This is a genomic window from Vibrio sp. 811 (assembly GCF_033339195.1).
The window spans coordinates 1-54133 of the sequence record NZ_JAWOUB010000023.1 but is presented as its reverse complement, the minus strand read 5'-3'; the positions used below and the strand labels follow the sequence as shown (position 1 = coordinate 54133).

Below are 54133 nucleotides of genomic sequence, written 5' to 3'. Positions count from 1 at the left end.
GTAATGTTTGAATTGACTGTGCTGAATCTTTCGATTCAATGGTCACTTCGTTTCATTGAAACCTAATTTGATACCGAGGTATCGAATTGGATTATCATCAACGAGTGCCCACACAGATTGATAGGTTCTTATTTTTAAAGAGCTTTTCTAACATTTTCAGCAACTTAGTTGCTCGTCGTTAGGGGTGCGTATCTTACTTCACACCGTGAGAGAGTCAAGCATTTTTTCAAATTCTTTTTTCTCTCTTCCCGACTCGCTGTGTGACTTTCGTCTCACTCCGTGTCGGTGGATGCGCAGTATAGGGAGTTGAGAAATTAGTACAAGTGTTTTTTGCAAATAAAAAACCAACCGGTCACAAATTAGCCAAAAGTGCGATATTTGCATATTTCTTCGTCACATTTGAGACATATCACAGCAATTGGTTGGAAAAACACCAACCATATACGTAAGATTCATGTGTCTATTCTGTTAATGGGCAATCGATCTCTTTATCACTATGTGTAGTAATTAAAATGACGTCTAAAAAAAATCTGATTTTATGTGTTGGGCTGGCCATCGTTGGGGGAATCATCTTCTCTCAATTCATCATCCCACCAGCCTTGAGCTTCCTCATTGGTGTTATCGCTACTGCTTTTCTTTTTTCATTTTCTAGCAAAACACCTGTTCTTCAATCTTCGGATCCTGATCCTTCAACTAAAACGCTGTATGTCGGCAACCTTCCTTATAAGGCCAATGAGAGTCATGTTCGCGATTTGTTTGCTGAATATGGACAGGTCTATGCGGTACGCTTAATGAAAGATAAGCGTACTGGAAAAAGAAGAGGGTTTGGTTTTGTAGTGATGGCTGCGGCAGATGCCAAGCCAGCTATCGCTAAACTTAATGAAAAGGAATATATGGAGAGAACGCTAAAAGTGAGAATTGCGAACGATCCTAAACATCCGGATGGTGGTAAACCTGAACAGGATTAAAACCTAGCTTCTTTAAACAAATGTTCAGTGCATCTTCCTGCCAAGGAGTTGCACTGGCATAAATCGACTTACTTCCCTCTTCTGTATCCTCAATTTCATCACTTAATAGCAATGCTTTTACTCGACGTGCAATCGCTGCGCCTGAATCAATTAAAGTAACGTCCCCACCCAAAGCTTGATGAATCTCCTCTTTGATTAAAGGGAAGTGAGTACAACCGAGCACCGCAACATCGACTTTATCGCGAAGGGGAAGCAGGATATTTGTCAGTTCGTCGAGAGAAACGCTGTTGCCTCGCAACTTCTCTTCGGCCATATCTACCAAGCGAGTTGATCCCACCAGCTCAACTGGTTTGCCTTGCGCAAAGTCCCGTATTAACTCGTGAGTATATTGGCGTGTTACTGTCGCCGGAGTGGCGATCAGCCCTACCCCTTTTGATGCTAAAAGCGATGCGGGTTTAATCGCAGGGACAACACCAACAACGGGAATCGATAAATTTTCGCGTAAGGAAGGAAGCACTATGGTGCTCGCCGTGTTGCAAGCAATGACGACAATGTCGACTTGGTGTTCTTCGACTAAAGAAGAGACCAGTTGGTTAACTCGTGAAACGAGTACAGCCTGATCGAGTTCACCATAAGGGTAAGCCTGATTATCGAATAAGTATAAGTAGTCTAGCTGGGGCAATAGGCGATGTATCTCTTGGAATACAGAAAGACCACCAACACCAGAGTCAAAAACTAGGACTTTTTTCTTACTTGCTACTCGCACGAGTCTTACCTAAAGAACAGAAACGTTGCGATCATACTGCGTAGATTTGTTTTGGCAATGCTTTAGCATGGTATCTTTGATGGCTGAATCTATCTCCAGATTCTACATCTCGCTTCGTCAACTCGATATGTCCTTGAAAAGATGGCGAAGACGTGACCAATGTGTGAAATTCACCATTTTCCCCACAGGGATCAATTTGACTTGGTAATGACTCTATTAGGGCTTTGTCATACCAGCGACCACACCATTCTGGAGGGAGAACTCTTCCGTCGATGGTGATTAACATAGTTTGAATACCACGCTCTATGATTTCCATCGCTAGTTTTTCGCTGCTCTCCCCTAATAGAGGAAAGACGCATTCCCAGCCAACAGGTTCAATATAGCTGCGTCGGTAATCGGCAATGCCATTACAAAACATATCACCAAATGCGACAGCTTCTATGTTCAGACCACTACTGTGTAATGCATTAACGATGGTTGATTGATAAATGTCGTTACTCGGAAAGACTTCAGGCAGTTCGATAGTAATGAGCGGAAGCGCAAGTAAGTCTGCTTGCATTTGTACAACCTCAAGCGGAGTTGCTTGAAAAGGGACTTCTTTCCCTACGTAAGTCGTGTACAAACCGACAACTTGATAATTTGGATTCTCGTTAAGGCGCTCAAGCGTTAATGTCGAATCTTTACCACTGGACCAACTGATCACCACTCGCTTGGGTTTCTTCATTCGATTTTCCACCACAAAATATTAAAAACCGCCCGAAGGCGGTTTGTGCTCATTCACGATTAGAATTCGTAGCCAACGTTGATATAGTACGCTCGCTCTGCAGCGGGGTAACCTTTTGCCATCTCATACTCTTCATCAAGTAGATTATCGATACGAGCGCTAATAGAGGTCGACTCATTCGGATAGTAAGTCACTGCCGTATCAACCAACGAGTAAGAAGAAAGCGTGATGTCTTGTGAAGGCCAAGTGCTGTAATCCACATCTGGACGCTTACCGACGTACTGATAGCTAACCGACCAATCCACTTTATCGAAGCTCACTAAAGCATTCCACTTATACATTTCTTTAGCGCGGCGCTGCAACTGATGCCCTTTATCGTCTTCAGCATCTTTATAATCTGCACTCAACTGGTGCTGCACAATCCCTGTGTCAAACTCAGCAACAAGCTCCACACCTTGGATATGTGTTTCACCATCGACATTCAAATATTTGTATGTGGTTGGATGGTAATCGATAAGATTCGTGATTTTATAGTCATAACCCGTCACGGACCAAAAAACGCCTTGGACATCACCGCTGAATGCTAGCTCCCAAGCATCTGACTCTTCCGGCTTCAGATCTTTCTCACCGTATGTTGGGTCATACTGTTGATATAGGTTTGGAGCCTTAAACGCAGTACCAAAAGAAGCTTTAACCCCAAACTCTGGCACAAATTGGTAACCAGCCGCTAAACTGTAAGTGAACTCACTACCGTATTCTTCGTTATCATCAAGGCGAGCACTGCCCTCAAGCATTGCTTTATCAATACTAGTCGTTGCCATACCAAACAGAGCGCCATTGGTACGATCAAACGTTTTATTCGCACTCTTGTCTTTATAAGATTCGTTGCGCCAATCAATACCACCAGCAAACGTCGTATTGTTGTTTAGCAAGTAACTGTTGGTCCACTGGACATTTTGCTGCTCAAGTTCATCTTCAGTACCTGAGTGTTTGCCTTTTGCTTGCTCATAGTTCCAAGACTTCTGTTTCTGTGCCGTTACTTGTAGTTCTGACATCACATTATCAGACTGATACTTACCGCCCAGAGTGACAGAAAGATCGTCTTTTTCTGCTTCGTAGTAACCGCGACTGCCGTAGCTGCTGTCATATTGATAAACATTTTCGTAAGCACGTAGGTTACCAAATGCAGACCACTGATCATTGAAGTTATGCACGTAACCTAGCAGACCATTCTTTGTATCAAAGCCATGGCGATCGCCGTCATTAACTCCCGGTACAGGACGAACGTTATAACCATCATCACTTTCACTACCAAGCGCGATATTTAGCTGGCCGCTCTCTGTGACTTTAATACCAGATGCCACACTCAATTCCTGGTAATCTAAGCTGCCTAAACCCGCACTTAACTTCGTTCCTTCTTCGTCAGCACGCGCAATGGTGATGATATTAATCACGCCACCAATCGCTTCTGAGCCGTAAAGTGACGCACGCGCACCACGCACGTACTCAATACGTTGAACGTAAGTAAGTGGGATTTGGTTAAAGTCCACAGCGCCCTTCGCTGCTCGTGCAAAACGTACGCCATCAACCAGTACTAAAACTTGGTCGGAACTGGTTCCACGAACAAATAAAGACGCTAACTGACCACGACCACCATTTTGTGAAACTTGAATCCCGGTAAGACGACGCAATACATCTGGTAGGGTTTTCGCTTGAATGCGATCGATGTCTTGTCGAGTAACTACTTCGACATCTGCCAACGTACGGCTTTCGGCTTGCTCAAAACGGTTTGCAGTAACAACGATGGTTTCGTCAGTGGAGGTTTCTTGGGCCTGTAGATAAGAGACAGGTGAAAGCAGCGATGCCAAAGTGATCGCCAGTGCGGATTTTCTCATTGTATTGTCCTAAATCGCGTAATTCCTTCCGAGCCCTGTCATCATGACAGTCCAGTGCTGTGGCTCAGTTGTTGGCAGGTATTCGGACTCAAGAGCACGGGTGTACCGCCTACTTGCTCGACTTCCCACATAAACTAATGCAGTGTCTGATGAGCGTTCGTTCTCTTTTACCGCTGCGCGTCAGTTCTGGATTCACACCAGATTCCCATTTCAGCCATCTAGATTGCTAGATAGCACCAACTTGAGGCAAATATTATTCAGCTATTGATTATTTGTCCAGCCAATATTGCCCTTAGAAGTTGTAACGTTTTGATTGATTTTGCTTTCTACTCTGCCTGTACGCACTATCTTTAAATCAATTCCAGTACAAAACTGGACATCCTATTGAGATTGAATAAAATCTGCGCTCTTAAATTGAATGCACCATAAAAGGTAAGATCATGGCTACTCTTGATGTAAACCCACAACGCTACCAAGAACAACTGGCTGAAAAAGTCGAACGTCTCACTGATATGTTCGCGCCATACAACGTGCCAGAACTGGAAGTGTTTGAATCACCAGAGCAGCATTACCGTATGCGTGCTGAGTTCCGTGTTTGGCATGAAGGTGAAGACCTGTACTACATCATGTTCAACCAAGAGACTCGTGAGAAATACCGCGTAGACCAATTCCCAGCAGCCAGCCGTCTGATCAACGATTTGATGCCGCTATTGGTTGAAGCGATGAAAGACAACGACTCACTACGTCGTAAACTGTTCCAAGTGGATTTCCTATCGACGCTAAGTGGTGAGATTCTGGTTTCACTCCTTTACCATCGCCAACTTGATGAAGAGTGGATTGAAAACGCGAAAGCCCTTAAACAGCGTTTAAATGATGAAGGCTTTAACCTAAACATCATTGGTCGCGCTCGTAAGATGAAGATTGTCCTAGACCGCGACTACGTGATCGAGAAGCTCGATGTAAATGGTCAAAGCTACATCTACCAACAAGTGGAGAACAGCTTCACTCAGCCGAACGGCAAAGTCGCAGAGAAGATGCTGGAATGGGCGGTCGACTGTACTCAAGAAAGCACTGGCGACCTACTAGAGCTTTACTGTGGTAACGGTAACTTCTCGCTGGCGTTGGCACAGAATTTCGACCGCGTACTGGCAACTGAGCTAGCGAAGCCATCTGTGGTATCTGCACAGTACAACATCGCCGCCAATAAGATTGATAACGTACAAATCTTACGTCTATCGGCAGAGGAATTTACTCAAGCGATCGAAGGTAAGCGTGAATTCCGTCGTCTACAAGATGCAGGTGTGGATCTGAAGAGCTATAACTGCAACACGATTTTTGTCGACCCACCACGTGCTGGGATGGATGTCGATACTTGTAAGATGGTGCAAGGTTACGAGCGCATCATGTACATCTCTTGTAACCCTGAGACTCTAAAAGAGAACTTGGACATTCTATGCGAAACACACAACGTGACGCGTTTTGCTCTGTTTGACCAATTCCCTTATACCCACCACATGGAAGCTGGCGTGCTATTGGAACGTAAAGCTTAGTCCACCAGCTTCAGACAAAAAAAGCGAGCTCAATGGCTCGCTTTTTTTAATTTGATTCGTTTGCTTATTCCGCAGAAGTCTTCTTGCTGACAAAACCTAGCTTCTTACCAATCCATGCGAGTAAGATCATTGAAACCATGATCGCGAAGAAGTTTGAGCCTGCTTCTGGGTATTGCGCTTTAATAAACGCAGAGTGACCAAACGCACCTACGAAGAAACACGCCAAGCCAACTAATGGGATATCTTCTGATACCGGATTATTTAGGTACTCTTGGTAAAGAGCTTGTACAGCCAGTACGAGTGCAATCAATGGGAAGATTGAAAAAGACACTTCACTCATGGTCAACCATGACAACAAAGCATCACCACACATACCTGCAACCAGTGCCAAAATCAGCGTTTTCTTTTCAGATTTATTTCCATTCGACATTATTCTATCCCGCCTTTTAATCGGTTACGTTCACGTTCTTTGCGATACCAATAGGCCCCTTTGGCTATCATTCGCAATTGCATGATCAATCGCTCGGCGAGTTCATCGCGCTCACGTCGATCTAAATCTAAAGCTTCAGCCCCCGAACTGAAAACCAAAGTCACAGACGCTTCTGCTTGAGTATACGCCTCTTCTCTGGTCACGCCGGTGCTCATTAAATACTCGGTTAATTCTGCCGCAAAATGCTGGATTTCTCGAGCAACAGCGGTACGAAATTCAGCAGAAGTGCCGGAGCGCTCACGCAACAACAAACGAAAAACGTTCGGACTACTTTCAATGAATTCCATAAAGGTTTCGACCGAGGTACGAATTACGCTACCTTCTTTCACAATACGTTGACGCGCCTGACGCATCAGTTGGCGTAGTAGCAAACCGCCTTCATCAACCATGGTTAAGCCTAGCTCATCCATATCTTTGAAGTGACGATAAAAAGAAGTCGGTGCAATCCCTGCCTCTCGGGCGACTTCTCGCAAGCTAAGGCTGGAAAAGCTGCGATCCGCACTTAACTGACTAAATGCCGCATCGATCAATGATCGACGTGTCTTCTCTTTTTGCTGTGCGCGGATTCCCATCGATTTCATTCTTAACTTGCTCTTTTTCTATAGGGTACAAGAGCCTCAATATAACGCAATTTGCTCCTACGGAGAAAGATATGTTGCTTCGCTCGCTCTGAGCGCCGAGAACGTTACTATTGGCATGCATCTAATTGCAATGTTCTCGATGCAATTTATAGACATACAACATACCAAATCACCCTTTTGGTCGATTCTGCGTGATCACTTCCACTCTCTAACAGGCATGACGTGTACCAATAGAGTAAATGAGTTAAAATCGCGCTAAAGCAATGTTAAGCAAATATAACAAGGAAGGCATCATGGCGCATGTTAATCACTATGACGTGATCGTAATCGGTAGTGGCCCTGGCGGAGAAGGGGCTGCAATGGGATTAACCAAAGCGGGACTGAATGTTGCCATTGTCGAGAAAGAAAGCAGTGTCGGCGGCGGTTGTACTCACTGGGGTACCATTCCATCAAAAGCACTGCGTCATGCCGTTAGCCGCATCATCGAATTTAATAGCAACCCGCTATTTTGTCGAAACAACACCAGCGTTCATGCAACATTTTCTGACATTTTAGATCATGCTAAATCGGTCATTGATAAGCAAACTCGACTTCGTCAGGGCTTTTATGACCGTAACTCATGCACACTTTTGTTCGGAACCGCGCGATTTATCGATAACTACTCAATTGCAGTGATGCAAAGCGACGGTACAGAAGAAATCTATTCTGCAGATAAGTTTGTCATCGCGACGGGTTCTCGTCCGTATCAGCCTAACGACGTAGATTTCTTGCATGAGCGCATCTACGACAGTGATTCCATTTTGAGCCTGAAACACGACCCTCGCCATATCATCATTTACGGTGCGGGCGTTATCGGTTGTGAATACGCTTCTATCTTCCGCGGACTTGGAGTGAAAACCGACCTTATCAATACCCGCGACCGCTTGTTGGAGTTTTTGGATAACGAAGTGTCAGATGCGCTGTCTTACCACTTCTGGAACAGCGGTGTGGTAATTCGTAATGATGAGACCTATGAAAAAATCGAAGGCACAGAAGATGGCGTGATTATTCACCTACAATCTGGCAAGAAGATGAAGGCAGACTGCTTGTTGTATGCGAATGGTCGAACAGGTAACACCGATAAGTTGAATTTGGGTGCAGTGGGTCTGGAAGCGGACTCTCGCGGACAACTAAAAGTAAACCGTAACTACCAAACCGATATCGAACACATTTACGCTGTAGGCGATGTCATCGGTTACCCTAGCCTTGCAAGCGCCGCTTATGACCAAGGGCGATTTGTCGCACAAGCCATTACGAAAGGTCAGGCAGAAAACTATCTGATTGATGACATTCCAACAGGTATCTACACCATCCCAGAGATTAGCTCTGTGGGTAAAACCGAGCAAGAGCTAACAGCTGCGAAAGTACCGTATGAAGTAGGACGCTCTTCCTTCAAGCATCTAGCTCGTGCACAGATCGCAGGAAAAGACATCGGTAGCTTAAAGATATTGTTCCATCGTGAAACCAAAGAAATTTTAGGGATTCACTGTTTTGGCGAACGTGCCGCGGAAATTATCCACATCGGTCAAGCCATTATGGAGCAAAAAGGCTCAGCGAATACCATCGAGTATTTCGTCAATACCACCTTCAACTATCCAACAATGGCCGAAGCGTATCGTGTCGCTGCGTTGAATGGTTTGAACCGCTTGTTCTAATCTATGCTTCTTGATAGCAGACAGAAAAACAGCAGGCTTGGACCTGCTGTTTTTGTATCAACATTGTGCTAGGAAGGTATCCTTGTGCCATTGGTAGAGAAAGATAACCCCTAAACCAATACCCCGCATCAACATAAAGCTCGTCATTGCAAACCACAGCGCGTGATTTTCCCACTCGGCGAATAAGTAAAAGACAACGAAGAAACTGCTGGTCGCGACAAACATACTATTGCGCATGTCTTTGCCTTTGGTTGCACCGACAAAAATGCCATCCAATAGAAAGCACCACATCGACGCAAGTGGCATCACCACCAGCCAAGGTAGATACACCGCTGCTTGCTGTTGTACCGCCTCAATTGAAGTGATCATGGCGATCAACTGCGATCCCGCCAAACCAAAGAGCGCGGTCAGTCCTAAGCAAATAACCAAACTCCAAAAGAAAGTGCCGACAAGCGATGCACTCAATTGTTGCCTATCTTTGGCACCAATCGCCTTCCCGACCATGGCCTCCATTGCGTAAGCAAAGCCATCCATGCCGTACGAGATAATCATCAGGAAGCTCATCAGAACCGCATTTGCAGCGACAACCTCATCACCAAAGCTCGCGCCTTGGAACGTCATAAAGCTAAAAGCCGCTTGCAGACACAAAGAGCGCAAGAAAATATCGCGATTCAATTTCACGAAGCGCCCTAACCCATGCTGAGTGTCAGCAAGTAATTGCTTGGGTGACGGCAACTGACGTGCTTGCCATGTCTTCCACACGCAGACCAAACCAAACGCCATGCCTGAGTAATCAGCAATCACGGATGCAAGCGCAGCACCTTCAACTTTCCAACCTAAGCCCATCACAAATAACAAATCGAGAGCGATGTTGGTGACATTGGTGATGATCACCATCCACATTGGTGCTTTGGAATTTTGCGTTCCGAGCAGCCACCCCAACAACACAAAGTTCATTAGCGCAGCGGGGGCACTCCACACACGGATAGAGAAATATTGCATGCCGTAGTGTTTTACCTCTGCGCTGGCGTCACTCCAGCCAAAGATCAAATCAGCAATCGGGTTATGGGCAATAAGGAAGACTAACGCAAACAGCAGCGCCATAAGTGAGCCTTGCATAAACACCAAGGCAAGTTGCTTTCGGTCTTCACCGCCATAGGACTGCGCAGCCAACCCAGTAGTCGACATACGCAAAAAACCAAGCAGCCAAAACGTCACGCTGATCATGGTGCTGCCCAACGCAACACCGCCCAAATACCAAGCGTGGTCTAGATGACCAATCACCGCAGCATCGACCAAACCGAGCAATGGAACAGTAATATTCGACAGCACCATAGGTATCGCTAAAGCTAAGACTTGGCGATGAACTTTTGGGTTAGATAAAGGAGAGAAGATTGAATTTGTCACAGGCACCTCATCAGTAAGATCGACGAGTGTACCTGAGCGCTTAACGACTAGCCAATTACCACTTGATGTGAACGAGGACTGGCGTGAGGCGATGCTTCAACATTGGAATCTTATTAAGCCAACGCTGCCAAGCTTTCCAACGAGAACAGAATCTATCGAATGGCGAGAAAGCTTTCACCCACTGTGCCCATGGTAACCATTGCAATATCTGTGCTGCAGGCGCTTCAAAGCCATGAGCATAACGATCAGAGCCAAGCTTTTGTCCCCACTTGGTTTCCGTTAAATCTCCTGCCAGCACCATACATAGCTCAGCAGAAACAAAATGTCGACCCAAGGTTTGAATAAATTTCGCGACTTGACGCTCTGTGCAATCGAGCAGTGCCATTTCACATAAAATGAGCACCGGTGCTTGCTCTGGAATGGCTAACGTCTCTAGCCACGACATTTCATCCACACTGCCACAGCGATGTTCATAGCGTTCATTTTTGTGGAACAAGCGCTGACGCCATACCAAATTTTCCGTCACATCCAGCTCTATCCAATGGCAGCGTCCATTATCCAAACGATAAAAGCGGGTATCCAACCCCGCTCCGACATTGATTATCCAAGCATCGGGATACTGCTGTAAGAAGTGACTAACCTGCTGGTCACAAAGCTGAGTCAGCGTCACGTGCAGCAATTGCTTCTGCGCAATATCACCACTCAAACAATCCGGCGCCATCTTACAGCTCAAACACGCTTTAGCAGCTATCGGATCGTACACCAAGCCATTGTCGACCATGCTTTCACGGCTACGCAATAACAGTGGCTTTAATAAATGGTTAGGAACTTGATGTTTAGACTGAGACATGGGCATTTCCTGCGCCAGAGAGAAAACATAGACATTAATAAAGATGATAATGAATATCAATTACATTATCAAGCTTATAAATTGGTCAAAACAAACAATGTCAAGATGATGAGCAAGCTTTTGGAGGAAGTAGAAAAAGAGAAAAGACAAAACAGCCCAGATCAACTGGGCTGCTTAAATACACTTACATCCAATCGGTATTACGAATAATACCAACGGCTAAGCCTTCAATCGTAAGGTGCTGAGACGTTAAGTCCACTTGGATTGGGGCAAACTCTTCATTCTCAGCATGCAGTAATATGGTTGAACCTTTGCGCTCCAAACGCTTCACAGTCACATCATCATCAACACGCGCAACGACAACTTGACCGTCTCTCACGTCTTGGGTTTTATGCACCGCGAGCAGATCGCCATCCATAATCCCGATGTCTTTCATACTCTCGCCATTTACACGAAGTAAGAAATCCGCTTGCGGTTTGAACATCGCAGGATCGACTTGGTAGTGCGCCTCTACGTGCTCTTGAGCCAAGATTGGCTCACCCGCTGCGACTTGACCAATCAAAGGCAAACCCTGCTCATCATTGGCTGCGTCTTCAAGCAGGATACGAATCCCACGAGAAGCGCCTGGAATAATTTCAATTGCTTGCTTACGAGCAAGCGCTTTTAGGTGTTCCTCTGCGGCATTCGCAGAGCGGAAGCCAAGCTCACGCGCAATCTCTGCACGAGTTGGTGGCATTCCGGTGTCGTCGATTTTACTTTTAATCAAATCGAAGACTTGTTGTTGGCGTGGCGTTAACGGCTTCATGTCTCACCTGTCTTTTTATACAGTTAACTGTGAGTATATCCAGTAAATGCTCAAATGAAAACCCAATTGGTTGTTTTTTAATTTATTTGTGGGGAGCTTTCAGCTTACCGATTAAGTTCATTCTTTATTCGTTTAAAACACCGACTTTTCAGTTAATCAAGGTAAAGCAATAACTTAGGGGTTCGACTAATTTACAGCCAATAAAATTAAAAGGTTTGACCAGTTTCTGGTATCCTTGCAGCGCTTAAATTTTATCGCCTAGGCTTATTTCTATTGCCGTACTCATCTCTTTTTATAGAGAAGACATGCAAAGCGGAAACTGAAATAAGGTTAGGCCTGTTTGAATACCTATTGAGGCTGTGAACTTTATGTCTTCTGGACAATCATTTTCACGTTCATTACTAAAACTACCTTTATCGGTACTGGTAAAGGGCACCGCAATCCCGTCGAACCCGATTGAAGATCTGAACATCGACCTAACTAAACCGATTGTATATGCCCTGCCGTTCCGCTCGAACGTGGATTTGCTGACACTGCAAAAACAAGCCATGAGCCTTGGTCTACCCGACCCGCTCAGCCCGCTGGAAATCAATGGCAAAACGCTGAACCGTTTCGTCTTTATCGCTGCGCGTCCAACTGTGATGAACAACGATAATGATGTCCCAACCGATTCTGTTTCTCTGTTCACTGACTTACTGGAACTGCACAAGCTGGATAGTGAGTTGGATGTTCAAATGATCCCTGCAACCGTGCTTTGGGGTCGTAAGCCAGGTAAAGAAGAGAACCAAAAGCCTTACCTTCAACCGATGAATGGTCCGCAAAAAGCCAAAGCAGTAATGGCGGCGGGACGCGACTGCTTAGTTCGCTTTAGTCCCGTGGTATCTCTGCGTTATATGGCAGACTCTCACGGTACCGACAGCGCAATTGCGCACAAACTGGCTCGCGTGGCGCGTATCCACTTCTCACGCCAGAAACTGGCTGCTTCAGGCCCAAACCTGCCACAACGCCAAGTGTTGTTTGCTCGTTTACTAAAGTCTCCAGCTATTGAACTGGCGATTGCTGACGAAGCCAAGAGCAAAAACATCTCGATTGATAAGGCACGTAAAGAAGCCCACGACATCATGGATGAAATCGCCGCCGACTTCTCCTACAGTCTGGTGAAAAACGGCGACCGCATCCTGAGTTGGTTATGGACAAAGCTATACCAAGGTTTGCACATCAATAACGCCTCGACTGTGCGTCGTTTAGCGCAAGACGGCCACGAAATTGTGTACGTTCCGTGTCACCGTAGTCACATGGACTACCTGCTGTTGTCTTATGTTTTATACCATGAAGGCATGGTGCCTCCGCACATTGCGGCAGGCATTAACTTGAACTTCTTCCCGGCCGGTCCGCTTTTCCGTCGTGGTGGGGCGTTCTTTATTCGTCGTAGTTTTAAAGGCAACAAACTGTACTCAACCATTTTCCGTGAGTATCTAGCTGAGCTGTTTGCCAAAGGCTATTCAGTCGAGTACTTCAGTGAGGGTGGTCGTTCACGTACAGGTCGCTTACTGCAAGCGAAAACGGGTATGCTGGCTATGACCATCCAAGCAATGCTACGTGGTCTAAACCGCCCAGTAACACTAGTGCCGGTCTACATCGGCTACGAGCACGTGATGGAAGTGGGCACTTACGCGAAAGAGCTGCGTGGCAAACGCAAAGAGAAAGAAAACGCAGGGCTTGTACTGCGTACTCTGCGTAAACTGCGTAACTTTGGTTTGGGCTATGTGAACTTCGGTGAGCCAATTCAGCTCAACCAATACTTGAACGAGCATGCTCCTGAGTGGACGAAAGACATCGACAGCATGGGTGGTAACAAACCACAATGGATGAATCCTGTGGTGAACGACCTTGCTAATAAGATGATGACGCACATCAACGATGCGGCGGCGGCAAACGCGTTGACCTTGTGTGCAACCGCACTGCTTGCTTCTCGTCAACGTGCACTTTCTCGTGACTCGCTGATCAATCAGATTGAGTGTTACTTAAAGCTACTCAAAAATAGCCCGTACTCAAGCACCTCCACTATCCCTACCGAAAGTGCTGAGGAGTTGGTCGATCATGCAATTTCGCTTGATAAGTTCGTGATTGAAACCGATAGCATGGGTGACATCATTTCGCTGGACCGTAGCCAATCGATCCTGATGACCTACTATCGCAACAACATCATCCACTTGTTCGCTCTGCCGTCATTAATTGCCCAAATGCTCATTCGTCAGCGCAACCTTTCGGTAGCCAAGATTCAAGCGAATGTCGCGCAAATCTACCCATTCTTGAAGAAAGAGCTGTTCTTAAGTTACCAAGAAGACGAGTTAGATGAATTGGTCGTTAAAACACTGCATGAATTTGCCGATCAGAAAATGATTAGTCTGGATGGTGATAAGCTAGAGATCAATCAATCGAACAACCAGCCTTTGGTTCTGTTAGGTCGAACGATAACTGAAACGCTGCAACGCTACTCTATCGCGATGAACTTGCTTGTTGCTTACCCTGAGCTGGGTAAATCGGACCTAGAGCAGAAGAGCCAAGATATTGCTCAGCGCCTAGGGCGTTTGCACGGTATTAATGCGCCAGAATTCTTCGATAAAGGTGTGTTTACCGCCATGTTCAATACGCTCAAACAGCAAAAATACCTCGATAGCGATGGTAACTGTGACACGAAGAAAACGCAGCAATTTGCACGGCTACTGTTCACTCTGCTTTATCCAGAAGTGAAACTGACGATCGAAGAGAGTATTCACCAACTTCGGTCGTAACCGTTTTACCTTCTTCCAATAAGAAAAAAGGCATCCAATCGGATGCCTTTTTCTATTTCTTCGCTTACCAAAATGCGACCAGTAACCCTATCGCTATCACCATGCCAACATAATTGTTGTTAAGGAAAGCCTTAAAGCACAACTCACGCTCACGGTGACGAATTAAGTGCTGCTGATAAACAAACAACGACGCTGCAATCAAAAGGGTCCAGTAGTAACTTTGTCCCAATTGGTAGAACTGCCCTAACCAAACCAACATCGCGAGTGTAATCAGTTGCAACACACCAATAATAAGCTTGTCATGACGACCAAACAGAATTGCCGTCGATTTAATGCCAATCTTTAGATCATCATCTCGGTCTACCATCGCATATTGAGTGTCGTACGCAATGGTCCACAAAGCGTTAATGAGGAACAAAAACCAAACAATCAATGGTAATTCCCCAGTTTGTGCAGCCCACGCCATTGGAATCGCCCAGCTAAAAGCCAAGCCTAAAAATAGCTGTGGAATATGAGTATAACGCTTCATAAATGGATAGATGAACGCCAACACAATGCCAGCGAAGGATAGCTGAATCGTCAGCGGGTTCATGGTCAGCACTAACAAAAACGAGCTGATACCCAAAACCAAAAATAATCCAATCGCTTCTTTTGCTGTCACTTTCCCTGATGGCAGTGGACGTTGCTTAGTACGCTTTACATGGCCGTCGACTTTGCGATCTGCAAAATCATTAATCACGCACCCCGCACTACGCATTAGGAAAACACCCAATACAAACACGATGAATACATCCCAACTTGGCATCCCTTGGGCTGAGATAATTAGCGCCCAAATCGTTGGCCACATCAGTAACAGTGAACCAATCGGGCGATCCATGCGCATCAGTTGCCAATATGCTTTGGCTTTTTCTGCGGACATTTACACTGTCTCCTTAGCGTAAACTGGTGAATTAGATAAGAATAACTCGGCGACTAGCATCGGTTTGTGATTCATCCACAACCTTGAGCGTCGTGCTAACAAACGTCCTTCTGGTACGGCTACCCATCCCATTTGCAAAGAGTCCCGCTCAACGTTATCTGCGCTAAACACAGTTAGTCCTAATGGGATATCCCCTTGTTGAGCCAAATCATACTGCTGATCAACTAAGGTTGAACGAGGAATCAATGTCCGCCCAATAACCCAGTTATTATTGTCACCGCACAAAATTACCTCTCTCAGTAAGCAATCTTGTTCGGACAATAACTGGCTTTCGTCCTGTTTTAATGTCGCTGCAGTGACGATCTGATTTTGTAGCAATTCTACCGTTAACGCTTGGCAGTGCTGTTTTAAACGACGTGACAAAGACCCTTGCTCTTCAAGCCAATGCTTGGCAAATTCATTTGGAAATTCGAATTCTTCGGGGTTTTGCCACTCTACTTCCAATAAAGAAGCAAGATAGAGTGATGTTGGCTGATTCATACTAGTATTCAATTGGAGGCTTTATGCGTACAATAAAGCAACAACTTACCGTCCATAGTAATGTATGTAACCGTAAGTTCCGTTATTTGTTATAGACGGCCCATTGTATCAAGACTGAAGCGATTCGAATATCGCGATCCAGAGAAAGAAAAGTTAGAAATATGTACAAACGTTATATAGCCCAAATTATTTTTGCGTTAACCATACTATTCGCCGCACCAAGTTGGGCTGAAACGGAAGAAGCTGGACCTAAGTTGGCATACTTTACCCTAGAGCCTGACCTCACTACTAACTTTTACACCAAAGGCAAAAAGTTAGGTTATGTGCAAGTGCGCATCGACATCATGGTAATGAGTCAACAAGATTTATCAGTTGTTGAGCATCACCAACCTTTGATTCGCGATGCAGTGATTGAATTATTGGGTAAGCAAACAGAAGATACGATTAAGTCCCTTTCTGGCCGAGAAGATCTGCGCAAAACTTTAGTGACGACCCTCAACGAAACGCTTTTGCCTGAAACAGGTAAAACCATCATTGCCGATTTGTTGTTTACAAAATACCTTTATCAATAAACCCAAATCCGTTTTGAACATAAAAAAAGACCGCTCTTGAGCGGTCTTTTCATTTCATCGGCTTTAGGCTTGCTGTTGGTATTTCATCTTGCCTGAATCAAACAGCGCAATCACCATCCCCGACAGTAGCCCAACTAAGTGAGCGGTGTTTGCAATCGCCATAAATGGCTGCACAAAACCAAGAACTAACCATACCAACATAAAGACGATGATTGGCTTGGGTAGCGTAAGGCCTAAATGTGGCAAGCGGTAACCCAGTATCCACAAATAACCAAGCAGTGCATAGACCACACCAGACAAGCCGCCGAAGTTAGCCCCTTCAACATAGAACTGGCCTGCCCCTGAAAGCGCTGCCGACACCACAAAGAGTTGCAATAGCTTACCGGAACCGAGACGACGTTCGATGTCGCCCCCCAACTGCCACCACCATAGTAAGTTAAACACGATGTGAGTTACTGAAAAGTGCAGTAACGCATGACTTAGCCATCGCCACACTTGCCATTGTTGCCCCTCAAAAGCCGGGAAGTGCAACAACTTAAACACGCCATTGCCAAAGCCAAACATTTGTAACAAGTAGATGATGATACAGACTGTCATGATCAGCAAAGTCATGGGGCCAGCTTTCGCTTTGACCATGCTCATGATACTCGGGCTGGAATAATGAAATGTGCTCTTACGAGTATCGGCAACGTCCCACGAGGCGGCGCTGTATTTTGAATCAGACGGGTTAGCAAGGAACAGCTTAAGTTCGGCTTCCGCTTCTATTTCATGCTGGCTATCAGTCAGCCACAGCGCAAATTGCCCATCCCCTTCAGGCATCATTTCGATGTCAATTTGGCGAGAGGCCATATAATCAATAAAGGCTTGCGCCATACGTGGATTATTTAACGTTACCAATCTCTTCATTAACTTCTCACTATCGGTAGTTCTGCTCGATGCCAGGCTTCAAAGCCACCATCTACACTGTACACCTGTTCAAAGCCTTGGTTAACTAAATATTGCGCCGCACCTTGGCTACTAATGCCGTGGTAACACATCACTAGAATAGGTTGTTCGAACTCCACTTCATCCATAAACGCAACGATCGTATCGTTAGTTAAGTGATACGCGGACTCCGCATGCGCAACGGCAAACGATTGAGGGTCACGGATATCTACAAGCTTCGCATCACCCTGCTCGAGCAGTGCTTGCGCACCTTGTACATCGATATGCTTAAACTGATCCATTTACTTTCTCATTGTCTTATTAATATACCCAAGCAACCTCGAACCTAACGTACTAATCAGCACCCGTGGTACAGCATAAAATCCATATTTGAAGCTGCTTGGGTATACTGCCGCTATTGTAACCTATCCAACGGCAAACTTAGACACATGGATAATCAGGGTTTTCAAAAGTGTACACATTCCAACCATTTGTGGATAAAGCTGTGAATTGCGTTGATAAAGTGTATTTGGATCTTTTGATCCACAATATGTAGTGATGATCCTGATCTAACTGTGTGTATATCTATAACTATCCCCAGATGGAAAAGTGCTTGAATCCCTTGTTTTGTCCGGGTTTCGAACAGTTGATAAATAATTACTTCACAGAGTTATACACAGGTAGCACATAAAATCCGGATCGCAAACGCTATCGATTTTCGATCGACAATAAAAAAGCCGAGATCACATGATCTCGGCTTTCTATGAAAATCTTACTTTCAATTAGCAGTGGAAATTAAAATTCACCCACGGCCAATTTTAGTTTCTTCATTGCATTTTTTTCTAGCTGGCGAATACGCTCGGCAGAAACACCGAACTCATCAGCTAAGTCTTGCAATGTTGCTTTCTCATCATCTAACCAACGAGAACGCACGATGCGCTGACTACGCTCATCCAAACTCGCTAATGCATGACCCAAGCGATTGTTGGTGTGCATTTCCCAGTTGGCGGCTTCAATGTTGTCGGCCACATCAGACGATTTGTCTTCTAGGTATAGCATCGGCGCTGTGTAAGCGTTTGAACTGTCGTCTTCATCAGTTGGCATATCAAAGGTTGAATCCACCGCCGCTAAGCGTGATTCCATCTCGCGAACTTCAGAAGGCTCAACACCTAACTCGCGCGCAACGGTTTCCACTTCACCGTTGTTAAACCAACCCAAGCGCTTTTTCGACTTACGCAGGTTGAAGAACAATTTACGTTGCGCTTTAGTGGTCGCAATTTTCACGATACGCCAGTTACGTAGCACGTATTCGTGGATCTCTGCTTTGATCCAGTGGACAGCAAAAGAAACCAAGCGAACCCCTACTTCTGGGTTAAAACGCTTAACGGCTTTCATTAGACCGATGTTACCCTCTTGCACAAGATCCGCCATTGGCAAACCGTAGCCAGAGTAACCACGAGCAACGTGAACAACGAATCGTAGGTGCGAAAGAATTAGACCTTTTGCAGCCTCAATCTCACCTTTATAGTGTAATCGTTCTGCCAGCTCACGCTCTTCGTCTGCAGTCAGCATTGGGTAGCTGTTTACTGAGCGAATATAGCTATCAAGGCTATCTTGCGTGACTAGAGCCATCGGATACGCTTCTTTTGTCATTCAATTCCTCATCAATCTCTGATCTGGAGCATTACATTGCAATTTAGCTTCGATATCTTGAACTCAAAATGAACAAGTTTCAAGAAGGGGAAGCAATTATCCATAAACATTTGGTCTAAGCAAGGGTTCAAAATTAGCTAGTGCTAATGAAATCCAAGTAATAAGACCGCCATCACTTAAACTGGTTCAATTTCTTTTAAATGTCGTTGCGCAGAAAAACGCGCCGCAATACATCCCAAAAGACTCCCAATGATGATTAATAACAAAGATTCATCCCAACTTAGACCAATCAGGCGGAACTGGCTATCGTACAACGCAGCAAGGTCTTCCACCGCACTATTCATGACAATGGTCACTAAAGCCGTTACCAACCACGCAATAGTGGCACCTAACACGCCAAACCACATACCTGTGTACAAGTAAGGGCGCAGAATAAAACTGTCCGTCGCACCGATCAGTTTCATGGTTTGAATCTCTTCTTTATTCGCCAGCACATTAAATCGCAATGTATTGCCAACGATTAAAAATACCGCACCGAGCATCAGCACTGTCAGGGTAATGACAATAATACTCGCGAGAGTTTTGATGGCATCAAGACGCGCCAGCCAGTCTTCGTCAAGTCTCACGTCGGTCACATCTTGTTGCTCTCGAACGTCTTTGGCTAATGACTGAATATCACTTTTTAGCTCCGAATCTGGCGTAATCACCAACACACCAGGTAGCGCATAGCCACTTAAAAGGCTGATAGCTTGGTCGAACCCTGCATATTGGCTTAAATCAGATAGACCTTGTTGCGGTGAAATATATTCTACCTCTTTTACCAAAGGCCAAGTTTCAATTTGATCTTTGAGAACCATCACTCGCGCATCCGGCATACCTTCAACTAAGTAAGCACTAACTTGTGAAGGAGAAGCGACATCTTCCGCTGCCCCCGCAACGTTTTTCCCCAATAGATACAAACAAGCTGGCATGGCAAGTGCCATGGAGATGACCGCTAGAGTCAGAATGTTGCCTAGTGGTCGTTGCCATAAGGCGCTAAAAGAGGATTTAGCTTGTTTTGCGTGGACAGAGAAAAAACCATCGGTATTCGCACGCTTGGCACTGCGGCCTTTCCCCTTCTTTTGGGAGTGCTTGTTACCTGCCATAGTCTTCTACCTCACTTAGGAAGCCTTGGTTCAATTCAAAATGACGATACTGTGGGCGAGTGTTTACTAACCCCACATCGTGCGTGGCAAGTAGGATAGTCACGCCCGCACGGTTAAATTCTTCGAATAGACGCAACACACGGTTGGATAATTCTGGGTCAAGGTTACCCGTAGGCTCATCAGCCACCAGCAACGTTGGTCGATTAACCACAGCACGGGCAATACCGACGCGCTGTTGCTCACCACCAGAAAGTTGACTAGGTAGACAACGAGCTTTATCGAGTAAGCCCGTTTTATCTAACGCCGCAGAAACACGGCGTTTGATTTCGTTTTCAGAAATCGATTCGATACGCATTGGCAGAGCGACATTGTCGTACACACTGCGATCCATCAATAGGCGATGATCTTGAAAAACAATCCCAATATTGCGGCGCAAAAAAGGGATGTCTTTGCCTGGAATACGCGTGATGTCGTGGCCATTAAAATGGATTTTGCCATCGGTTGGTCGCTCTATCGCGCAGATCAATTTCAGCAAGGTACTTTTACCAGCCCCGGAATGTCCGCCTAAAAACGCCATTTCACCGCGCCTCAGGTGAAAATCGACTTTTTGCAGTGCTTGTCGACCACCTCGGTAAGCTTTGCTTACTTGCTGAAATTTGATCACCGTTGATTTCCTCTAACTCTTTTTATTCTTCACGACTAAACAGTGCGTCAATAAACTCTTGAGTTTCAAATGGACGCAAGTCTTCGATACCTTCACCCACACCAATGTAACGAATTGGAATACCGAACTGATCAGCAATAGCGAAAATTACGCCGCCCTTGGCTGTACCATCCAGCTTAGTCAAAGTAATCCCGGTTAGAGGGGCAACATCACTGAAAAGTTTCGCTTGGCTAATGGCATTTTGTCCTGTACCTGCGTCAAGCGTTAGCATGATCTCATGTGGTGCAGATTCATCAATTTTCTTCATCACACGTACAATCTTACGCAGCTCTTCCATTAGGTTCGCTTTGTTCTGTAGACGACCTGCTGTATCAGCAATCACCACATCCACACCACGTGCTTTTGCCGCTTCAATCGCATCATAGATAACAGAGGCACTGTCTGCGCCAGTATGTTGAGCAATCACAGGAACATTATTACGTTCACCCCACACTTGTAGCTGCTCAACCGCTGCGGCACGGAAAGTATCGCCCGCTGCAAGCATCACTTTTTTGCCTTGAGTTTGGAACTGCTTCGCTAGCTTACCGATGGTCGTGGTTTTACCCACGCCATTTACACCTACCATCAAGATGACGTAAGGCGTTTTGTTGCTATCGATTTCTAGTGGCTGTTCGACTTTAGAAAGAATCTCAGCCATTTCTTCTTTCAACAAACCATAAAGGGCTTCGCCGTCTTTCAGATCGCCACGTGTGGCTTTTTCTGTCAGGTTGTTGATGATTTTTGTTGTGGTATTCATGCCCACATCAGCAATAAGCAGTTGCTCTTCTAGCTCTTCAAATAAGTCCTCATCGATTTTCTTACCACTGAATAGACCGAAGAAGCCAGCACCAATATTTGCTTTTGTTCGGCTTAGGCTGCGTTTAAGACGAGCAAAAAAGCTTTCTGTTGGCTTTTCTTGTTCTTGAACACGAGGCGCGGCCGATACGACTTCTGGCTCCTCTGCTTCTGCTTCTGCTTCTGCTTCTGCTTCTGCTTCTGCTTCTGCTTCTGCTTCTGCTTCTGCTTCTGCTTCTGCTGGGGCAGCCTCTGATTGTTTCGCTTCTTCTTCAAGTTCTGGCGTTGCTTCCGCTTGCTCAGCAACCGCTTCGGTTTGCTGCTCTTCAGAAGGCGCTTCCACTGCTTCTTCTTTTACTGTTTCTTCAGTTTTTGGTTTTGGGCTTTGTTCTTCGTCACCAAAACCTAGCCACGAAAGTAATCCGCGCTTCTTTTTTTCCGTCATCTGGGGCTATCCTAGATTGTTCTTTTATCTATTAATGACTCTTTTTTGACAAGATTATTATCTGTCTAAAAAAGGCTAATGACAAAGTTCTGAAAACTTTCCGATTAGGTAATTCTAATCTTATTAGTGTTACACTCTGTCATCTTGAATATTCTGGGCTGTATCCAAGCTCCAAGCTCATTGCTTGGGCGATTAGATATAGTATCACTTTATTAGCGGTCAAAAAATCTATGGTAAGACGTCGCCAGCAAAACTCATCACAAAAAAAGCCAACAACGGGCTTTGTTCGCATTATTAGTGGCTTATGGAGAGGCAGAAAACTTCCTGTACACGATGCTGAAGGCTTACGCCCCACGACCGATCGCGTCAAAGAAACGCTGTTTAACTGGTTAGCTCAAGATGTACCACAGGCAAAATGTCTCGACTTGTTTGCTGGCTCTGGCGGCTTGGGATTTGAGTCAGCTTCGCGCCAAGCAGAGCAAGTGACCATGGTTGAGCTAAACCCACAAGCTTTCCAACAGTTACAAAAGAATGTTGCCTCTCTTAACGCGAACAACATCCAAGTGGTAAATACCGACGCACTGAGTTTTTTGAAGCAACCGGGTTCTGCTCACCATGTGGTGTTTATTGACCCACCGTTTCGCAAAGGTCTATTGGATGAGACCGTGGCTCTGCTAGAACAAAATGGCTGGCTCGCGGAAGATGCGATGATTTATATTGAAACAGAAAAAGAACTCAATATTGCCGACTTACCAGAAAACTGGCAATTACATCGAGAAAAAACAGCAGGCCAAGTGAGCTATCGTCTGTACGAACGTACCTCCGCATAACGCCTCGATTTAAAAGGATACTTAAATGAAAGCACTAATTATGCTGGCCAAAGCGGCTATCGCCTTTGTTTGGTTAGTATTAATCCTAAATATTTTTATGCCCTTCCCCGGCAATGCCGCGATTGCGCTTTACATCATGACCGCTTTTTTGTTCATCATGCACGGTTTACAAATGGCCATCTTCATTGGTGCATTTGGCGACAAAATAAAAATGAGCAGTTGGGAAAAATATTCAATCCTGATTTTTGGTATTTTTGCCCTACTCGATATTCGTCGTAAACACATGATGTAATCGCTCAGATACGAAAAAGCCGCTCTTGTGAGCGGCTTTTTTTCTGCGTTTTGTTCGTCACCCAATGTAACTTTTTACACCATCCAAGAACATTTGAGTGGAGATCATCACCAGTAACAAGCCCATTAAGCGTTCTACCGCCTTCAAGCCACGTTCACCCAACAAGCGATTAAAGAAGCCATAAAACATCAGTATAAAAAATGTTGCGCCCCACGCAATTACGACTGATGCTGACATTTCCAACATTTTCTCTGGATGTTGCGAAGACAGTAAAAGCAAGGCTGCAATCACTGAAGGGCCCGCGATCATAGGAATGGCCATCGGAACAATAAAGGGCTCCTCGCCTGCTGCCAGTCCAGTAATGCTGCCAGCACTCGGGAAAATCATCTTAATCGCAATAATGAAGAGAATAATGCCACCTGAAATGCTGAGCGTTTCTGGCTGGACATGCAAAAAACTTAAGATGCTTTGTCCTGCAAACAGAAACAGCATCAAGATCAGTAAGGCAAACAGTAGTTCACGAATCAATACCTTACGACGACGCTTGGGATCGATATGTTTGAGAATAGACAACACAATCGGCAAGTTACCGAGAGGGTCCATGATTAGAAACAGCATGGTCGCTGCCGAAAGAATGTCCATATTCTGGCCTCACCTAAAAAATGGCGGCCAGTGTATAGCAAACTGACAACATGAGTATATGACTGAGGGCGAAAACACCATATTCATCCTCGATCTTAGCCGCCGTTTAGTGATTGCAAACTCGCGCCATATTGACCACAAACTTACCTTCAAGCTCACGAATTTTGTCGCGCTTGAGCAAAAATGCTAGTAATGCATCTAAGTCTAGATCATTCAGTTTACAGGTGTGAAAGCGAACGCTAGCGCCAAAGTGCTGTGTGAGGGCTTCGCGATCCATTGGCGTTTCTCTAAGTAGGTTTAGCAGCTCGTGAGCATGGATTTCACTCATTATTGACTCCAGTTATTAAGAACAATGCGTTCAGTTTACTGAAATCCTCAAGAGCTGCTTTGACTTAAATTAGTAAATGATTGAGGCAACAATGAGGGCATGAGCAAAAAAGTAACTACCACTCACCCACAAATAGGCGTGTTTCATCGGTTTTCGATAACCGTGTATCGCGTATGCCAGCGCCGAATAGATCAGAACTAAGGTTCCGCTAAAGCCGATAGCATTGGCGTAACTCGGCACTTGTAACCAAACTTCACCGGCTGCCCAAGCAAGTTGAACCAGCATCATCCCCATGATCACAACAGGGAATACCAGAGAGTCGAGTTGAGGTAGCAACAAAAAGAACGCCACGATACTCGCTGCAAGCAACAGGGCCAACAGCCACCAGACAATCTCACCATTAAGCTGCACCCAAAATGACTTGCTGTAGCATACCTGGGCAACCAGATAAGCCGTAAAATAGATTAGCTTACGAGTTTTAAACGAGTGCAGCGTATCTGCCACCATAGACACAATAAGCCCACCCGCAATCCAGTAGGTATATGTTGCGGATGCACCTTGAGTTAACACCAACACAAGAAGAAGTAGCAGAGTAAAGATTTTAAACACGAGGGATTGTGTCGGGTTAGCTTGCTTTGCTCCCAACACGGAATACACACCTGATAGCCCTATCGCCAGCCAACTCCACATGCAGTATACACCTTTTACTTAAACTCGCCGCTAGTCTAGGTAGACCAGTTTTGATGTAAAGACACAATCTACGAAAGTTGGATCTCGCTAGCGATTCGAAACATTTTGTAACCCTCAGCCTACGTAATAATAAAGCCGATGAGCCTGAATGATGCCACTAAACATTGGGGCCAAGCTTTGCTCATCAGCCGAACCCATCAAATCACACGACACAATAACCAGCGCTTTCTAAAACTATTTAACTGAAAAACAGATAAGTGCTCCAGGTAAGCCGCCATTTCACAAACTGACGATTAAACCACCAGGATGTATGTAATGCAGGCAACAAGAATAAATAACAGACACAAAATAGAAAATAGTCTTAGTAGCGCTCTAAGAGAGGAGGAACTACTGATGATTAGGGGTAAAAACTAAGAAAACTGACCTTAATTCAGTAAAAAAAAACATCAGACAAGAAAAGTAAGTCAATGATAAATAAAATCATAATTTCAATAACAGATAAAAGTGCGGACTTCATAAACCATAAAATCACAAAACACTTTTGAAGCCCAGATTTTCTCATAAGGTAAGAAAATCTCACTCCATGCTTTCGATTTGACGATGTAACCTCATAGCACATTTTTTAATTTTCTCAATTTTTGAGAAATACAGACAAAATAAAGACCCAACATACCATTCGAAACAAAAAACAATTACAAAGCCAACCCCACAAACCATTTAACACTATAAAATCAAATAGTTAAAACAACAAAGGATAAAAATAAAACAATGTGAACACTTTAAATACAGGACAAAAAACATAGTTTCATTAGTCAGAATCACGTAAAACCAGACAAGTTAAGTGTGGTTTTTGAAAAGATTAACGAGCATATGTTGATCAAACCCCAAAAACAGTGCTATATTAAATTCATCGAGTTCATCAAAGATTAAGGGGTAGTGTTATGATTTCATCTTCTCAAAAACAAGGGCTGGTTATGATTGCAGTGGTTGTGGGTTTAATGACACTGCCAATGATGTACTAACCCAATGATTTAAAATAAAAAAGGACGCAAATGCGTCCTTTTTTATTTATCTGTATAGCTCTACTGAATGTGCTTAGACAAAATATCCCAGTGCATATAGTAGAAACCAAGAGCGGCCAGCGTAATCAACGTCATTAGCAAAATTGCTGTACGCCAAATAAAGCGAGAGCTTCTTGGTGTCAGCTCTTTTTCACAAGCATCACATGCCGCCATAAAGCCTTTACGATCATCCAGCTTGTAATCGTCTTCGTGCACCACTTTATTACGCACTGTCGCGATGAATCGAAGCTTTGCTATCACGTCATGCGGTAAACGTTCTTCACAACTATTAATAAGTTGGTGCAACCCTTTCCCTTCTGCATGGTACTGAGTACGCAAAAGTTTTTCGATCGTTCGGGTACGCATGACTACTTTTTCAATATCTGACATCGTAACCCTCCTTACCAGACCCTTCCTATGTTCATTATTTTTATTCTTCTATAAATTTAGAGCTTTTTCGAGCCGTTAAGTGCAATTTTACTTTCAATTTGTGCCCTTGAGCTCATATAGCCTAACAAGTGAAAGCCGCTTCGTTCAGCTTTAGTGACTTCGCTTGCAGATGAAGCGACGATTTCATCGTGCATCATTAAGATAAATCGTGAAGTGCGCCGAAGAATCTCCATATCCCTTTCATTAGATTATGAATAAGCTACCTCAACTCATCGTTTCGTCAGCGAGTTCTGTAGAATGGGACCCGATAAAACATTGGAGGTTAATATGCCAATCTCACTTATTGTCGCCCTATTCGCCCTTATTGCCTTGGGCGCGTGGGTGTTTTTCCGTTTTTATAGTAAGCACTATGTGGGCGAAGACGCTCCAGAGCAAAGCGCGCAGGTAACGGTTTTAGATAAACAAGCGATAGACATACCAAACGCACCACCAGGTCAAGACGATCAAGAGTATTGGATTTACGTTCAACGTGGTTCTATCGGTCCAAAGCGTGAATTCCAAATTGGAGTGCATTACTACCATGCACTCAACCCTGGAGATAAGGGAACACTGACCTATCGCGGCAACAAGTTCCTTCACTTCGCTATCAAACGTTAAGGCAGTAACCAACGAGTCTTGGCAGAACGAGAAAAGAGATAGCTCATCGCCAAGGCTCCAGCTCCACTTAGAACGATCCAGACTGGAATCACCCACGCAGGATGTCCTGTGTACCAACCGAACTCTTTCATCGGCCATAAGAAAATAGGGTGAAGTAAGTAAATCCCTAAGCTGTGCTGACTGATCACACTAACCACTTTTTGTACTTTTGGTGATAAGCCTTCACCAAAGTAACGCCCGATCATAAAAATCATCGAAGCCGCTAGAATCACATTCAGTGTTTTATAAGAGAGCCAGCGCCCAACCGTATACTTCTCCGCCTCTAAGCTATTTGTCACAACCATCGTAAAGGTCACTGCCAACGCCACGAGTCCTAGCCCAACAAATAAGGTCACCATAGAGCGATTCAAAGGTACCTTTTGAAATAAAACATACCCCAGTGGAAGGTAACCCATATAAAGCCACATCTGATTACTCCACGGGCCATCAATCTTGAACAAGAACAGTGTGCTGGTGAAAAGCCAAAATGCGAGATAGGTATACAAGACGTTGTCATCCACGTTGCGTACCATCCATTGAAACAGCGGAATCACAAAATACAGTGGTATAAAGTAATAGAAAAAGCCGAGATGGTAATACGTTGCGTGGAATGGGCTATTGCTTAATACCTCTTTTACGGTTTCAAAATCAAAGCCTTGAGAAGTCCAACCTGAAAGGTATGCATAAAACATCGACCAAATAAGAAATGGAACTAAAACTTTGCCCAAACGCCTTTTGATATAATACTTACCGTCAAATGGTCGAGTGTCACTGAGCATTAGCGCTCCGGTGATCAAAATAAAAACTGGCACTGCCCAGCGGGTTACGCTATTCACGCCTACCGCTGTCAGCCATTGGTCAAATGGAATCACTCCTAACTCATTTCGATACGGTGCCAAGACGTGAATGGCGATCACTGCTACCGCTGCGAAGCAGCGCAATAAATCAAAAAACAGAACCCTTTCTCTCATACCTTTCCCTACTTTGAGTCGCTTATCGTTTATAGCATAGGGTAAATCTCAACCAGTGAAATGGTTAACAATCTGTTTTTGCTTATTTTTAACTCAACAATGACCTACAACGGGGATTTCATCACCACTCTAATCACTTAACGAGAACCAAAAACCAAGCATCAGTATTCACTCTCGATGCCAAACCGACACAATCTGATTACAGCAAACGTCGCATAAGAAACAAAAATGGCTCCGATTTGGAGCCATTTATACCATCTACAGATAGCGATACTGGGGATAGTTACGCAGTAGCAACATCAGCTTTTGGCAACTTAATTGAAATCAGCGTCGTCAGTGCCAAGAAAGCAAAAGAAACCCATAAGCACGCTGCAAGACCAGCCTCTTGGTAGATCCAACCCGATAATACCGTGCCAATCAAACGTCCCATCGCATTGGCCATGTAGTAAAAACCGACATCCAACGAGACGCCATCGCCTTTAGCGTAGCTCACTATCAAGTACGAGTGCAGCGAAGAGTTAATGGCAAACACAGCGCCAAAAATCATCAAACCTACCACAATCACCAATTCAGGCTGCCAACCGATTTGCACACCATAAGCAATACCAGCCGTAATTAACGCTAGGATTCCTGCCCACACCAATGCTGCACTACCATCAGGCACACGACCTTGCGCTTTGCCAGTAATACGCGGCGCAAAGCCTTGCACAAACCCATAAGCAATGACCCACGCTGCGAGAAAGCTACCAACCCACAAGTGATCCCAGCCAAACACGCTACCAAGATAAATAGGCAGAGCAACGACAAACCACACATCACGAGCACCAAACAAGAACATGCGTGCTGCGGATAAAATGTTTATCGATTCAGACTTGGAGAATATTTGGCGAAACTTAGGTTTACTCTTTGCTTTACCCATGTCCGCTTCTAGCCAGATCATGCTGCAAACAAACACTAATGTAAGTACACCCGCCATAATAAACATCGAGTTTTGAAAACCCACCCAAGACAGCAGCAAGCCACCAACAAAAAAGCCCGCTCCTTTGAGTGCATTCTTCGAGCCAGTCAAAATCGCTACCCATTTGTAGAGCGCACCTTGCTGTTCGTCTGGTACTAGCGTTTTAATCGCGCTCTTAGCACTCATTTTGTTCAGATCTTTGGCAATCCCCGACAGAGCTTGCGCTGCCATCACCCAAGGAATGGTCAGCCATGCATTTGGTACTGCGAGCATCAGCAACGCAAACACTTGCATCGCTAAACCAATGTTCATGGTTTTATTTAGGCCTAACCTTGCGCCCAACCAACCACCAACCAGGTTTGTCACCACACCAAAAAATTCATAGAAAAGAAACAGTGAGGCAATAGCTAACGTGGAATAACCTAAGTCATGAAAATAGAGCACCACCAGCATACGCAGTGCGCCATCGGTCACCGTAAAGTTCCAATAGTTAAACGTCACTAACATGTACTGACGAATACTTTTGCTTAATTGAGAAATCATATTGACCTCATATGTACAGCGATAGAAGCATTTAGATCATCATGTTCTAAATACTTTCTAACCTGTACAGCAACATTGACCAATATAATGTTGCTGTGATTTTAAAAAATGCCCCAACATCAATAAAAAGCAAAATACACCTTAAAAACAATGCATTAGTTAATATTAATGGCTTTTTTTTTGTAAACAGTCGTATCCTGAAGAAGCTCGAATTTAGCTTTTGGATCATAATGAACCAAAAGCTATTTAAGCTGATCAAGCGTCTTGAGCCACGCGTTCGATGTACTCAACTTGCACAGGTTTTGTAAATGCACCAGGGCGCAATGCCTGCACTTCTCGCACGATATCTTCTAACTGCCATTCCTTTTCTAGGAGTAGGTGAGCAGCGAACAAACCTGTGCGCCCCGAACCACCCATACAATGCATCGCAATTTTGCCACCTTGAGCAAGAATCTCGTGCAGTTCCGGACTGGCTTGTTGCCACTTCGTCGCAAATTCTTCATTTGGTGCGCAGTCGTCTTCAATCTCGATCTGGAACCATTTCATACCCAGTTGCTGAGTGGCTTCACCCAATGCAGAGACATTCTTCGCAGCTAATTCACTATCATCTAATGCAGTAACGACCGCTTGAACACCCTGCTCTTTCAACTGTTCTAACGACGCATGCAAATCGACACCTTTCGTTCCTGGGCACGGTGTTAAGATTAAAGCACCGGAGTCCAAATCTAATTGCCATGTAGGATGAGACATTGTGACCCCTTTTAAGCCAAACCAACGTTACGAACCAGCTCTGCTGTGCGCGTTGCATAACCCATTTCGTTATCGTACCAAGCGTAAATCTTAACCATACGAGAACCCACAACCATGGTTGATTGCGCATCAACGATGGTTGAACGTTGGTCGCCTTTATAATCGATAGAAACTAAAGGACGCTCTTCGAAGCCAAGGATGCCTTTCAAATCACCTTCAGATGCTTCTTTTAACAGTGCATTCACTTCTTCTGCTGTGGTATCACGCTTCACATCAAAAATGATGTCTGTTAACGATGCGTTTGCTAGAGGTACGCGAACCGCATGACCATTAATTTTGTCTTTTAATTCTGGGAAAATTTCGACAATCGCCTTCGCGCTACCCGTCGTAGTCGGGATAAGGCTCATGCCGCATGCTCTTGCACGGCGTAGATCTTTGTGTGGCGCATCCAAAATAGTTTGCGTATTCGTCAGGTCGTGAATGGTCGTAAAAGAAGATTGTTCGATACCCAATTTCTCATGAATGACTTTAACCACAGGTGCGATACAGTTAGTCGTACACGAAGCTGCTGTCACGATACGATGTTTTTCAGGGTCGAAAATATGGTCGTTCACGCCCACCACAATGTTCGCGATACCTTCTTCTTTCACAGGTGCGCTTACCACGACACGTTTCACGCCTTGCTCTAGGTATTTGTTTAGGAATGATGTTTTGCGATGTACGCCTGTCGCTTCAATCACAACATCACAATCAGACCAGTTCACCGCATCGATATCGCGTTGTTGAGTCGTGGCGACACGCTTGCCGTTGATGACGAGCTCACTGCCTTCGACCTGAACTCCATGATGCCAACGACCTTGCACTGAATCGAATTCTAATAAGTGACCAAGCGTAGCGGCGTCACCTGCGACATCGTTGATTAACACAAACTCCAATTCTGGCCAATCAAATGCCGCTCGCAGCGCTAAGCGACCAATTCGGCCAAAGCCATTAATTCCTACTTTAACTGTCATAGTTTTACCCTCTAATCTTCTACCTTGAATCTCTATTCGCTGTTAACAGCAAGCCTCACGACTTTTATCGTGTAAGCGTGTGATGTCGTCTTGGTATTCCTGCTTCAAACAGTTTGATGCCACTAAGTCTTCAATTAACTTTCGCATCCAACCTGGCAATTGCTGTGATAACTCGTAATACACCCATTGCCCTTGGCGTTTATCCACCAAGATGCCACTGGACCGTAACTGAGCAAGATGACGAGAAACTTTCGGCTGGCTCTCTTGCAGAGCAAACGCCAAATCACCAACGCAAGTTTCACCTTCACGGGCCACGAGCATTAAACAACGTACGCGTGTTTCATCGGATAACAGCTTAAAAAACTGATGTGGAAGCATAATGAACATACCTATATATGGATATGCGTATATGTTTATTTAATTAAGATATATCGTCAAGAGGAAACCGTCCATCGTCATAAAAGTTTCACATCTAACGAACAGCTTGATTGTAAAGAGAGAGATTCAAAGAGATAAAAGATAAGACACGAAATTATGCAGTCGCGATGCTTTGACTCCAGCGAACCGCTTCACCTAAGGAGAGCTTCACTTCCTCTAAAGGCAACCCCAATTGCATCGTGATTTTTTCAACCCCTGACCAATCGGCACGCTCGTAGCACTCTTCGAGGGAAATAAGTGCACCATAAACCCCTTTGCGATGTAATAGCGCTTGTTGTACTGAATGACTAAGCGGTAACTGCCTAACTAAAGATTCCACCGAAAGATCCAACAGCGCATCTAGAATCGACAGCAAACCAACCATAAAACCTTGTTCGTTGAGGTGAGAGAAGGGCTGATAGCGCGACATCAATTGGCAAAATTGAGCTCGTTGCAATGAAAGGTGATACAGCTCTCGAGGCTTGTTACTGGAGATATACGATGCCACAACCAAAGAGACAAACTGCTTAAGGTTATCCTGGCCAAGATAAATCAATGCCTGACGAAAAGAGCTGATTTCGACAGCCAAATTCGGCGCTTGCGTATTTACAAAACGCAATAATTTATATGACAACGCGACATCTTGCGTAATGATGGACTCGATACGAGTAAAGTCAGGCTCAGGAGCACAAACTTCACGAAACAGTTGCAATGCCAACACTTGCTCAGGACTGACGTATTTAGTCTGCGAGACGAGTGGCTTGCTAAAAAAATAACCTTGGAAAAATTTAAAGCCAGCCGCTTTCGCTTGCTCAAACTCTTCTGCGGTTTCAACACGTTCTGCTAAAAAGTGGTATTTGACGCGTTTGGCAAGGTGTGTTGTGACAAGTTCACAGGCCTTTTCGAGCCCCATCGCCATAATGTCGAGCTTCACAATATGCACATATGGCAAAAAACGGCGCCATTCTGGTGTTAGGGTGAAGTCATCCAAAGCGATCAAGTAACCTTCTCGATAAAACTCACGAATCGCATCAAGAAGCTCATCCGTAGGTTGGCACGTTTCCAACACTTCGATGACAATTTTGTTTTTCGGCAAACTGCGCGGCAAACGTCGCACCAAACTTTGATGAGGAAAGTTAATAAAGCATCTTGAAGAGGCAATCACTGGGTTAGTACCCAGTGATAGGAAGTTTTCGACGATCAGTCGGTATGTCGCTCGATTTGAATCAATATGTGAAGGGTATGCGTTACTCTCCCCGTCTCGAAACAACAATTCATAACCCAGCGTCTGTCTTTTTCGGTTAAAGATCGGCTGGCGAGCGACATACGTTGTATTCATGCTAAAGAAGGACCTATAAATGGCTTATGACTTTGCAGCTGCTAATAATGCACCACAACCCATGAACATTGAACCGAATACTTTGTTTATTTTTCCCATGATTTTATCGGAGCGAATAAAGCGTCCCATTTGTGCTGCCAAGCTCGTGTAACCCAACATTACACACGCATCAATCACGACCGTAGTGACGCCAAGCACCAACAGTTGCGTGATTTGGTCTTTTGCCGGGTCAATAAACTGCGGGAACAACGCCACCAGAAAAACAATCGATTTAGGGTTGGTGAGGTTAATCAACACTGCCTTGTACAACAGCGCCGTGCCTGACATCTCGTTGTGGTTTTCAGCTGCGACTAAGCTTGATGTGTCGCGCCATTTCTGAACCCCCAGCCAAACCAGATAAGCGGCACCAACCCATTTAATGACAGAAAATGCGGTTGCTGACTGCGCGACAAGCGCACCAATACCCGCCCCCACCAGCGCGATGTGGATAACTAAACCAATTTGTAAGCCAATAATGGCACCCAGTGATTTACGGGTACCGTAACTCAAACCATTACTGATTGAGTTCACCGTGCCAGAGCCCGGAGCCAAACTAAAAACGATTGCTGTTACTACATAAGCTAACCAGACATGGGTATCCATTGCATTTCCTCACTAATTCTTCGATGATACATCGCGTAAACAACGTATCTTCAGGTAATCAACTAATGGCGACTAACCATTCACCTTTGACTTATACTCAAGAGACATTATTTGAGCAAGCAATTGGTGGTCCGATCGCAGCACTTTGGCAAACTCGCCAAGAGGGCTTTGTTAAAGGGACTGAGAAAAAGAACATTTACTGGTGCAAGCTAACCAACCCAGAGCATAAAAAAGCCGTGCTCATCGTAAATGGACGCATTGAGTCTTCCTGGAAATACCAAGAGCTGTTTTACGATCTCTACCGCCAAGGTTTCGATGTCTATTCCTTTGACCACCGCGGTCAAGGTTTATCAGATCGTTTATTATCTGACTCAGATATGGGTCACGTCTATGACTTTACTGATTATATTGATGATATGGACATCGTCGTAAAAAAACACGACCTTAGCGAATATCAACAATGCTTCATCATCGCGCACTCTATGGGCGGCGCGATCGCCACACGTTACCTGCAAACTCACCCAGAACACCCTTTTACTGGTTTGATTCTAAGTGCGCCCATGTTTGGCATTAACCTGCCATGGTACCTATCACCAATAGCGATTCCGGTCACACAAATTATGTCAGCGGTATCGACTTTGCCACGCTATGCACCAGGACATCAGGCCTACTTCCCTAAGCCCTTTGAAGATAACCCACTTAGCCAAAGTTACGGCCGCTACCAATGGTTCCGAAACCTATATACGGAAAAACCGGAACTGCAAGTCGGTGGGCCAAGCACTCGCTGGGTTTGGCAAGGGCTCATGGCCGCTAAGCAGTGCTTTTTATTAACTCGCCAAGTCAAAATACCAGTAATCCTAATCCAAGCCGGAAACGATCGGATTGTTAGCAACCTCGCGCAAAAGCGTTTTATTGATAAATTGCGGAAAACCAACCCGCACGCAGAGCTGCTTTCCATCGAAGGCGCACAGCATGAAATCTTGTTCGAGACCGACAAGTATCGTAATCAAGCGCTCGATGCGATTTTCCGCTTTATGAATGACCCTAAATCGCCATCAAACGAACAAGCACAATAAGAACTCTAGGCGACCATTTCACGACTAAGATTAAAGAGGAAATGTCTACACATCGATTTACCCTCTTTTTCATCCTCATTTTGGCGTACACTGCTTGAACTTGGCTACTTTGACACAGTGTTTAACCGCATAGTGCTACGGGCCCAAGTTCCCCCGCATTCGGAGCAGTACGATCTAGTCAGTCTGCTGTACTCCGTTTGCAATTCACCTGTTCCACACTATCCAAACCGTTTACGAGGACTTCATGAGCACATCGCTACCTTGCAAAGAGATCACCAAAATCGTTGCCTCTGATCTGGATGGCACGTTACTCGCACCAAACCATCAGCTCAGTGCTTACTCAAAAGAGACGCTAAAAGCGCTGCATGAAAAGGGTTATACCTTTGTCTTTGCAACCGGCCGTCACCACGTAGACGTTGCGAGCATCCGTCGCCAAGTTGGCATTCCAGCTTATATGATCACGTCGAATGGTGCCCGAGTGCATGACCAGGAAGATCAGCTAATGTACAGCGAGAATGTCCCTGCGGAACTGGTACAAGGCGTGATCGACACGATCAAACATGATCAAGAAATACTTATTCACATGTATCAAAATGATAGCTGGTTGATGAACAAGGATGATGAAACGTTACGTGACTTCCACGATGAATTCACTTACGTCTTATTTGATGAAGACCACGCCCCAACTGACGGTATTGCGAAAGTTTTCTTCACGCATCCAGGAGAAGACCACGAACGTTTGGTCGTATTTGAAAACAAACTACGTGAGCAGTTTGGTGATAAGCTGAACATCGCATTTTCAACGCCTTGGTGTTTGGAAGTAATGAGCGCTGGCGTGTCTAAAGGTCATGCTCTTGAAGCGGTAGCGAAAAAACTCGACCTCACGTTAGAAAACTGCGTAGCATTTGGTGATGGCATGAATGACGTAGAAATGCTGTCGATGGCAGGTAAAGGGCTAGTTATGGGTACATCACACGAAAAAGTGATGAAAGCTCTACCAAATAATGAAGTAATTGGCAGCAATGCAGAAGATGCGGTTGCACACTACCTACAAGAACACTTGCTGTAAGCTTCAATACTCCAAATAATGAAGGGCTGCACATTCGCAGCCCTTCTCTTTTATCGCTGACTTGGCAGCTTCTCTTTGCCAAGAATCGCGTCCCATTCTTCTTCTGTCACGGGCATAATCGACAAGCGATTTCCACGTTTCACCAACGGCATGTTCTCAAGTTCTGGCATCGCTTTCATCACCGACAACGGAATCACTCGCGCCGTTTTACGTACAAACTCTACATCCACCATAATCCAACGCGGGTTGTCTGGGTCTGACTTTGGATCGTAATAATCGCTTTCGGGATCGAATTGGAAATGATCGGGATAGGCTTCTCTCACAACCTTAGCAATACCTGCCACGCCAACATGTTTACAAGAAGAGTGGTAAATCAGGACTAAATCGCCCAGCTTCACTTGGTCACGCATCATATTGCGCGCCTGATAATTACGAACTCCCTCCCAACATGAAACCTTTTGGGTTCGAAGCGTGTCAATAGAAAAGGTATCTGGTTCAGTTTTAAATAACCAATATGCCATAATGCCATCCGATGCCGATTGAGTAACAATAATGAGGAAGATATAACATGAAGGCTTTGAAAAACCCAGTGGCGCTTGCCACCCTGCTGGTTCTGCAAGCATGTAGTTCACAGTCGCCACAATCTGGTGCCGCTGACCCAACCTCTCCACCAGCAACCTTAGATAAGCCTGAAACCATTCAACCTCAAACTTTTATGCTGCGCGGAAAAGTGATCGTCGGTCACGAGAGCCAATACATCATGCCTTGTGGCAGCGACAAGCAATATTGGTTGCAACTATCACCACAACAAATGCAACGAGCAATTCAGTTAAATAACGAGCCTTACCAGACTATGTATGGAGAGGTTATCGGCCACCTCAACCCACCGGGCATCGATGGGTTTTCTGCTGATTTCGATGCTAACTTTGTCGTGGAACAAGTGAACTTCCTCACAACGGAAAATCCAAACCGTTGTCAGCAACCAAACAAACCAACTCGCGTGTTTGGTAATGAGCCTTCTTGGTCGGCAAGCTTTGAGGCTAATGGACTAACATTCCAGCAAATCGGCAAACAAACCACAAAATTAGCGATTAACAGCAGTCAGCTTCAACCTCGCCAGCGCACTTATCAACTACAAGATGGTGAGCTTCGCTTAACAGAAAACCTCTGCTCAGACACAATGAGCGATTCTTTGTATGGCTGGAAAGCAACACTAAAACATGATGGCGAGACGTATCAAGGTTGTGGTATGGCTGCAAACGTCGATGCAACGCTTGGCTGGGCTAATACCTATGTCGCGACCTCAACCCAATCACAAGGCTTTGAAGTACAAATGACCTTAAACCCAGACCACAGCGCCACAACAAAATACCGTTACGCCAATGGACAAGCACCATTAATCGAGCGTGGTTACTGGCAACAGTTAAGTCCGTCTCAGGTTCAAGTTGTCATGACGCATCATCAACAGCAAAGGCTAATGTCAGAGCGACTGTTTACTCGAGAAGGCAATCAGCTCAAAGCGACCAAAGAAAAAGTCGGTAACTTAGTATACCCAATCACCGATGGTGGTTTAGTCCTTTATCCTGCCACCGTTCGTGATGAAGGCATCATGCAACCAGCCGAAAAACGCACCAACAACCCCATCGGTAGTGCTGACGTCCCTTCTAGTGCAGAGTTTGATTCAAAAGTAGATGCCGCGGTGCGCAACTACTTCTTTATCCATCAAACCACCCCCAACAATAACCAATACCGTTGGCTAACTTACGACCTCAACAGCGATGGTAACGAAGAGCTATTGGTACAGTTGGATTGGTGTGGTTCCGGAGGCTGTACATTGCTGATATTTGAACATCACGAAAAGGAATGGCGATTTAATAGCCGCATTACACTAGTGCAAAGCCCGATTATACTCGGCCAACAAACCTCTCATGGTTGGCGAGATCTGATTTTTAATGTCAGCAGTGGCGGAGCTAAAGCGGCTCAACACGTGATGCAATACACTGGGGTTAGCTACCCACTCAACCCAAGCATGGCGCCAACGGCAACGCCGAACCAAGTCAGTGGCGTGCGTCTGTTCTCTGATGGGATAAGCCCGGTGCGAGAAGGAGTTCGTCTGTAATGTCACAACCGTGTCCAACCTGCGGTTTTCAATTCAATTGTATGTGCTCGCTAATGCCGAAACTTAACAGTGAGCACAACATCCTGCTGTTAATGCATCCGAATGAACTGAAGCGTGATACTAATACCGGCCAGCTACTAGAGCAGTGCCAACTCAACATTGAGCGAGTAATCTGGGATCGCAAACAGCCACCAGCAGAATTGCTCACTCTATTAGCTGATCCATCGCGGTATCCGGTGTTGCTCTTCCCCTGTGAAGAAAGTATCACACTCGAACATGTGGTACTCCAAAGCCAGCAACAAACCAAAACTCCGCTGTTTATTATTTTAGATGCCACCTGGCAAGAGGCGCGCAAGATGATCAATAAGAGCCGTTGGTTAGAAGGTATCCCTACTATGGGATTGTCTGCGTCGGCGGACTCACAATATCAGCTGCGACGCAACCAACAACAAGGTAATTTGTGTACGTTTGAAGTCGCTGCACATTTGCTCGGGCAACTTGGAGAACAAAACAACCAACAACAAATGCAGCGCTTTTTTGCCCATTACCTCGCTCTGTTCCAAGCTGAAAAGAGTGGACACGCTCTTAAGCGTTAACTATTAAGCTCAGTAGAAGAACCAAACAAAAAACGCAGCCTACGCTGCGTTTTTTACGACAAGAAGTTTCACGTGAAACATCATTAAAACAGTCGAGTCGGCTCGCCAAGATAGTAACCCTGCAAATAATCCACCCCCATGTCTTGTGCAATGGTACACACCTCCTGATTGTGGACAAACTCCGCCACCGTCTCCGCGTTAAACACCTGGCACAAACGCACCAACTGGGAAGCGATCTTGCGCTGTTTTAAGTCTTTATCAATATCACGAATCAAGCTGCCATCGAGCTTTATGACTTCTGGCTCCAACTTTAGGATTTCATCGATATTCGAATAGCCGGACCCAAAGTCATCAACAATGATACGCGCCCCTAAGCTTCTAAAATGACTGCACACTTCTATCATTCGGCCGTAGTCTTTGATCTGCTCAGATTCCAGCACTTCTAAACCAATTCGCCTTGGGTCATTTAGCTGGCTAATTTCATGCTCTAAAAGCATTAAAGTTTTATCACTGAGCAAATCTTGCGGCGATAAGTTTATAGAAAAGTCACCTTGCTTATCTCGCATATAATGCAACGTAGAATGAATCATGTGCCGACTTAGTCGAGTGTAAAGATGCGTATCAGAGATAATTGGCAGAAAACGCCCTGGCGCAATCACCGTTCCATCGGCTTCCAGAATACGAACCAAACATTCTTGGCTTGCCAATTTGTGGCTACCCGCATGCACAATAGGTTGGCTATAAGTGATGATATTCTGTTTGAGAATGGCTCTACTGACGCAACTTAGCCATCCAAGTTGCTCTTTACGCACATCCTCACTGACTTCAATATCTTTCGCATTACAGATATGGGTATTACTGCGTACACCAGAGCGCCTCGCTTCGATGCCTTTGAGTAAGAGCTCATCCACTGAAGCGGATGGAAAGTCTCGACGACTCACTAAGCCGCCGCATAGCGAGATAGAAAGATAATCTATTTCACGTAGGCCAATTGGCTCAAAATTAGTTTGTTCTACCGCGTCAGCAAAACGCGTAAAGTGCTGTTTGATGGTCTCGCTGCTTTGATCAGCTTTAAATATGAACGCCCACTCACCAACCCCAATACTATAAAGCTGCAAAGCCGTTGGCATGCCGAAACGCTTTCGTAATCGATTCGTAAAATGCATTGAGAGATCTTTGAGTAATTGATCTCCCACTCGGTAGCCGTATTTTTCGTTGATATGACTAAAGTTAAGTAGCTTTAGAGTCAACAAATGCTCATCCAAATCGATGTTACTCAGCCGCTCTTGCAATGCGACCCGGTTTTGTAATCCCGTGCGACTGTCGCGTCGATAGCTTTCTTGTAACTTGCGCGTTTGGCGATCGAGTTGATATCCCATATGCGCGTTCATATGGTTGAGATCGCCGATCGCATTTCGAATCAAGCTAAACAACGGTGAAATAGAGGAGCTAACGGGCGACTTAGGCAAGTTCAATGTTTGCACTTCGTCTCCCTCTCGCATCGCTAAATACGTCAGGCTGTGATGAAGAATTTCGGGCTGACCAATACCACCATGCAGTTCCCCCATACAGTAACTACCAAACGTCGTCGCAATATCTTTGAAGGCTTGGACTTCGTCGCTGCTGTCAATAAAGTCTAACCGTGACGCGCAGTTAAAAATCATCACGACTTCAGGTTGGTGCATGGCTAACTCAACCACACCATGCCGCACTTGCTCGAGCGTTAACGAGGGATGGTTATAGCAAAATTGCACTTCGTCACCAAGACACCAGGGCCTGTCGAAGCTCATACTACCATCAGCGTGTAGCTCCGTTACCGTACAAACTTCCTTTCGCCCTAAGCTTTCTCGATACAAAGGAAAGCTGAGCAGTTGACTCAGCGTCACGTCATGGCCATCCGCCAAGTAACGCTTGTATACGTCCAGCGCTTTCTTCTCACCTAGACAATACAAGCGCGTTCCTTTTGCATGAGTGACTTTGTGTGGCATGCCAATCGGGTTCCACTCCGAATACGCATCAGTCCATAGCTTCAAAGTATCACTGTGCAAAGCTACGGCAACCACAGCGTTATCGTAAACTCGGTTTTGATATAGCACCCAGCAGCCATCGTCAATACTCTGCGCCAACCCTCCAGAAATCACTACTTCTTCACTGGCGAAGGTTTGAAACAAGGGATAGTCACGTCGTTCAATTTGCACAGCAAAGCTGAGGATCACCTGTGAATTATGCTGCATTAGAAGAGAGCGCTTGAGCTCCCCGCCATCAATGTCAGGGGAGTAAGAGTATGTTTGTACCGCAGAAGTCAGCGTGGTTTGCTCAAATTCAATCACACTCACTAGGCAACCAGAGGTAAATATCTCCCCTTCCAGAATCACATTACGCGTACTATGCCCCATAACATGAGCATTCGGCAGCGACGACAAAACGGCGTCTGCAAGTGTGGTCGTAATTTCGCGCGATTGCGTCGACAATATTTGTACTAAATATTGTTTATCTGAGGAAGTCGGAAAAGTGACTAAAAAGTCATTCAGTTGACTGACATCGTGAACCAGTTTTGAAAAAGCTCGCATGGACCTACCACTGCCGTAACACTATCTTCACCACGACGTGTGGCGTTACTATTTTTATTTAATAGAGAATAATTTACGTGGCTTTGCGCTGCTTTTCTAGACACAAAATGAGATTAGAATGGATTAATGCGAAAGCAATTAAAAAAGTGTGAGTAACGGCTGCAAACTATTGATTTCAATATCAGGTAAAGTACGTGTTTTTGAATGGTTAATGACATTTTTATTCATATCATTAAACCAACAGGCTGCAAAACCAGCCAACTTTGCACCATGCACATCCGTGGTTAGATGATCACCGACATGCAGAATATTCTCCGCAGGAATATCCAAGAATCGCTTCGCTTTAGTAAACATATCGGTTGCGGGTTTCGCCAATCCATCTGGTCCTGCTTTAAGTACCTGTTGGAAATAAGGCGTAAGACCGATGCGGTCTAAATCCACATTACCGTTGGTGATTGCTACCAACGGGATGTGCTGCGCGAGTTCCTCCAGTACATCGAGGCTTTGCTGCGGCACTTCAAAACGGTTACGCCAGTCCAACGCAACGTCTACTGCGGCTTTCGCGGCGGCATGTGCTGCGTCTTCGTCGTAGCCTACTTGGGAGAAGGCTTGCTGAAGTTGCACTAAACGCCATAAAGTGACATCGCTCTTCAGCTCGGGTTGTTGCTGCACAACACGCTGCTTGAGAGCAAACCAATCCGCTTTGTTCATATGAGCAACCGCTGGATGATGGTGCTTGAGCCAAGATAGCAACTCACGCTCCATGCGAACTATCACAGGATAGTTGTCATAGAGGGTATCATCTAGGTCAAAGGTCATTGCCTTAATAGGCTCGATACGGCGATAAAATTTCATACTTCGGCTCACTCCCCGTTCTTTTTACGTGCGCGTGGGTGGGCTTGGTCGTAGGCTTGCGCCAAATGTTGGAAATCCAAGTGCGTGTAGATTTGGGTCGTCGAAATGTTCTCGTGCCCTAAAAGCTCCTGCACCGCACGTAAGTTATTGCTTGATTCGAGCATATGTGTCGCAAATGAGTGACGCAATTTATGCGGACTAATATGGCTTGCGACAGACTGTTTCTGCCCCCATTCAGCCATGCGCTTTTGCACGCTACGATGCGAAATACGCGTTCCAAGCTTAGATACAAACAAGGCGGGCTCACCTGGAGCGGCTAAATCACCACGAACGCGTAACCACTTCCCGACCCACTCGGTTGCCATCCCAGAGAACGGCACTTTACGTTCTTTATCGCCTTTACCAATAACACGAAGCTCACCACTACGCAGTTGTACGTCACGTACATCCACACCCACCAGTTCAGCCAAACGTAAGCCGGCGCCATACATCAGCTCCATCATGGCGCGATCGCGCACAGCCAGCGGGTCGTCCTCGTTGACTTCAAGTAATTGGCTCACTTCGTCAACATCGAGGTTTTTGGGCAACGGGCGTTTTTTGCGAGGTGCTGAAACCCCTTTGGCTGGGTTAGCCGATATCTCGCCACGCAGAATAAGGAAATCGAAAAAGCTACGCAGCGATGAGAGGCGCGTTGCCAAACTGCTGGCTTTCATGCCTTCTCGCATGCCCTTACCTGCTAATTGGCGCACCCAACCAGCATCCACTTGAGACCAATCTTTGAGCCCCATTTCAGCTAGGTGCTGCGCCATAGTTTCTAGCTGCTGTTTGTAATTGCGCTGAGTATGTAGGCTAAGCCCCTTTTCGCTTCGTAAGAATTCATAGAAGCGCTCAAGAGGCTTTTGCAGACTATTTGGCAGAGGAGTGTTGGGAGTTGTCGTCATCGTAACTTTGCCATACCAGTGTTTGAGCGAGATGTGCCACTACTAATGATAGGTGACGCAAAAACAAGGTATCCATATCTGGCTGAAAATGGCCGCCATCTTCACTAGAAAAAGCAAGCACGCCCAGTGTTTGCTGTTTCACGAGCGGCAGTACCACATAGGAACCCATTTCCGGCACTTCCATGTTGCCAAACAAAGCTTCACGATCCACTTTGCGAAGACGTCCTAAGTACGCATCTTTGCCATTTAAGTGAGTGGTCGCAAAGCGTTGATAACTTTCCTTACTCAATTGAATTGATGCGTCGCATTGACTAAACAATCGAACAAACGCACGTAAGCCCAATGCTTTGGCTTTATCTTCGATAGAATGAATGACTTGTTTAAAGTCACCACACTTTAGAATCTGCCCCTGCAAATCCATAAATTCGTAAAAGGTGCGATCATTGTTCGCCGCAAGCGACATTAGTGTAGTGATCTCTTCCTCTAACTCTTCAATGCGCTGACGTTGACGATTCATTTGGATGTGCACCAAAGATACCGCGCCTAAGTCTGAGTGTGGGAAAGATAAACGATCCACAAGCTCCGGACGTTGCACAAAAAAGTCTGGATGATCTTTGAGGTACTCGGCCACGACTTCAGCCGTTAAGGCATCTGCTTCTACTTGAGACAAACCGTTTCCTTTTTCTTCAACTAGCAAGACAATTGACCATCAAATACATGCGTTGTAGGTCCGGTCATAAACAACGGCTTGCCAGGACCTTGCCATGCAATTCGCAATTCACCACCAGGTAGAGAAACCTTAACGTTTTCATCCAACAAGCCCTGCAGAATCCCAACCGCGACTGCCGCGCATGCACCACTACCACAAGCTTGCGTTTCTCCTGCGCCTCGCTCGTAAACTCGAAGACGAATATGGTCACGACTCATCACCTGCATAAAGCCAGCGTTGACGCGCTCTGGGAAACGCTCATGCGACTCAAGCAGCGGACCGAGAGTTTCCACTTCTGCCGTATCCACATCGTCGACCACGGTCACTACGTGCGGGTTACCCATGCTCACAGCACCACAAAACAAGGTATTGTCGCCTGCTCGCATGATGTAAGTTTTCTCTTTTTGCTTCGCTTTGAAAGGAATTTTGTTCGGTTCAAACTCTGGTACGCCCATGTTGACCGTCACTTCCCCATCATCTTCAATGTTGAGAATCATCTTTCCTTTCTTGGTGCTCACGCTGATGCTGTATTTATTGGTCAGCCCCTTCAAGCGAACAAAGCGGGCAAAACAGCGTGCACCGTTACCACACTGTTCAACTTCACTACCATCGGCATTAAAAATCCGATAATGGAAGTCGGTTTCAGGGTCGTAAGGGGCCTCTACCACAAGCAATTGGTCAAAACCAACGCCAGTATGACGATCCGCCAAGCGGCGGATCAGGTCTTGCGAGAAAAACACGTTCTGGGTAATACAGTCGACGACCATGAAGTCGTTGCCCAAACCGTGCATTTTGGAAAAGTGGAAATGCATTTGTTGTGTGTTACTCCGGTAGAATCTGTTCCAGCTGCCACAAACTGGTCAGCTCCTCACGCTGGCGAACTAAGTGGCTTTGTTTACCGTCCACCATCACTTCTGCCGCTCGGGTACGAGTATTGTAGTTCGAAGACATCACAAAACCATAGGCACCTGCTGAACGAACCGCGAGTAGATCACCTTCTTGCAAAACGAGTGCGCGATCTTTACCCAAGAAGTCGCCGGTTTCACAAATAGGACCAACCAAGTCGTAAGTCTGAGCTTCACCCTTTCGCGGTGAAACTGGCACAATATCTTGCCATGCTTGGTATAGCGCAGGACGCATCAAGTCGTTCATTGCAGCGTCGATAATCGCAAAGTTTTTATGCTCAGTATGTTTTAAAAACTCAACACGCGTTAGCAAGATACCTGCGTTCGCAGCAATTGCACGGCCTGGCTCAAAGATCAGCTCCAAGTCTTGGTGATTTTCAAGACGGCCTAGTAACGCTTTGGCGTAATCAGAAGGCTGAGGTGGTAATTCATCACGATAGACCACACCCAAACCGCCGCCGACATCAAGGTGACGAATGTTAATGCCTTGTGCTTTTAAATCATCAATCAGAGCTAATAAACGGTCTGTCGCGTCGATAAATGGGTCTATATTGGTCAGCTGAGAACCAATGTGGCAGTCGATGCCTTGCACATTCAAGTTCGGCAGGCTTTGCGCGAATTTATAAACATCTGGCGCACGATCAAACGCAATGCCGAATTTATTGTCGCGAAGACCAGTCGAAATGTAAGGGTGTGTTTTCGCGTCGACATCTGGATTGATACGCAGAGAAATTGGCGCAATCACACCAAGCTCACCCGCAACCTTGTTCAAACGTTCTAGCTCTGGCTCAGATTCAACGTTGAAACATTTGATACCTAGCTCAAGAGCGCGCTTCATCTCTGCCGGTGTTTTACCAACACCAGAGAAAACGACTTTTTTCGGATCACCGCCTGCGGCAATCACACGCTCAAGTTCACCACCCGACACGATATCAAAACCCGATCCCAAACGCGCTAGCGTGTTCAATACGCCTAAGTTTGAGTTGGCTTTCACCGCGTAGCAAACCAGGTGAGGATGCTGACCCACAGCACTATCAAACGCCTTCCAATGGCGCTCTAGCGTGGCTCGAGAATATACGTAAAGAGGAGTGCCATATTGCTCTGCAAGAGCTTGAAGTGGGACGTCTTCGGCCCAAAGCTGGCCATCATCCTGATAGTTGAAGTAATCCAAAATTCGCTTCCCTTATTTTATTCGACTGCTGAACCCTAATTTCACCCTAAGGTGCGGTTATTTATTGTGATTGCTCATTCTGTTGAGTGTCATCTGGAATGTATAGTGAGCCAGACTGACCACACCCCGCTAAGGTCGCGGCAACCATCACAAACAACACAGTAACTAATTTTTTCATTTCGCATATCGTGATTATTGAATCAATGCCCCCTATAATCGCACCACACTCAGGAAAAGCAATAGGATAGACGGATGAACGATACTGAATTTCATCAACTGGTGGATGCGCAGATGCAAATCATCGAAGAATCCATCGATGATTCAGGCGCAGACATTGATTACGAAGTCACTGGCAACGTAATGACATTGGAATTTGAAGACCGCAGCCAAATCATCATTAATCGCCAAGAGCCGATGCATGAGATCTGGCTAGCGTCCAAATCTGGTGGTTTCCACTTCAAACTTATTGAAGATAAATGGACCTGCTCAAAAACGGGTATGGAGCTATTTGAAATGGTGAAGCAAGAGTGTGAAAAGCACGCGGGCGAAGCCATTGATTGGGTATAATACTGGTCAATCGTCACCAAAACAAAAAGAGCACCGAAGTGCTCTTTTTGTTTATTGATACGGGTTTAATTACGCGTTCACAGTTTTGGTCGGGCGACTCGGTGAACAACCGTCATTACGGTAAGGAATGATATACGCATTCCCCTCTTCAGGGTGAATAATTTGATAGTACTGAGGCAGGTTAAAGTTAATAAACTTAGACGCGACGCGACTATCGTCTTTTACCGACGTGTAGAAGCTGTTTACAGACGAAATCATTTCATCTTTGGAGCCACTAAATTGGTGATACACTTCCACTTGATTTGACTCATCCAAAACATAAATATTGAAGCCATCTTCGTTATCTTCAAAGAAGAACTGTACTAGACCTTCACTGGCAAACCCATCCACCGCTTCAGGCATTTGATATTCTTGCTCACGATCGAGCATTAACAGCGGCGAGCCTTTGAGTTTGTTAGTAGAAATGCTGCGGTAGAAATCGATGGAATTTTCTAGCTTCTGCACCGACACACCACGACGTTCAAAGAACAACCCATAAGTCTGGTTACCAAGACGCATCGCTTTAAAGCGGCGGCGTTTCTCTTGCTCTACTGGTTTCAAGCGTAAGTCGATACATTCAGCTAAAAGCTGGTAAACCATATTGCGCATCACACCACGCATGTTCTTCGCATAGCAGAACACATCCACTGATTCTGGTGGCAACGCATCTTGGTGCATTTTGCCCAAAATGGTTTTCAGTGCATCCAGCATCGCCGTTTCCCCTTTGAAATGCAGCGTACGCACTTCATGCCAAGAATTACGGTAAACAAGGTCAACACTGCCGACTAAATTTTTATGTTCTGGACCAAAGCTAAAAATATCGGTGTTCTTAACATCCACTTTCAACGAACGACCAGAAAGTTCAGACGTCGGATCATTTTCAAAGTTGATGAACATCGCAAGCTGGCTTATTTCACAAGGACTCGCTAGCGCCTGCATAGATGGACGACGCTTACGCAACGCAAAAGTATTTCGTAAGTCACTCACCATTTGGTAAACTTATCAATATCTAGCTGCGCTTCACGTACCACGGCATGTAAACGAGTCGATTCAGTGATCAAGCCATTGAAGAATGCCCAAGCAACCAACTTACTCAAGTATTCATGATGCTCTAGATATGGTTGCCCCAAAATGCGGTGCGCAATAAGTGGTTGTTTATAGAGGTACCAACCAGACTTGTTCACTCCCCCTTTTTTCACTTCGATAAAGCTCAAGTCAGGCTCGTGCAGATCAGGTGAAATCTGTGGGTTTAGTAACGTTACTTTGCCCGGCAATACTTCAAAAGCCGCGTAAAGTTTACGGGCCAAAATACTGATGTCTTGCGGACTGATAGCAGAAGTGATGTCGTTACGACGCGCAAATTGAATCAAGTTACGGTAGCTTTGCATCAACGCATCCAGCAATGCATGATGTACCACCTTCACTTGTTCAACCTTCCAATTACGACGGTCATCGAGCTCTGCAACGACACTGGCATCCCAATTCCATTTTGCAATCATATCGCTCAGCGCTTCACGACGCCAAGCTACTGAGCCAACATTCGGCTCACGAGATAATTTTTCATGGGTTTTGAGATAGAAACAGCGACGCACCAAATCCAAACGTGTATCGTCTTGAATTCGCTCTAAGTAACGGGTTACTTTTTCCAACATTAAGTAGTACGCATCCATGCCATAGAGATCAGGCTCATGGGCAAAGAAACGACGTTTAGTGTCGATGCTTAACAATTGAGTATGCGGGTATTCCCACGAGTAAGCTTCTAGCAAGATGGCTTTTAATACCGATTTGTAGGGAGAGTCGATGCTTTTGTATAACTGCCACAAGTTCGAGCCGAAGTATTCTTCAGCAGGAATGCAGTTCAATTTACCAAAGTCGATCCATTCACTACAGTCGATGTAACCATCACTGCACAGTTGAGAAACGTACTCGTCGTAACACTCTTCCATTTCTGGCGGCACGATTTGCCATAACAAACGCTGTCCGGCAATACGCACCGCACTACGATAGAATTCATCTAGCAAAAGTAAGTGCTGAGATGAACCACAGTTATCACCTGTCATCTCCTCAGAATGATTGCTTCTAAAGCGCTCTTTATCCATTAAGAAAAAGTTCGCTTCCACGCCTTTGCTTTGTGCCCAATCCGTGATGAGTAAGCATTTATTGGTCAATAACTCGCGTTCGTCACAATCCATCTCTGGTGAGATACACACCCAAATATCCAAATCACTGGAAGTACTTTGACCAATCGAGGAGGTACTGCCCATGGTGTACAAACCCAATATAGCGGGCTTTTCTACCGTCTTGAGCGGCTGGCCAATGGCAAGTTGAATATCATCTATGAATTGTTGCTGAATGCTATTTAGTTCAAGCCCATGCACACCAAAAGGGACATCGGCATCATAATAGCCAGGAATTACAGGATGGTTGTAGTTCAACAAGGCAGGAATCAAATGGAAGACTTGCTGGCTTTGCGAATCCATAAGCGCCAGCGCGCGATCAACTCGCTGCTGATTCAAATTATCTAGTCGCTGGATGATTTTTTGGGTGTAAGCCTGCAAGGGGAATTCCTTGGTTGAACAATCACGAAAATCTGCTGACGTTTTAAACCAAAATGGCTTAAAAACGTGATCAATTTAACACTTTTATTGGTGCGGGTAAAGCTTCACGCCCGCGTATCACTCTGGATACAAAACCATACTTTAGTCACAAAATTAATCGCGCGGTAGTGTCGCTCTTATTACCTATTACTAATAATAGTCCTTAGTCTAATTGAGAATCCAGTCACACTATTTTCATAACGTCATGTAATTCCATTCATAGCCTTCAGAGATAACGAACTAACAGTAAGCATTTCTTGATGAGAATGGTAGGATAAACCCAAATCCAAACAGCATTGAGAAGATCATGACACAATCCACACCGATTCGCATTGCAACTCGAAAAAGCCCTCTTGCTTTATGGCAAGCTTACTTTGTTAAAGACGCCCTTCAAGCCGCTCACCCTGGCTTGGAAGTCGAGTTAGTAACCATGGTGACCAAAGGTGACGTGATTTTAGATACACCACTAGCAAAAGTTGGCGGCAAAGGCTTGTTCGTAAAAGAGCTTGAAGTCGCGATGCTAGAAGGACGCGCAGACCTCGCCGTTCACTCAATGAAAGACGTACCCGTCGATTTCCCAGAAGGCCTTGGCCTCGTGACCATTTGTGAGCGTGAAGATCCTCGTGATGCCTTCGTCTCTAATACCTATAGCCACATTGATGAGCTCCCTCAAGGTGCCGTGGTTGGTACTTGCAGTTTGCGCCGTCAATGCCAACTGAAAGAATATCGTCCGGACATCATCATCAAAGAGCTTCGCGGTAATGTGGGCACTCGCCTTGGTAAGTTAGATGCGGGTGAGTATGATGCAATCATTCTTGCTGCGGCTGGCCTCAAACGATTGAAGCTTGAAGAACGCATTCGTAGCTTTATCGAACCAGAGCAATCACTACCAGCGGTAGGCCAAGGTGCTGTCGGTATTGAGTGCCGCCTTGACGATGAAAGACTGCTTAAGCTGCTTGAGCCACTTAACCACCAAGACACCGTAGACCGCGTTTTGTGTGAGCGCGCAATGAACCTTACGCTAGAAGGCGGCTGTCAGGTACCGATCGGCAGCTATGCCCTGCTAGACGGCGACAACATTTGGCTACGCGCATTAGTTGGCGAACCAGATGGCAGCGAAATTGTTCGTGGTGAAATTCGTGGCCATCGTAAAGATGGCGAAGCATTAGGAGTGCAGCTAGCCAATGAGCTGCTAGATAACGGCGCTCGTGAAATCCTAACTAAGCTGTACGCAGATCACGAATAACCATGGCAGTGTTGGTCACTCGGCCGGGAGAGCAAGGCAACGCGCTTTGCTCTCTGCTCGAAAGGCACGGCATTTCCGCATATCACCACCCTCTGATCGACATTGTCGCCGATCTCACGGACACGCACCTCTCTAAACATCTACATCAAGCTCAAATTGTTATCGCTGTTAGTCGACATGCAGTGCAATCTGCACAGCAAATCTTAGCCAGCAACGGGATGTCATGGCCGAAACAAGCTATTTACCTTGCCGTTGGTCAAAAAACAGCACACTATTTAAGCAAATGTACCCAACAGAAAGTACACTATCCCCAAGTCAGTGATAGTGAACACTTATTGCGACTGCCAGAGCTCAACAATGTGGCACAACAACAAGTTCTTATCCTTCGTGGTAACGGCGGAAGAGAGCTGATCAAAGATGCATTGGTGAGGCGTGGCGCAAAAGTTCACTATAGTGAGACTTACAAGAGAGAATTCATCCCATTCGATCCAGTAAGCTGTATCTCACTATGGAAAAACCTACAAATTAACCAGATTATTGTCACCAGTGGTGAACAACTGGATTATTTGTGCAGCCAATTGACGTCGGAGCAATTGACTTGGCTTAATCAACAAGAGTTGTATATCCCCAGTCAGCGTATCGCTGACATCGCAATTCAAAGGGGGTTCACTCGCGTGAGATGCACGGGAAGCGCATCCAACCAAGAATTACTGGCGGCTCTCCAGCCCTAGCTACACAGGATATAGGCATGACAAGTAAAAATAACGACCAAAAAAATAACGATAAAAACCTTTCCGAAGAAACCTCATCGGCACCGCTAGTCGAAAAAACCACATCGCAGCAGGATGCGGACCTTAAAAAAGAGCAACCACAAGCGGCCGAGCCCCCAAAAACAGCAGAGCCAACCAAAGTCGAGTTTGAAGAAAAACAAGGTAAACGCGGTGTCAAACTAGGCACGGTCGCTATCATCTTATCGATTATTTTTGGCGGTGGCCTCGCGTACAAGCTGCATCAACAGCAAGCCGATTACCAAGCGCAGATCGCCCAACTAAAAAGTCAGCTAGAAAGCACTCAAGCTTCCATGAAGCAAGAGCTCAGCCGGGTACAAGAAGAAACCATCGAGAAAGCAACAACCGTGACACACAAAGCGGAAGTGGTACTTGGACAGCAACAGAAGAGCATTGAAAGCTTACAGCTCGCCGTTGCCGATGTGAAAGGTCGTCGACCAAACGACTGGCTATTGGCGGAAGCCGATTACCTCGTCAAATTAGCCGGCCGTAAATTGTTCTTAGAGCACGATGTAGAAAGCGCGACTCAACTGATGGAAAGTGCAGACCAACGCATTGCAGCGCTGAATGACCCTAGTCTCGTCAAACTACGTAAAGCAATGGCGAACGATATCACCAAACTTCGCACGATCCCGCTAATTGACCGTGATGGATTGGTACTACGCTTAACTGCCCTACAACAGCAAGTAGACAAGCTCCCTCTCGCCAATGCACTGCTACCTGAAGCTGAAGCCGTAGAAAACACTGAAGTGTCTGAAGATATCGCAAACTGGCAAGATAACTTAATGACCTCTTTGAAGGACTTTTCAGAAAACTTCATTACCTTCCGCACGCGCGATGGTAACGTCATTCCACTGCTTTCTCCTGAGCAACACTTTTACCTGAAAGAAAACATCAAAGCCAAATTGGAAACGGCAATAAAAGCGGTGTACCAAGAACAAGGTGAAATTTACACCACATCTCTAAAAACAGCCGACAAATGGGCATTAGCTTTCTTCAACCAAGACGATAATTCCGTTAAAGAGTTCAACAAAACGGTTAACCTGCTAAGTCAGCAAAATATTCAAGTGGAATACCCAACAAAACTGCAAAGTCAGTCTCAACTATCAGATGTCATCCGTGAACGCCTACGTCGTGAAGTCACAACGATGACAGGCATGGAGGATAAGTAATGTTTCGTCTTATTTTCCTATTTGTTGTGCTAGGCGCAGGACTATTTGTTGGCACCCAGTTTTCTGGTCAGCAAGGCTATGTACTCATCTCCATTGCCGAGAAAACGATTGAGATGAGCGTAACGACATTAGTGGTTTTCGTTATCGCTACACTCGCAGGTCTTTTTCTGCTTGAGTACCTGATTAAGAAGTTAGTTTATGCTAGTTCTACAACATGGAACTACTTCAGTGTTCGCAAAATGCGCCATTCCCGCCGATACACCAATGAAGGCATTATTAAACTTCTAGAAGGTGACTGGAAAGGTGCTGAGAAGAAAGTAACTCGCTGGGCAAATCATCACGATATGCCGCTGCTTTGCTACTTAGTTGCCTCTGAAGCCGCACAAGGTCAAGGTGATAAAGCAAAACGAGATCACTATCTAGAGCTAGCGAGCCAACAAGAGAACGCCCATCTCGCAGTAGAACTGACTCGAGCGAAACAATTTATCCGCGACAACGAGTTCGAGTCCGCTTTCGATACCTTGCAATCGTTAAAAAGTCAGTATGCGAGTAACTCTATTGTATTGAACTTGCTGAAAACAACGTACATGCAGCTAAAGTTGTGGCAACCTCTTATTGACCTCTTGCCACAACTAACCAAAGCAAAACTCATCTCGGAAGAAGAACATGCAGAGCTGATTCAAAAGGCGCAGTGCGGCTTACTCCATGAAGTAGCGCAGCAACAGGGTAGCGAAGGGCTAATCTCCCATTGGAATAGCCTCTCACGTAAAGTGAAACAAGACACACACCTCGTTGCCTGTTTTGCTCGAGAACTCATCACACGAAAAGCTGATGCAGAAGCCTTTACCGTGCTAAAAGAAGCATTAAAAAAACAACCAGCCCCAGAGCTTTATCAACTACTGCCAGATCTAAATCTGCCAGATACCCACCCTGTCGTGGTCTTCTTAGAGGGAGTAGTGAAGAAAGAACCGGATAACGCCGCTGCCCATAGCGCATTAGCGCACTTCTATTTCCGTCAAGAGAAGTGGCAAGAAGCCCAAGACCACTTTGAGATCGCCTTAAAGCTTCGCTCTGACGTCTCTGACTATGCATTCCTAGCAGACACACTAGAGAAGCAAAATCTAACCAAAGCTGCTCACGAAGTCTCTCGTAAAGCTCTCACGCTCGTCCAGAACGACTAAGTAGCAGTCATCTAACCAAGCCGGCAGCTCACTGTCGGCTTTTTTATTGCCTGCTATTAACCCTTTAGTCCTTACATCAATATGTTTATCAAATTCATTGGTTCCCAAGTAATTTCCAACTTCCTAGCAACTCACTATCGTTTCACTTTCACTCTTCTCTTTTGACTACTCTGATCCTGTCATTCCAGCAGAATCCAAAACAATTTTAAAAGATGCAGGAATACGTAACTTTAGCCTGTTGATGTATGGTTTTAAGACGTAGCTAGATTTAGGCAATAGAGCACACGCATCGCTAGACTGAGCAAAACAAAAAGATACATCAGTGAAACAGTGGCTATTTGAGTATGCTTATTTGTTCGGTCTATCCAGTAAAAGGGGCTAGAGAAGCAATGGTAGTGCTTTAAGAGAACGATAAGGCAATAGATGGTTCAACACCTTAACAAAGCATCTCCAACAACCTTATCGGGACAGCATGCAGTGATGAGGATGAACAGCTTTAGAGGCAACTGCACTTCTTAGCAAAAATCAAAATGTCACAACCAAGACCGATACCAATATTACTTTGTCGAAAAGTAGATCGCATATGGAATTGATTTTTGGCAAGCACAGATAGAGTAATAAAGATGTGCGGAAATGAAAAAAGCCTCGCTATTTCTAGCGAGGCTTCTTAATAGTGGCGGAGAGATAGGGATTTGAACCCTAGATACGCTATTAACGTATGCCGGTTTTCAAGACCGGTGCTTTCAACC

Annotated in this window: 52 protein-coding genes, 1 pseudogene and 1 riboswitch; of the genes and pseudogenes, 17 read left to right on the top strand and 36 right to left on the bottom strand. The window is 45.4% G+C overall.

Going from position 1 to position 54133, the window contains the following annotated elements:
• The first annotated feature begins 512 nt into the window (after positions 1-512).
• On the top strand, positions 513-968 hold the full coding sequence (locus R7Q46_RS21910) for an RNA-binding protein (RefSeq protein WP_017636066.1): 456 nt from the start codon (positions 513-515) through the stop codon (positions 966-968).
• Here R7Q46_RS21910 and murI read toward each other — a convergent pair.
• From murI to btuB, 3 genes are read right to left on the bottom strand one after another with little or no spacing between them, the layout of a single operon-like run.
• Positions 931-1734 carry a glutamate racemase gene (gene murI / locus R7Q46_RS21905; protein WP_047104461.1) on the bottom strand — a complete coding sequence of 268 codons (804 nt, stop codon included), beginning with the start codon at positions 1732-1734 and terminating at the stop codon, positions 931-933. The two genes, R7Q46_RS21910 and murI, sit on opposite strands and share 38 nt — an antisense overlap.
• Before the next feature lie 31 nt (positions 1735-1765).
• A complete protein-coding gene (locus tag R7Q46_RS21900) occupies positions 1766-2458 on the bottom strand; it encodes an adenine nucleotide alpha hydrolase (RefSeq protein WP_213872087.1) in 693 nt (230 codons plus the stop codon).
• A 59-nt stretch (positions 2459-2517) separates the two neighbouring features.
• Positions 2518-4353, bottom strand: a complete 1836-nt coding sequence (gene btuB, locus R7Q46_RS21895) for a TonB-dependent vitamin B12 receptor (protein WP_053350805.1) — start codon at positions 4351-4353, stop codon at positions 2518-2520.
• A gap of 55 nt (positions 4354-4408) precedes the next feature.
• A riboswitch (cobalamin riboswitch) is annotated at positions 4409-4609 on the bottom strand.
• A 184-nt stretch (positions 4610-4793) separates the two neighbouring features.
• On the opposite strand from btuB, the gene trmA reads away from it, so the two are divergent.
• Complete coding sequence (gene trmA, locus R7Q46_RS21890) at positions 4794-5903, top strand: tRNA (uridine(54)-C5)-methyltransferase TrmA (protein ID WP_170894167.1); 1110 nt, start codon at positions 4794-4796, stop codon at positions 5901-5903.
• Positions 5904-5967: 64 nt separating this feature from the next.
• On the opposite strand, the gene R7Q46_RS21885 is transcribed toward trmA, so the two are convergent.
• The gene (locus R7Q46_RS21885) at positions 5968-6333 is read right to left on the bottom strand and encodes a YijD family membrane protein (RefSeq protein WP_005378634.1); all 366 of its coding nucleotides are present in this window, start codon (positions 6331-6333) and stop codon (positions 5968-5970) included.
• Entirely contained in the window at positions 6333-6974 is a 642-nt protein-coding gene (gene fabR / locus R7Q46_RS21880) for an HTH-type transcriptional repressor FabR (RefSeq protein ID WP_005378632.1), read from the bottom strand. Before fabR ends, R7Q46_RS21885 begins: the two co-directional genes overlap by 1 nt.
• A gap of 263 nt (positions 6975-7237) precedes the next feature.
• On the opposite strand from fabR, the gene sthA reads away from it, so the two are divergent.
• Positions 7238-8668: a Si-specific NAD(P)(+) transhydrogenase gene (gene sthA / locus R7Q46_RS21875; RefSeq protein ID WP_006742759.1), complete on the top strand. Its 1431-nt coding sequence runs from the start codon at positions 7238-7240 to the stop codon at positions 8666-8668.
• A gap of 57 nt (positions 8669-8725) precedes the next feature.
• On the opposite strand, the gene dinF is transcribed toward sthA, so the two are convergent.
• The 3 genes from dinF to lexA form a co-directional block, all read right to left on the bottom strand.
• Positions 8726-10075 carry an MATE family efflux transporter DinF gene (gene dinF, locus R7Q46_RS21870; protein ID WP_085570123.1) on the bottom strand — a complete coding sequence of 450 codons (1350 nt, stop codon included), beginning with the start codon at positions 10073-10075 and terminating at the stop codon, positions 8726-8728.
• Positions 10076-10130: 55 nt separating this feature from the next.
• Entirely contained in the window at positions 10131-10925 is a 795-nt protein-coding gene (locus R7Q46_RS21865) for a class I SAM-dependent methyltransferase (RefSeq protein WP_005378679.1), read from the bottom strand.
• A gap of 184 nt (positions 10926-11109) precedes the next feature.
• On the bottom strand, positions 11110-11730 hold the full coding sequence (gene lexA / locus R7Q46_RS21860) for a transcriptional repressor LexA (protein ID WP_005378682.1): 621 nt from the start codon (positions 11728-11730) through the stop codon (positions 11110-11112).
• 368 nt (positions 11731-12098) lie between these two features.
• On the opposite strand from lexA, the gene plsB reads away from it, so the two are divergent.
• On the top strand, positions 12099-14525 hold the full coding sequence (gene plsB, locus R7Q46_RS21855) for a glycerol-3-phosphate 1-O-acyltransferase PlsB (RefSeq protein WP_085570121.1): 2427 nt from the start codon (positions 12099-12101) through the stop codon (positions 14523-14525).
• 64 nt (positions 14526-14589) lie between these two features.
• Here the strand turns inward: plsB and ubiA are convergent, their stop codons facing one another.
• Positions 14590-15444 (bottom strand): 4-hydroxybenzoate octaprenyltransferase, encoded by an 855-nt coding sequence (gene ubiA, locus R7Q46_RS21850; protein ID WP_005378684.1) that lies wholly within the window; start codon positions 15442-15444, stop codon positions 14590-14592.
• The gene (locus R7Q46_RS21845) at positions 15445-15984 is read right to left on the bottom strand and encodes a chorismate lyase (protein ID WP_005378686.1); all 540 of its coding nucleotides are present in this window, start codon (positions 15982-15984) and stop codon (positions 15445-15447) included.
• Between the two features lie 161 nt (positions 15985-16145).
• Here R7Q46_RS21845 and R7Q46_RS21840 point away from each other — a divergent pair, with 161 nt between their 5' ends.
• Positions 16146-16556: a flagellar basal body-associated protein FliL gene (locus R7Q46_RS21840; RefSeq protein WP_005378687.1), complete on the top strand. Its 411-nt coding sequence runs from the start codon at positions 16146-16148 to the stop codon at positions 16554-16556.
• 63 nt (positions 16557-16619) lie between these two features.
• Here R7Q46_RS21840 and glpG read toward each other — a convergent pair whose 3' ends face one another.
• From glpG to ftsY, 6 genes are all read right to left on the bottom strand, one after another.
• On the bottom strand, positions 16620-17462 hold the full coding sequence (glpG, locus tag R7Q46_RS21835; RefSeq protein ID WP_085570120.1) for a rhomboid family intramembrane serine protease GlpG: 843 nt from the start codon (positions 17460-17462) through the stop codon (positions 16620-16622).
• A complete protein-coding gene (gene glpE / locus R7Q46_RS21830; RefSeq protein WP_005378691.1) occupies positions 17462-17782 on the bottom strand; it encodes a thiosulfate sulfurtransferase GlpE in 321 nt (106 codons plus the stop codon). Before glpE ends, glpG begins: the two co-directional genes overlap by 1 nt.
• A 493-nt stretch (positions 17783-18275) precedes the next feature.
• Complete coding sequence (rpoH, locus tag R7Q46_RS21825) at positions 18276-19133, bottom strand: RNA polymerase sigma factor RpoH (protein ID WP_005378693.1); 858 nt, start codon at positions 19131-19133, stop codon at positions 18276-18278.
• Between the two features lie 176 nt (positions 19134-19309).
• Positions 19310-20278, bottom strand: coding sequence for a permease-like cell division protein FtsX (gene ftsX / locus R7Q46_RS21820; RefSeq protein ID WP_005378695.1), 969 nt, complete (start codon positions 20276-20278; stop codon positions 19310-19312).
• On the bottom strand, positions 20268-20942 hold the full coding sequence (ftsE, locus tag R7Q46_RS21815; protein ID WP_005378697.1) for a cell division ATP-binding protein FtsE: 675 nt from the start codon (positions 20940-20942) through the stop codon (positions 20268-20270). The genes ftsX and ftsE overlap by 11 nt, the downstream gene beginning before the upstream one ends.
• 22 nt (positions 20943-20964) lie before the next feature.
• The gene (gene ftsY / locus R7Q46_RS21810; RefSeq protein WP_053307420.1) at positions 20965-22221 is read right to left on the bottom strand and encodes a signal recognition particle-docking protein FtsY; all 1257 of its coding nucleotides are present in this window, start codon (positions 22219-22221) and stop codon (positions 20965-20967) included.
• 230 nt (positions 22222-22451) lie between these two features.
• On the opposite strand from ftsY, the gene rsmD reads away from it, so the two are divergent.
• Both rsmD and R7Q46_RS21800 read left to right on the top strand, forming a co-directional pair.
• On the top strand, positions 22452-23051 hold the full coding sequence (rsmD, locus tag R7Q46_RS21805; protein ID WP_005378702.1) for a 16S rRNA (guanine(966)-N(2))-methyltransferase RsmD: 600 nt from the start codon (positions 22452-22454) through the stop codon (positions 23049-23051).
• 25 nt (positions 23052-23076) lie between these two features.
• Positions 23077-23343: a DUF1145 domain-containing protein gene (locus R7Q46_RS21800; protein WP_005378704.1), complete on the top strand. Its 267-nt coding sequence runs from the start codon at positions 23077-23079 to the stop codon at positions 23341-23343.
• A 57-nt stretch (positions 23344-23400) separates the two neighbouring features.
• On the opposite strand, the gene R7Q46_RS21795 is transcribed toward R7Q46_RS21800, so the two are convergent.
• From R7Q46_RS21795 to R7Q46_RS21780, 4 genes are all read right to left on the bottom strand, one after another.
• Entirely contained in the window at positions 23401-23985 is a 585-nt protein-coding gene (locus tag R7Q46_RS21795) for a YhgN family NAAT transporter (protein ID WP_005389671.1), read from the bottom strand.
• A 106-nt stretch (positions 23986-24091) separates the two neighbouring features.
• Positions 24092-24313, bottom strand: coding sequence for a YecH family metal-binding protein (locus tag R7Q46_RS21790; protein WP_005378711.1), 222 nt, complete (start codon positions 24311-24313; stop codon positions 24092-24094).
• A 69-nt stretch (positions 24314-24382) separates the two neighbouring features.
• Positions 24383-25003: a lysoplasmalogenase gene (locus R7Q46_RS21785; RefSeq protein WP_005389670.1), complete on the bottom strand. Its 621-nt coding sequence runs from the start codon at positions 25001-25003 to the stop codon at positions 24383-24385.
• Positions 25004-26085: 1082 nt separating this feature from the next.
• Positions 26086-26454 (bottom strand): hypothetical protein, encoded by a 369-nt coding sequence (locus R7Q46_RS21780; protein WP_005378717.1) that lies wholly within the window; start codon positions 26452-26454, stop codon positions 26086-26088.
• A gap of 327 nt (positions 26455-26781) precedes the next feature.
• Here R7Q46_RS21780 and R7Q46_RS21775 point away from each other — a divergent pair, with 327 nt between their 5' ends.
• Complete coding sequence (locus R7Q46_RS21775; protein ID WP_005389668.1) at positions 26782-27111, top strand: DUF2500 domain-containing protein; 330 nt, start codon at positions 26782-26784, stop codon at positions 27109-27111.
• Here the strand turns inward: R7Q46_RS21775 and R7Q46_RS21770 are convergent.
• From R7Q46_RS21770 to rhtB, 7 genes are all read right to left on the bottom strand, one after another.
• Entirely contained in the window at positions 27108-28121 is a 1014-nt protein-coding gene (locus tag R7Q46_RS21770) for an acyltransferase (RefSeq protein WP_017636080.1), read from the bottom strand. The two genes, R7Q46_RS21775 and R7Q46_RS21770, sit on opposite strands and share 4 nt — an antisense overlap.
• A gap of 283 nt (positions 28122-28404) precedes the next feature.
• Positions 28405-29622, bottom strand: coding sequence for an organoarsenical effux MFS transporter ArsJ (gene arsJ / locus R7Q46_RS21765; RefSeq protein WP_005383628.1), 1218 nt, complete (start codon positions 29620-29622; stop codon positions 28405-28407).
• Between the two features lie 255 nt (positions 29623-29877).
• Positions 29878-30372, bottom strand: a complete 495-nt coding sequence (locus tag R7Q46_RS21760) for a cyclin-dependent kinase inhibitor 3 family protein (protein WP_053307418.1) — start codon at positions 30370-30372, stop codon at positions 29878-29880.
• Positions 30373-30383: 11 nt separating this feature from the next.
• Complete coding sequence (locus R7Q46_RS21755) at positions 30384-31385, bottom strand: ArsJ-associated glyceraldehyde-3-phosphate dehydrogenase (RefSeq protein WP_213898967.1); 1002 nt, start codon at positions 31383-31385, stop codon at positions 30384-30386.
• Positions 31386-31427: 42 nt separating this feature from the next.
• On the bottom strand, positions 31428-31763 hold the full coding sequence (locus R7Q46_RS21750) for a metalloregulator ArsR/SmtB family transcription factor (RefSeq protein WP_005378730.1): 336 nt from the start codon (positions 31761-31763) through the stop codon (positions 31428-31430).
• 154 nt (positions 31764-31917) lie between these two features.
• Positions 31918-33141 (bottom strand): EAL and HDOD domain-containing protein, encoded by a 1224-nt coding sequence (locus tag R7Q46_RS21745; protein WP_017636082.1) that lies wholly within the window; start codon positions 33139-33141, stop codon positions 31918-31920.
• Between the two features lie 24 nt (positions 33142-33165).
• Positions 33166-33783 carry a homoserine/homoserine lactone efflux protein gene (gene rhtB / locus R7Q46_RS21740; RefSeq protein WP_054729573.1) on the bottom strand — a complete coding sequence of 206 codons (618 nt, stop codon included), beginning with the start codon at positions 33781-33783 and terminating at the stop codon, positions 33166-33168.
• 65 nt (positions 33784-33848) lie between these two features.
• Here rhtB and R7Q46_RS21735 point away from each other — a divergent pair, with 65 nt between their 5' ends.
• Together R7Q46_RS21735 and R7Q46_RS21730 are read left to right on the top strand one after the other, a co-directional pair.
• The gene (locus R7Q46_RS21735; protein ID WP_005378733.1) at positions 33849-34859 is read left to right on the top strand and encodes an alpha/beta fold hydrolase; all 1011 of its coding nucleotides are present in this window, start codon (positions 33849-33851) and stop codon (positions 34857-34859) included.
• Between the two features lie 244 nt (positions 34860-35103).
• Positions 35104-35928, top strand: coding sequence for a Cof-type HAD-IIB family hydrolase (locus tag R7Q46_RS21730; RefSeq protein WP_017636084.1), 825 nt, complete (start codon positions 35104-35106; stop codon positions 35926-35928).
• Between the two features lie 50 nt (positions 35929-35978).
• Here the strand turns inward: R7Q46_RS21730 and R7Q46_RS21725 are convergent, their stop codons facing one another.
• Entirely contained in the window at positions 35979-36449 is a 471-nt protein-coding gene (locus R7Q46_RS21725) for an EVE domain-containing protein (protein ID WP_047103997.1), read from the bottom strand.
• 47 nt (positions 36450-36496) lie between these two features.
• On the opposite strand from R7Q46_RS21725, the gene R7Q46_RS21720 reads away from it, so the two are divergent.
• Positions 36497-38047 (top strand): hypothetical protein, encoded by a 1551-nt coding sequence (locus R7Q46_RS21720; protein WP_318077791.1) that lies wholly within the window; start codon positions 36497-36499, stop codon positions 38045-38047.
• Entirely contained in the window at positions 38047-38643 is a 597-nt protein-coding gene (locus R7Q46_RS21715) for a tRNA-uridine aminocarboxypropyltransferase (RefSeq protein WP_033907272.1), read from the top strand. Before R7Q46_RS21720 ends, R7Q46_RS21715 begins: the two co-directional genes overlap by 1 nt.
• Positions 38644-38726: 83 nt before the next feature.
• Here the strand turns inward: R7Q46_RS21715 and R7Q46_RS21710 are convergent, their stop codons facing one another.
• From R7Q46_RS21710 to lptM, 7 genes are all read right to left on the bottom strand, one after another.
• Positions 38727-41213, bottom strand: a complete 2487-nt coding sequence (locus R7Q46_RS21710; protein ID WP_005383644.1) for an EAL domain-containing protein — start codon at positions 41211-41213, stop codon at positions 38727-38729.
• Positions 41214-41351: 138 nt separating this feature from the next.
• Positions 41352-42068 (bottom strand): 5-amino-6-(5-phospho-D-ribitylamino)uracil phosphatase YigB, encoded by a 717-nt coding sequence (gene yigB, locus R7Q46_RS21705; protein ID WP_053350826.1) that lies wholly within the window; start codon positions 42066-42068, stop codon positions 41352-41354.
• An 8-nt stretch (positions 42069-42076) separates the two neighbouring features.
• Positions 42077-43009, bottom strand: coding sequence for a tyrosine recombinase XerC (gene xerC, locus R7Q46_RS21700; protein WP_064368853.1), 933 nt, complete (start codon positions 43007-43009; stop codon positions 42077-42079).
• Positions 42975-43706 carry a DUF484 family protein gene (locus R7Q46_RS21695; protein ID WP_017636089.1) on the bottom strand — a complete coding sequence of 244 codons (732 nt, stop codon included), beginning with the start codon at positions 43704-43706 and terminating at the stop codon, positions 42975-42977. The genes xerC and R7Q46_RS21695 overlap by 35 nt, the downstream gene beginning before the upstream one ends.
• Positions 43700-44530 (bottom strand): diaminopimelate epimerase, encoded by an 831-nt coding sequence (dapF, locus tag R7Q46_RS21690; RefSeq protein WP_005378744.1) that lies wholly within the window; start codon positions 44528-44530, stop codon positions 43700-43702. Before dapF ends, R7Q46_RS21695 begins: the two co-directional genes overlap by 7 nt.
• 10 nt (positions 44531-44540) lie before the next feature.
• Positions 44541-45794 carry a diaminopimelate decarboxylase gene (gene lysA / locus R7Q46_RS21685; RefSeq protein WP_005378745.1) on the bottom strand — a complete coding sequence of 418 codons (1254 nt, stop codon included), beginning with the start codon at positions 45792-45794 and terminating at the stop codon, positions 44541-44543.
• Positions 45795-45855: 61 nt separating this feature from the next.
• Positions 45856-45972: an LPS translocon maturation chaperone LptM gene (gene lptM / locus R7Q46_RS30825; protein WP_005378746.1), complete on the bottom strand. Its 117-nt coding sequence runs from the start codon at positions 45970-45972 to the stop codon at positions 45856-45858.
• A gap of 74 nt (positions 45973-46046) precedes the next feature.
• On the opposite strand from lptM, the gene cyaY reads away from it, so the two are divergent.
• A complete protein-coding gene (cyaY, locus tag R7Q46_RS21675) occupies positions 46047-46361 on the top strand; it encodes an iron donor protein CyaY (protein WP_017636091.1) in 315 nt (104 codons plus the stop codon).
• A 69-nt stretch (positions 46362-46430) separates the two neighbouring features.
• Here cyaY and R7Q46_RS21670 read toward each other — a convergent pair.
• Positions 46431-48958, bottom strand: a pseudogene (locus R7Q46_RS21670) (class I adenylate cyclase).
• A 346-nt stretch (positions 48959-49304) separates the two neighbouring features.
• Here R7Q46_RS21670 and hemC point away from each other — a divergent pair.
• From hemC to R7Q46_RS21650, 4 genes are read left to right on the top strand one after another with little or no spacing between them, the layout of a single operon-like run.
• The gene (gene hemC / locus R7Q46_RS21665; protein ID WP_033907277.1) at positions 49305-50243 is read left to right on the top strand and encodes a hydroxymethylbilane synthase; all 939 of its coding nucleotides are present in this window, start codon (positions 49305-49307) and stop codon (positions 50241-50243) included.
• A 2-nt stretch (positions 50244-50245) separates the two neighbouring features.
• Entirely contained in the window at positions 50246-50974 is a 729-nt protein-coding gene (locus R7Q46_RS21660; RefSeq protein ID WP_213872097.1) for a uroporphyrinogen-III synthase, read from the top strand.
• Between the two features lie 17 nt (positions 50975-50991).
• Positions 50992-52203, top strand: a complete 1212-nt coding sequence (locus tag R7Q46_RS21655) for a uroporphyrinogen-III C-methyltransferase (RefSeq protein WP_005378751.1) — start codon at positions 50992-50994, stop codon at positions 52201-52203.
• A complete protein-coding gene (locus R7Q46_RS21650) occupies positions 52203-53384 on the top strand; it encodes a heme biosynthesis protein HemY (protein ID WP_318077790.1) in 1182 nt (393 codons plus the stop codon). Before R7Q46_RS21655 ends, R7Q46_RS21650 begins: the two co-directional genes overlap by 1 nt.
• Positions 53385-54133 lie beyond the last annotated feature (749 nt).

Bases quoted from the DNA above. Each gene is read 5' to 3' on its own strand.
- R7Q46_RS21910 (WP_017636066.1), top strand. From the start codon at position 513: ATGACGTCTAAAAAAAATCTGATTTTATGTGTTGGGCTGGCCATCGTT.
- R7Q46_RS21900 (WP_213872087.1), bottom strand. From the start codon at position 2,458: ATGAAGAAACCCAAGCGAGTGGTGATCAGTTGGTCCAGTGGTAAAGAT.
- btuB (WP_053350805.1), bottom strand. From the start codon at position 4,353: ATGAGAAAATCCGCACTGGCGATCACTTTGGCATCGCTGCTTTCACCT.
- trmA (WP_170894167.1), top strand. From the start codon at position 4,794: ATGGCTACTCTTGATGTAAACCCACAACGCTACCAAGAACAACTGGCT.
- R7Q46_RS21885 (WP_005378634.1), bottom strand. From the start codon at position 6,333: ATGTCGAATGGAAATAAATCTGAAAAGAAAACGCTGATTTTGGCACTG.
- fabR (WP_005378632.1), bottom strand. From the start codon at position 6,974: ATGAAATCGATGGGAATCCGCGCACAGCAAAAAGAGAAGACACGTCGA.
- sthA (WP_006742759.1), top strand. From the start codon at position 7,238: ATGTTAAGCAAATATAACAAGGAAGGCATCATGGCGCATGTTAATCAC.
- R7Q46_RS21865 (WP_005378679.1), bottom strand. From the start codon at position 10,925: ATGTCTCAGTCTAAACATCAAGTTCCTAACCATTTATTAAAGCCACTG.
- lexA (WP_005378682.1), bottom strand. From the start codon at position 11,730: ATGAAGCCGTTAACGCCACGCCAACAACAAGTCTTCGATTTGATTAAA.
- plsB (WP_085570121.1), top strand. From the start codon at position 12,099: ATGTCTTCTGGACAATCATTTTCACGTTCATTACTAAAACTACCTTTA.
- ubiA (WP_005378684.1), bottom strand. From the start codon at position 15,444: ATGTCCGCAGAAAAAGCCAAAGCATATTGGCAACTGATGCGCATGGAT.
- R7Q46_RS21845 (WP_005378686.1), bottom strand. From the start codon at position 15,984: ATGAATCAGCCAACATCACTCTATCTTGCTTCTTTATTGGAAGTAGAG.
- R7Q46_RS21840 (WP_005378687.1), top strand. From the start codon at position 16,146: ATGTACAAACGTTATATAGCCCAAATTATTTTTGCGTTAACCATACTA.
- glpG (WP_085570120.1), bottom strand. From the start codon at position 17,462: ATGAAGAGATTGGTAACGTTAAATAATCCACGTATGGCGCAAGCCTTT.
- glpE (WP_005378691.1), bottom strand. From the start codon at position 17,782: ATGGATCAGTTTAAGCATATCGATGTACAAGGTGCGCAAGCACTGCTC.
- rpoH (WP_005378693.1), bottom strand. From the start codon at position 19,133: ATGACAAAAGAAGCGTATCCGATGGCTCTAGTCACGCAAGATAGCCTT.
- ftsX (WP_005378695.1), bottom strand. From the start codon at position 20,278: ATGGCAGGTAACAAGCACTCCCAAAAGAAGGGGAAAGGCCGCAGTGCC.
- ftsY (WP_053307420.1), bottom strand. From the start codon at position 22,221: ATGACGGAAAAAAAGAAGCGCGGATTACTTTCGTGGCTAGGTTTTGGT.
- rsmD (WP_005378702.1), top strand. From the start codon at position 22,452: ATGGTAAGACGTCGCCAGCAAAACTCATCACAAAAAAAGCCAACAACG.
- R7Q46_RS21800 (WP_005378704.1), top strand. From the start codon at position 23,077: ATGAAAGCACTAATTATGCTGGCCAAAGCGGCTATCGCCTTTGTTTGG.
- R7Q46_RS21795 (WP_005389671.1), bottom strand. From the start codon at position 23,985: ATGGACATTCTTTCGGCAGCGACCATGCTGTTTCTAATCATGGACCCT.
- R7Q46_RS21790 (WP_005378711.1), bottom strand. From the start codon at position 24,313: ATGAGTGAAATCCATGCTCACGAGCTGCTAAACCTACTTAGAGAAACG.
- R7Q46_RS21785 (WP_005389670.1), bottom strand. From the start codon at position 25,003: ATGTGGAGTTGGCTGGCGATAGGGCTATCAGGTGTGTATTCCGTGTTG.
- R7Q46_RS21780 (WP_005378717.1), bottom strand. From the start codon at position 26,454: ATGTCAGATATTGAAAAAGTAGTCATGCGTACCCGAACGATCGAAAAA.
- R7Q46_RS21775 (WP_005389668.1), top strand. From the start codon at position 26,782: ATGCCAATCTCACTTATTGTCGCCCTATTCGCCCTTATTGCCTTGGGC.
- R7Q46_RS21770 (WP_017636080.1), bottom strand. From the start codon at position 28,121: ATGAGAGAAAGGGTTCTGTTTTTTGATTTATTGCGCTGCTTCGCAGCG.
- arsJ (WP_005383628.1), bottom strand. From the start codon at position 29,622: ATGATTTCTCAATTAAGCAAAAGTATTCGTCAGTACATGTTAGTGACG.
- R7Q46_RS21760 (WP_053307418.1), bottom strand. From the start codon at position 30,372: ATGTCTCATCCTACATGGCAATTAGATTTGGACTCCGGTGCTTTAATC.
- R7Q46_RS21755 (WP_213898967.1), bottom strand. From the start codon at position 31,385: ATGACAGTTAAAGTAGGAATTAATGGCTTTGGCCGAATTGGTCGCTTA.
- R7Q46_RS21750 (WP_005378730.1), bottom strand. From the start codon at position 31,763: ATGCTTCCACATCAGTTTTTTAAGCTGTTATCCGATGAAACACGCGTA.
- R7Q46_RS21745 (WP_017636082.1), bottom strand. From the start codon at position 33,141: ATGAATACAACGTATGTCGCTCGCCAGCCGATCTTTAACCGAAAAAGA.
- rhtB (WP_054729573.1), bottom strand. From the start codon at position 33,783: ATGGATACCCATGTCTGGTTAGCTTATGTAGTAACAGCAATCGTTTTT.
- R7Q46_RS21735 (WP_005378733.1), top strand. From the start codon at position 33,849: ATGGCGACTAACCATTCACCTTTGACTTATACTCAAGAGACATTATTT.
- R7Q46_RS21730 (WP_017636084.1), top strand. From the start codon at position 35,104: ATGAGCACATCGCTACCTTGCAAAGAGATCACCAAAATCGTTGCCTCT.
- R7Q46_RS21725 (WP_047103997.1), bottom strand. From the start codon at position 36,449: ATGGCATATTGGTTATTTAAAACTGAACCAGATACCTTTTCTATTGAC.
- R7Q46_RS21720 (WP_318077791.1), top strand. From the start codon at position 36,497: ATGAAGGCTTTGAAAAACCCAGTGGCGCTTGCCACCCTGCTGGTTCTG.
- R7Q46_RS21715 (WP_033907272.1), top strand. From the start codon at position 38,047: ATGTCACAACCGTGTCCAACCTGCGGTTTTCAATTCAATTGTATGTGC.
- R7Q46_RS21710 (WP_005383644.1), bottom strand. From the start codon at position 41,213: ATGCGAGCTTTTTCAAAACTGGTTCACGATGTCAGTCAACTGAATGAC.
- yigB (WP_053350826.1), bottom strand. From the start codon at position 42,068: ATGAAATTTTATCGCCGTATCGAGCCTATTAAGGCAATGACCTTTGAC.
- xerC (WP_064368853.1), bottom strand. From the start codon at position 43,009: ATGACGACAACTCCCAACACTCCTCTGCCAAATAGTCTGCAAAAGCCT.
- dapF (WP_005378744.1), bottom strand. From the start codon at position 44,530: ATGCATTTCCACTTTTCCAAAATGCACGGTTTGGGCAACGACTTCATG.
- lptM (WP_005378746.1), bottom strand. From the start codon at position 45,972: ATGAAAAAATTAGTTACTGTGTTGTTTGTGATGGTTGCCGCGACCTTA.
- cyaY (WP_017636091.1), top strand. From the start codon at position 46,047: ATGAACGATACTGAATTTCATCAACTGGTGGATGCGCAGATGCAAATC.
- hemC (WP_033907277.1), top strand. From the start codon at position 49,305: ATGACACAATCCACACCGATTCGCATTGCAACTCGAAAAAGCCCTCTT.
- R7Q46_RS21660 (WP_213872097.1), top strand. From the start codon at position 50,246: ATGGCAGTGTTGGTCACTCGGCCGGGAGAGCAAGGCAACGCGCTTTGC.
- R7Q46_RS21655 (WP_005378751.1), top strand. From the start codon at position 50,992: ATGACAAGTAAAAATAACGACCAAAAAAATAACGATAAAAACCTTTCC.
- R7Q46_RS21650 (WP_318077790.1), top strand. From the start codon at position 52,203: ATGTTTCGTCTTATTTTCCTATTTGTTGTGCTAGGCGCAGGACTATTT.